We start from the raw sequence: 47143 nt of genomic DNA, 5'->3' as shown, positions 1-47143 counted from the left end.
ACCGTCACTATCCAAGCCGGCAAGCACACCCTGACCGCTGCTGAACCGCCACCACCCGACCTCGCCGAAATCCTCGCAAACATCCACAGCCTACGTGCGCACTAGCCTGATAAAAGTCGGGTCGGCCGCGGTTTCGGTTTAAAGTCTGTCGGCCGAACCGAAGGCTGCTCAGCATCTGCGAGTACTGCATAGGAGTACACCAAATTTGCGATTGGCGATTCGTAGAGCTTAAGCTTCTCATCCTTAGACCACTGATCCATAAATGCGCGGATTAGCCTCGGATAGATCGGGGCATCGCCAAAATTTTTACGCTCGTAGAATGCAGTGGCGAGCATCTGGAGAATGTTGACGGTCTCCGAGTAGAGGTGAGTCCGTGCACTGTCGGCCGGATCGGGAGTTTTGCCCTTGAAGACTTTCCATGAGCGTTGACGGATCAAATTATGGAGACTAACTAACAGGAGTAACAAGCTCGATAACCACTGCTGGCCATCAATGACGGTGAGAACCTTGGATGGCACCTCCGGCTTGACGATGGGAAGTACCGTCACGTGATTTACGTCGTGGATCGTGATTACCGTCCCAAGGAACGTGAAACTGTCGGGTGCCTCAGCAAGGTTTTTCAACCCGTGGAGCGTGTCGTCAAGAAGCTTTTCGACCTTGTTTTTATCCCAACCGTACGGACGCTGGTACGGCGGCAGGTACAGTCCAAGTCCGTTGTCGGACAGCAACTCGCGAAGACTGCGGCTTTGAGCCTCGAAGATTTCCTTAGCTTGTATGGGCATGCACGTACAACTTTCTGATAGCTACCAGGTGGGGTGGGCGAGATATGTAAGAAGCGCTGAGGGAGCTTCCCTTCTGTTTAAGACACCGGCGGCTGCTGTGTCTAGGTTTTCCGGCAGATGAGGTTCACGACCTTGACCTGTAAGGGGGTACTGCTCGCTTCGACCGTCGAGGCGCTATCGGTTTGCAATCTCGATTTGACGATCCTGGACGCAACGAAAGGGTTGCGTGCCGCATGCGTCGTGTAGACATTGCTCGAGCGGGGCGACCTCCATCCGCGACGTGCAGGATCCGCGTGGCGAAGTTGCTACTGGTGTGCTCATGTCCGGTTGCTGTCGAGCGGACCCATTGAGCTAATCCGCAGATGGCCACCATCTCTCATCACGCAGCGGCCCAGCATCTTCGTTGTGTCAGGTGCAAACAACTTGTGGTCGGCATCGACGACTGCGCTTGCTGAAATTCCCCACTGACACTCATCGAAATTCTCCACCCGTGTGGCTCCGCCGAGAATACTACTCAGGAGGTCGCAATCCTAAGTTTTTTAATACAGTTGCGCGGCAGCCGAATCCGGTTTGGCGGCTTGGTCAGGCGATTGCGCGCGCCTCTCATGCCTCGATTTGCCACACCGTCAGACCCGAATAATCGCCAGGTTCGCCGCGCCGTCGAGTGCGGCGAAGTCGTCATCCTGGGTGATGACGGGCAGTCCCCGCGATGCCGCGATCGCCGCGATCCACAGATCATTGGCCCGCATCCGCCGTCCAGCCTCGGCTAGGTGGATCCGCAACCTTGCCCACATGCGGGCTGCGTCGTCGTCGACTGGCAACATTTCCATATCCGCTATCGATTCCAGCGTTGCGAGGCGTTGCGCCCGAACGTCGGACGTCGTCGCGGCTAATACGCCGGCGTGAAGTTCGGCAAGGGTGATGACGGTGGTGGCTACCTCGTCGGGGATTCGCGCCTCGTCCAGGTGCCGTCCGCTTTCGGACGCGACGAACACCGAGGTGTCGAGCACCCCGGCCGCCGGCCTTGCAGTCATCGGATCGGACCGAGGTCCTCAGTGGTGTCGCCTGCAAGGGTTGCGAGGTCTTGGCGTAGCCCGGGATCGGCTTGCGCGCGGCGCAAGCGCGACAGCAACTCCGCCTTGCTCAGCCACCGCCGTCGCTGCGGCCGCAGCGCGGTCAGCATCGCGACGGCTCGGCCGTTGACGGTGATGGTGACATCCTCACCTTCCCGCACGCGCTGCAGCACCCCCGCCGTATCGTTGCGCAGCTCGCGAGACGCTACTTCAGACATGCTACAAACGTAGCACAATTGTAGCCCTTCCGGGAGCGGCCAAGTTCGTCCTGCCCAAAGTCACTCTGAGAGGACGTGTTTGGTGACGGGCAATCGCTTCGACCGAGCGCCGTCTCCATGACGAGACCATCTCATCCGGCACCGACAACATCGCCTTGTCGCCCGCATCCGGCCGACCGACTAATGCCTCCCCGGCAATGCCGCCAACCAACCCTCCGACAGCAACTCCAACAACTGCCCATCCGGATCTCGGATCATCGCGGCGCCATCGGACACGCTCCCGTCGACCACCGCTCCCCCAAACTCGCGCACCCGGGCCAACACACCCGGCAGGTCGGACACCGAGAACGAGATGTGCGTCAGCCCGATCTGATCCATCACCCGCTCCGAGCCGGCATGAACCCGGCGCTTGGAGTAGTCGATCAGCTCGAGCACCAGGCCGTCGCGCACCAGATATGTCGCGTGCACGCCGAGCGGCTCGGGCAGCCCCACCAGCTGAGCGGTCCGATCGTCCGGCGGGTCGATCTCCCACCAAAACTGGAAACCCAGCAGACCCTCGTAGAACCGGCGGGAGCGCTCCCGATCCGCCACGCATAACCCAACGTGATTAAAAACCGTGCGATGGCTCGTCATGGCAACCTTCCCGCAGCAAGTCGGACCGAACCGGCCCTGCCCGACGCCGCCCGGCGTCGAGGCCCCTACTGCAACCAGCTGGAACGCGTAATAATGCAAAACATAAACCAATAGCCGCCCGCTTCCGCCGAATACGCAAATCACCTTCCGTTGGAGGGCTTTTCGATGGCCACACGTCCGAACGTCAGCCCCGACGCGATCGTCGACTTCGACCATCACTCCGACGCGTTCAACCTCAACGAACTGGCCGTCAACGCCGAACTGCGGCAACGATGTCCGGTCGCGTGGAACGAGAACTACGGCGGGTTCTGGTTCCTCAGCAGCTACGACGCCGTCAGCCAAACCGCCCGCAACGGCGACACTTTCGCCCACAAGTACGAGCCGAACGCCGCCGACGGCGTGGACTACCAGGGCGAGATGGGCGTCCCGCGCCCCGAATGCCAACCGGCCCTGGGCCTCGGCGAGGTCGACGGCCCCTACCACCAAGCGCTACGCCACGCGCTGGCCCCGTTCTTCTCCCCCGGCGCCGTGGAGAAACTCAAGCAGTTCATGGAGCAATCCGCCCACTGGTTCCTCGACCAACAAATAACCACCGGGCAGATGGACCTGGTGCTCGACTACGCCAGCCCCGTCCCGGCCATCCTCACCATGAAGCTGATGGGCCTGCCCTACGACAACTGGCACCTGTACGCCAACCTGTTTCACTCGGTCATGGCCGTCTCCCAGGACAGCGACGAGTACGCCGCCGCGATCGCCAAAGTGCCGGCGATGATGCACGAAGTCCTCGACTACGCCGCCACCCGACGCGCGAAACCGGAAGAAGACCTGACCAGCTTCCTCATTCGATTCGAGTTCGACGGCCACCGCCTCACCGACGAGCAGCTGCTCAACATCCTGTGGAACCTGATCGGCGGCGGCGTCGACACCACCACCTCGCAGACCGCGCTGACCCTGCTGCACCTGGGCACCCACCCCGGCCTCCGGCAGCAACTCATCGACCACCCCGAGCTCTACCGCACCGCCACCGACGAATTCCTGCGCTACTTCTCGGTCAACCAAACCCTCAGTCGCACAGTCACTCACGACGTTGTCCTGGCGGGCCAACGGCTGCGCAAGAACGACCGCGTCGTCATCAGCTGGCTGTCGGCCAACCACGACGAAAACGAATTCGACCGGCCCGACGAGATCATCCTCGACCGCGCACCCAACCGGCACGTCGCCTTCGGCCTGGGTCCGCACCGCTGCATCGGCTCCCACCTCGCGCGGCTGATGTCGGAGGTGACGGTCAGGGCGGTTCTTGACCGCATCCCGGACTACCAGGTCGACGTCGAAAACGTGCACCAATACCTGGGCAACCCCAGCATGACCGGCCTGGGCCAGCTGCCGGTCACCTTCGCACCCGGAAAGAGCCGCAAAACATTGCGTCCGTGGTGATCCCGTATCGCTACACGCAACGGCCCCATTGGCCGCTTCGACAGGAGTGCTATCACATCCGCTAGCAGATTTGGGAGTGATCTCATGGTAGGCAAACCGGCACCCATGTGACCGATGATGCCCATGAGACTCCCGTAACACCCCCAAGAGCCGGCGCAAACGACCCGTCCCAACACGCCCCCCAAAAAACCGTGCCGATTACGACGCCGTCGCGTACTGCAGCACCGGCTCGGACGAGTCGACGTGCCCGAAGCTGATGATCCGCAACCGATTCGGCCGCACCTCGTAGACGACGCCGTCGACGGGATTGGTGACGTCGAACCCGTCCTCCACCCGCTCGGCGTTGGACAGCTCGATGTGGGCGCCGTCGCGAATCCGCTCGCCGCGGTAGTAGTAACTGCCGCTGAGGTTTTGACACACCACGGCCAGCGACTTGGCCGTGCGCACCACCGCGGCGGGCGGGTTGCCCGGGTCGCAGCGCGCCGTCTCGCCGATGAACCCCAGCCCGTCGGCGCCGGTCACCGGACGCGACAGCGTCGGAGTCAGCGGTGGCGGCGGGGTCGTCGGGGGCGGGGGCGCCAACGCGCGCGTGGGCGGGGCCGGCGGCGGGGCCGAATTGTTGTGACGAGTCCCCACAACGGTTTTCACCGACAGCACCACCCCGGCGATCAACATCAGCACCGCCACCGCGGTCACCACCACGGGCAGCCGGCCCGCCGGCCCGCGCGGCGGTCGCTCGGCAGCAGGGGGCGGCCCCAAGGTGTCGTCCGGGTCGTCGAACTGCGCCGGCGGCGTCGGCAACGGACGGGGCCCGCCGAGCCCGGGCGCCGCCGACACCGGCTCGTAGGCCGCGAACACCGCCTCGCTGGCCGCCCGGGCCAGCTCGCCGGCGGACGCGAATCGCGCGCTTCGCTGCTTGGCCATCCCCCGGGTGATGATGTCGTCAAACGCCCGGCCGACACCGCGGCGCATGATGCTGGGCCGGGGCGCCGGCGACAGCAGGTGCGCGCTCCTCAGCTCCCCCGGGTCGGCACCCTCGAATGGTGGCTGACCCGTGAGGCATTCGTAGAGCACACACGCCAGTGAGTAGATGTCGGTCTGCGGCCCGAGGCTTCCGGTGGTGAACCGTTCGGGCGCCATGTAGGTGCGCGAAAGCTTCTCGTCGCCGGCGGCCTGGGCCAGCCCGAAGTCGGCGAGATAGGTGAAGTGGTCGTGGGTCAGCAGGATGTTCTCCGGTTTGACGTCCAGGTGCATCAGCCCGGCGGCGTGCGCGGCGTCCAGTGCGCGCGCCACCTGCCCGGTGATCGACGCCGCCCGCGACGGCTCCAGCCCGCCCTGCTCGCGCAGCAACTCCTTGAGGCTGCCCCCGTCGTCGACCAGCTGCATGTCGATGAACGGCACGCCGTCGATCTCGCCGAAGTCATGCAGCGGCAGCACGTGCGGCTCCTGCAGCCGCGTCACCGCCCGGCACTCGCGCCAAAGACGTTGCCGGAAACCAGCATCCAACTCGCCCCGCAACAGCTTGAGCGCGACCAACCGGTCCTTGACCGTGTCGTAGGCACGGTAGACCTCGCCCAACGTCCCGGCGCCGATCAGCGATCGCAGCTCGTACGGCCCGAACCGGGTGCCAAGCCGCGACCCGCGGGACGAGGAGCTCACCAGAACTGTCCTTTCTCACCACTCTCACGACGGTTCAGCCCGCGTGTTCCCGAATCGGGCGTCGAGCTAACGTGGCCAACCTCACGCGTGTCGCTACCGCGGCGCCCCCGCGCGCGCCACGCCATCCCACCCTAGCCGCAACGACATTCGACATGGGCCGGGCCAAGGCCGCCTGATCCGGTGCCGTTGGGCCCATTAGCGAGGCCCGACCACCATGGGCATCAAATAGTTGCGCACGTAACTGCGGGTGTCGTCGACGGTGGCGAGGTTGATGCTGGTGTGCGGCGTGACAATGAACGACAGCGTCAGCCGGGTGTGCAGTTCCGCGACCGTGCGCAGGTGCCGCTCCTGGGACGGGGTGGTCTCCGTGCCGTAGAGCTCCCTGCGCAGCAGCCCGACGGTGTACTCGATGGCGTAGTCAAGGATGACGCCTGCGTCAACGGTCAGGCTGGGCAGGATCGTCTCGGGCTCGGTGCGCAGCAACTTCTTCAGCAGCGCGTGTTCGCGCATGAAGGTCACCGAGAACACCGTGCTGTTGACCATGCGGTCCTCGAACGTCGCGCCCTGCGCCCAGGCCTGCGCGTCCCCCTCGAGGTAGCGGCGCGCCTCGGCCAGCACCACGGCGTCGACGAGCGCCGCCTTGGTCGGGAACCGCCGGTACAGGGTGGCGCGCCCGACGCCGCTGCGCCGGGCCACGTCCTCCATGGTGGTGCGGCGCATCCCGACGAGTTCGGCCTGTTCGAGGGTGGCGGCCAGAATTCGGGCGGTGATCTCGTCGGGGTTGTCGACCTGGGCGAGGACGACGGGGTCGGGTTCGGTGAGTCGTCGCACGAACTCCGCCGTTCGCGTCGAGGTCATGCATCCCTCCTTGCCCGCCGGCCGCGGCCGTCGTATCGTGACGGACGAGCCATCTGAGACATTTAGAGTTTCACTGTATCGCACGTCTCGTGACTGGCTCACGGTTTCGGAGGGATCGCCCATGCGTGTCCGGCTCAGCGCCCGGTGGATGGCCATGCACGGCCTGCCGCGGGCCTACTTCGCGGTCCAGGCCCGGCGCGGTGACCCGCTGGCGCGGCTGCTGCGCAGCGGAACGACGGGCGAGGACCGCTACGCGTTAATGGAACAGATCCGCGCCCGCGGGCCGCTGATGCGTGCGCCCTTCGTGTGGGCCAGCGTCGACCATGCGGTGTGCCGACAAGTGCTGCGCGACAAGCGCTTTGGCGTCACCTCGCCCACCGAGATGGAGCTGCCGCGTCCGGTGCGGGCGCTGATCGCCAGAACCGATCCGGGCGTCGCCAACCCGGTGGAGCCGCCCGCCATGGTGATCGTGGATCCGCCCGACCACACCCGCTACCGGCAACTGGTCGCGCAGAGCTTCACCCCGCGCGCCATCGAGGCACTGAACACCCGGGTCGCGCAGGTGACCATGGAGCTGATCGAGCGCATCGCGGCCACCCCGCAGCCCGATCTGATCGCGGACTTCGCGACCCGATTGCCGGTCGCCATCATCGCCGAAATCCTTGGCATGCCGCCCGATTCCTATCCGCGCATGCTGGCGTGGGGCCGCAGCGGCTCCCCGCTGCTGGACCTCGGCATTGACTGGAAGACCTACCGCGACGCCATCGACGGCCTGCGTGGCGTCGACGACTACCTGCTCGCGCACTTCCACCAGCTGCGCGCCGACCCGCACAGCGACAATCCGTTCGGCCGGATGGCCGCCGACGGGTCGCTGACCGACCGCGAACTCACCGCCAACGCCGCGCTCATCGTCGGCGCCGGTTTCGAGACCACGGTGAACCTGATCGGCAACGGGATCGTGCTGCTGCTGCAACACCCCGAGCAGCTGGCGCTGCTGCACGACAATCCCGACCTGTGGCCCTCGGCCGTCGAGGAGATCCTGCGCATCGCCAGCCCGGTCCAGATGACCGCGCGCACCCCCGCCTGCGACGTCGACATCGCCGGCGCCCACATCGGCGCCGGCGAGATGGTCGGGCTGTTCCTCGGCGGCGCCAACCGCGACCCCAAAGTGTTCAGCGACCCAACCACTTTCGACGTCACCCGGCCCAATGCGCGCGAGCACCTGGCGTTCGCCTCCGGCATCCACGCCTGCCTGGGCGCCGCCCTCGCCCGCATCGAGGGCGCCACCGCGCTGCGCGCGCTCTTCGAGAACTTCCCCGATCTGCGGCTCACCGCCGCCCCGCAACGGCGGTCGCTGATCAACTTGCACGGATACACCCGGCTGCCGGCCCAACTCGGCGGCCGCAGAACGACTTCCACCACGATTCCGGTCTGACGCCCGGCCTGACCAAGGTTGCCAATCAGGCCGGAATTGCCAACCTCACGGCAGCGACCGGCCCGGCAATTCGCCTGGCCCGCAAAGTGATCGCCGTCACCCACCGTGAGGCGGCGCACACAACGTCCGGTTGTGCCCTCACAACATGCGACCTCTACTGACGCCGCCGCAAGTAGTGCACTATGGGAATCGCGACCCGTGGGTCCAACGACGAACTTGCGGGTTCCTAAAGCCCCAACATCATCGCGATGCCGCGGCCGACAGCCCATCCCGGCCCCGTAGCAGGCCGATCTGAGCCGCCGTCAGGAACACCGCCCCGGTGCGTCGCACACCGGGGAATGTTCGCGAAGGAGAACACCACATGACCACCGCACGTCCCGTCAAGACCCGCAACGAGGGTCAGTGGGCGCTGGGAGATCGCGAACCGCTCAACGACACCGAGAAGATCAAGCTGGCCGACGGACCGCTGAACGTGCGCGAGCGCATCATCAACGTCTACGCCAAGCAGGGTTTCGACAGCATCGACAAGTCCGACCTGCGCGGCCGCTTCCGCTGGATGGGCCTGTACACCCAACGCGAGCAGGGCTACGACGGCAGTTGGACCGGTGACGACAACACCGACAAGATCGAAGCCAAGTACTTCATGATGCGGGTCCGCTCCGACGGCAAGGCGATGTCGGCGCACACCATGCGCACGCTCGGCCAGATCTCCACCGAATTCGCCCGCGACACCGCCGATATCAGCGACCGGGAAAACCTGCAGCTGCACTGGATTCGCATCGAGGACGTGCCCGAGATCTGGCGGCGGCTCGAGTCCGTCGGGCTGCAGACCACCGAGGCCTGCGGCGACTGCCCGCGCGGCATCCACGGCTCGCCGCTGGCCGGCGACTCGCTCGACGAGGTGCTCGATCCGTCGCCCGCGATCGAGGAGATCGTCCGTCGCTCCCTGAACAACCCCGAATACGCCAACCTGCCGCGCAAGTACAAGACCGCGGTCTCGGGCCTGCAGGACGTCTCGCACGAGACCCACGACGTCGCGTTCGTCGGCGTCGAGCACCCCGAGCACGGACCCGGCCTGGACCTGTGGGTGGGCGGCGGCCTGTCCACCAACCCGATGCTGGCCCAGCGGCTCGGCGTGTGGGTTCCGCTGGACGAGGTGCCCGACGTGTGGGAAGCCGTCACCCAGCTGTTCCGCGACTACGGCTACCGGCGGCTGCGCGCCAAGGCCCGGCTGAAGTTCCTGGTCAAGGACTGGGGCATAGAAAAGTTCCGTGAAATTCTCGAACAGGAATACCTCAACCGGCGGCTGATCGATGGACCAGCGCCCGCGCCGGTCAAGCACACCATCGACCACGTCGGGGTGCAGAAGATCAAGAACGGGCTCAACGCGGTCGGCGTCGCCCCGATCGCCGGGCGCGTCTCGGGCACCACGCTGTCCGCGGTGGCCGACCTGATGGAACAGGTCGGCTCCGATCGGGCGCGCTGGACGCCGTTTCAGAAGCTGGTCATCCTCGACGTGCCCGACGACAAGGTCGACGAACTCGTCGCCGGCCTGGACGCGCTGGGCCTGCCGTCGCGGCCGTCGTCGTGGCGCAAGAACACCATGGCCTGCACCGGGATCGAGTTCTGCAAGCTGTCGTTCGCCGAAACCCGGGTGCGCACCCAGACTTTGGTGCCCGAGCTGGAGCGGCGCCTGGCCGACGTCGACGCCCAGCTCGACGCGCCGATCAGCGTCCACCTCAACGGATGCCCGAACTCGTGCGCCCGAATCCAGGTGGCCGACATCGGGTTCAAGGGCCAGTGGATCGACAACGGCGACGGCACGTCGGTCGAGGGCTTCCAGGTTCACCTGGGCGGCGGCCTGGGCGAGCAGAGCGGCTTCGGCCGAAAACTGCGGCAGCACAAGGTCACCAGCGAAGAACTGGGCGACTACATCGACCGGGTGACGCGCAAGTACCTCGAGGGCCGCAACGACGGTGAGACGTTCGCGTCCTGGGCGCTGCGCGCCGACGAGGAAGAGCTGCGCTGAGGTCCGAGGTCGAAATGAGCGACGTGGCAACCGACTTCACCGAGGAACAGCTGCGCGAGCTGGCCGAGCGCGGCGCCTCGGAGCTGGAGGGCGCCAGCGCGATCGACATCCTGCGCTGGACCGACGAGCACTTCGGGCCCGTCGACGGGCCGCGTGGCTGGGCCACCTGCAAATACGTGGTGGCCTGCAACATGCAGGACGCGGTGACGGTGTCGCTGGCCTCCGACGTGCGCCCCGGTGTGCCGGTGTTGTTCCTGGACACCGGCTATCACTTCGCCGAGACCATCGGCACCCGCGACGCCGTCGAGGCGGTCTACGACATCCACCTGCTCAACGTCACGCCCGAGCACACCGTGGCCGAGCAGGACGAGCTGCTGGGCAAGGACCTGTTCGCCCGGGACCCCAACGAATGCTGCCGGCTGCGCAAGGTGGAGCCGCTGCGCAGGGCGCTGCGCGGCTACGCGGCGTGGGTGAGCGGGCTGCGCCGGGTGGAGGCGCCCACCCGCGCCGACGCCCCGCTGATCAGCTTCGACGAGTCGTTCAAGGTGGTGAAGGTCAACCCGATCGCCGCCTGGACCGACGAGCAGGTCGACGAATACATCGAGCGCAACCGGGTTTTGGTCAACCCGCTGGTGCAGGAGGGCTACCCGTCGATCGGCTGCGCCCCGTGCACCGCCAAGCCGGCACCGGGCGAGGATCCGCGCAGCGGGCGTTGGCGCGGACGAAACAAGGTCGAATGCGGGTTACACGCCTCATGAGCACGCTGGTACTCACGGCACACGGCAGCCGCGATCCGCGGTCGGCCGCCAATGCCGAGGCCGTCGCCGATCGGCTTCGGCGGATGCGGCCCGGCCTCGACGTGCGGCTGGCCTTCCTCGAGCTCAACGCCCCGAACTTCGTCGACGTGCTGGCCGGGTTGCCGGACAGCCGGCGCGCCGTGGTCGCCCCGCTGCTGCTGGCCAGCGCCTACCACGCGCGGCTCGACATCCCCGAACAGATCGCCCGCGCCGGTGCGCACGGCATCCGGCAGGCCGACGTGCTGGGCGAGGACGACCGGTTGGTGGCGGTGCTGCGCGGGCGTCTGGCCGAGATCGGGGTTTCCCCGCTCGACGACGATCTCGGGGTGATCGTGGTGGCGATCGGTTCGTCGAACATCGCCGCCAACGCACGCACCGCCAAGGTTGCGTCCCGGTTGGCCGCCGGAACCCGATGGGCTTGCGCCACAACGGCCTTTGCGACCCGGCCCGAGGCGTCGGTGGCCCGCGCCGCCGACCAGTTGCGCCGTCGCGGCGCGCGCCGGCTGGTGATCGCACCATGGTTTCTGGCGCCGGGATTCATCACCGACGGGGTGTCAACCTTCGCCCGGGACAACGGGATTCGCATAGCCGCCCCGCTGGGGGCGCACCGATTGGTGGCCGAGACGGTGCTGGATCGTTACGACGAGGCGCTGTCGGCCGACGCCGCGGCCTGAATCACTTCGATACCGCCGTGCGGGCGATGATGTGGCTGAGCAGGTCGCGGATCGACCCGGCGGGCGGGGTGCGCCCGCCGATCCAGATCGCGCGAAACTTGCGTCGCAGGTCCAACTTCGGGATCTCGACGGCGTGCAGCCGGCCGACCGCCAAGTCGTCGGCCACCGCCAGCCGGCTCATGGCGGCCGGCCCCGCGCCGGCCAGCACGGCGGCGCGCATGGCCGCCGCGGACGTCAACTCCAACACCGGCGCGGCCTGCTGCATGTCCTCCCCGAGCACCTTGCTCAACGCCACCGTCAACGAATCGCGGATTCCCGAATGCGGTTCGCGGGCGACCAGGGGGGTCTGGGCGACTTCGCGTGCGGTCACCACGCGGGAGCGGCGCGCCCACTTGTGGGTGGGCGGCACCACGATCACCAGCTCGTCCTCCCCCACCACACAGCTGCCCAAACCTTTTGGCGTGCCGGGGTTTTCGACGAATCCAAGATCGGCGCTGCCGTCGCGGACCGAGGCGATGGCGTGTTCGCTGTTGGTCGCGGTCAGGATCACCTGCGGCGCGGCCTCGCCGCGCCGGGTCGCCTCGGCCTGCAGCGACAGCAGCCAATGCGGCATCAGCTGTTCGGAGATCGTCTGACTGGCCGCCACCCGGATCCGCTCCCGGCCCTCCTTGCGCAGCGAGCCCAGGCCGGCGTCGATCTCGTGGGCGACCTCGAGCAGCCGGGCCGCCCAGTCGGCGACGATGAGGCCGGCGGGCGTCAATTGTGAACCGCGCGTGGTGCGCACCGCCAAGGTGACACCGATCTGGGCCTCCATGGTGGCCAGCCGCCGGGAGATCGCCTGCTGGGTCAGCCCGAGTTCGCGGGCGGCTCGGCCGAGGCTGCCGGTCTCGGCGATCGCCAAAAACGCCTCGAACGAGGCGAGTTCGGGCATCCTCGGGCTGAGCGGCATGGTCGCGGGCTCACAATCAAATCGTGTGACACAACTATAGCTTGTGACACCACAACGCTGGCACCTCTACTGCGGCCCGGCGCGGGCGGCCAGCATGGAAGGCACGCGGCCGGCGCCCCGCGCGGCCGCCGGCGCGCTACATTGGCCAGCCTGAACCGAGTTGCTGCGGCCCCGCACCCGGCTGACCCCGCTCGCCAGAAGGAAGGACAACACTCGTGGCCTACGTGATCGCCGAGCCCTGCGTCGACATCAAAGACAAGGCATGCATCGAGGAATGCCCGGTCGACTGCATCTACGAGGGTGCCCGGATGCTCTACATCCATCCCGACGAGTGCGTCGACTGCGGCGCCTGCGAGCCGGTGTGCCCGGTGGAGTCCATCTACTACGAGGACGACCTGCCGCCCGAGCACAGCCAATACCTGCAGATCAACGCCGATTTCTTCACCGAACTCGGCTCACCCGGCGGGGCCGCGAAGGTGGGGCTGACCGAAAACGACCCGGCCCCGGTGAAGAACCTGGAAAGCCGCGTCGACGCGTCGTAGCCTTTCGCTACTCAGCGCTGGCGATGTACCAATCGACGGCCTCCTCGATCGCGCCCATCGCCTCCTGCGCCGTCGCGCCCTGGCGGCGCACGTAGGGCAGTTCGAGGCAGGTGCCGACGTATTCGCCGAGGTATGGCGACCAGGCGACTCGGTAGGTGTAGTGGTTCACGCCGGGTTGATAGCACGGGCGCTGGCGGATTCGGGCGTCACACCCCTACGTAAAGTGAGCCAATGCGCAAAGCTCGAATCGTCCACCTCATCCGGCAGATCGGGTCGCTGACGGTCAGCGCGGTGACCGCGGCGTCCACCCTCAACGCCTACCGGCCGCTGGCGCGCAAGGGGTACCCGTCGCTGTACGCCTGGATGTTCGGGCTCGTCGTCACCGAGTTGCCGCTGCAGACGATGCTCAGCCAGCTCGGCGGGCTGGCCCTGACGGCACGTCGCCTGACCCGGCCGGTCCGCATCATCGCGTGGCTGGTCGCGGGCCTGTCGGCGCTCGGCCTGCTCAACCTGAGCCGGGCGGGCCACCGAGCCAATGTGCCGCTGACCGATGCGCTGGACAGCGAACTGGGCGCCGACCGGCTCACCGAGTCGGCGGACTTGTGGCGCCGGCCGACCGGCGCCGGCACCGCCAAAACACCGGGCCTGCTGCGGATGCTGCGCATCTACCGCGACTACGCCCACGACTCCAACATCAGCTACGGCGAATTCGGCAGCGCCAACCACCTGGACATCTGGCGCCGCCCCGACCTCGACCTCACCGGCAGAGCGCCGGTGCTCTTCCAGATCCCCGGCGGCGCCTGGACGACGGGAAACAAACGCGGACAAGCACATCCGTTGATGAGCCATCTCGCGGAACTGGGCTGGATCTGCGTGGCGATCAACTACCGGCACAGCCCGCGCAACACCTGGCCCGACCACATCGTCGACGTCAAGCGCGCCCTGGCCTGGGTCAAACGACACATCGCCGGCTACGGCGGCGATCCCGACTTCATCGCGATCACCGGCGGGTCGGCCGGCGGCCACCTCTCGTCGCTGGCCGCGCTCACCCCCAACGACCCGCGGTTCCAGCCCGGCTTCGAAGACGCCGATACCCGGGTGCAGGCGGCGGTGCCGTTCTACGGCATCTACGACTTCACCCGCTTCGACGACAGCCTGCACCCGATGATGCCCGGACTGCTGATCAAGTCGATCATCAAACAACGGCCCGCCACCCACCCGGGGACGTTCGCCGCCGCCTCACCGATCACCCACGTAAACCCGGACGCACCACCATTTTTCGTGCTGCACGGCCGCAACGACTCGTTGGCATACGTCGAGCAGGCCCGCGCGTTCGTCGAACGGCTGCGCCAAGTCAGCACCCAACCGGTGGTCTACGCCGAGTTGCCGTTCACCCAACACGCTTTCGACATCTTCGGCTCGGTGCGCGCCGCGCACACCGCGGTGGCCGTCGAGCAGTTCCTCGCCGAGGTCTACTCGGCCCGCGATCGGCTGCCCGATCAGCTCATCGCACGGTCACGCTGAGGGTGTAGGTGCACGCCGGTTTGGCGTTCTTGTCCACGAAGCTGCTGTAGGACGTGGTGATGGTGGTGCTCCCCGGTTTCAGCGCCGCAAACGTCCACACCTCGGTGCCCGGCGCCCCTAGCGCGTCCGAAGTCGGTGGGACGAATTCGTGACTGGTCTGCTTGACGATCGCCGAATCGCCGATCTTGGCGTCGGGCGTCCACCGGTAGGGGGTGGTGTAGTTCGAACCCAGCTGCACGACCAGGGTGTTGCCGACGGCCAGGGTGATGTTCTGGCTGATGTCGCTCTGCGTCAGCACGTCGTTCATGGGGACCTGGAGGGTCTTGGTCGACGGCGGGTTGCGGGACTCGAAGTGACAGCCCAGCACCGTCGACAAGATGAGCGCGGCGACTGTTGCCAGCAGCCTGACCTTCACCAGATCCCCCTTCGATTTCGCTCCGCAGCCTAATCGGCCGTGACCCAGACCGAAGATAGGCGAAGAAGCGCCGGCGCATGACGTCGTGCGGCCCGCGCGGCCACCGTCGGTCCCGTCCGGCAGGATGGGCTGGTGTTCGGCCTCGTCCTGATCGTCGCCCTGGTGTCCACCGTCATCGTGGGCACGGTCGTCGGCCGTCGCTACCGGGTGGGCCCGCCGGTGCTGCTCATCGTGCTCGGCGTGCTGCTGGGTCTGGTCCCGCAGTTCGGGCACGTGCGGATCGACGGCGAGATCGTGTTGCTGCTGTTCCTGCCCGCCATCCTGTACTGGGAAGGCCTGAACATCAGCTTCCGCGAGATCCGGGCCAACGCGCGCATCATCGTGTTCCTCAGCGTCGCGCTGGTCATCGCCACCGCGGTGGCGGTGTCGTGGACGGCGCGGGCGCTGGGCATGGATCCGCATGCGGCCGGAGTGCTGGGCGCGGTGCTCTCCCCCACCGACGCGGCCGCGGTGGCCGGGCTGGCCAAGAAGCTGCCCCGCCGCTCGCTGACGGTGTTGAAGGCCGAGAGTCTGATCAACGACGGCACCGCGCTGGTGTTGTTCGCGGTCAGCGTGCACGTCGCGATCGGCGCACCGGCGATCAGCCCACCGGAGGTCACGCTCCGGTTCATCGGCTCGTACCTGGGTGGGATCGCCGCGGGCCTGCTGGTCGGCGGCGCAGTGACGCTGGTGCGCAAGCGAATTGACGCGCCGCAGGAGGAGGGAGCGCTGAGTTTGGTGACGCCCTTCGCGGCGTTCCTGCTGGCGCAATCGGTCGAGTGCAGCGGGGTGGTCGCGGTGGTGGTGTCGGCCCTGGTGCTGGCCTACTCCGGGCCGGTGGTGATCCGGGCCCGCTCCCGGCTGCAGTCCTACGCCTTCTGGGACATCGCGACGTTCCTGCTCAACGGCTCGTTGTGGGTGTTCGTCGGTGTCCAGATCCCCGGTGCGCTGCGCGGCATCGCGGGCGTCGACGGCGGTGTGCGGCACGCCCTGTTCGTCGCGCTGGTGATCACCGGGGTGGTGATCGTGTCGCGCATCTTCTGGGGCGAATTCACCACCATGCTGATCCGGCTGATCGACCGCCGCGCGGTGCAACGCGAACGCCGGGTCGGCTGGCGGCAGCGCTTCGTCACCGCCTGGGCCGGATTCCGCGGGGCGGTGTCGCTGGCCGCGGCGGTGGCCGTGCCGATGACCACGCTGAGCGGCGCGCCGTTCCCGGACCGCAGCCTGCTGATCTTCATCGTCACCGTCGTCATCCTGGTGACCGTGCTGGTGCAGGGCAGCACGCTGCCCGCCGTGGTGCGCTGGGCGCGGCTGCCCGCGGACGTCGCGCACGCCGAGGAGCTGCAGCTGGCCCGCACCCGTGCCGCCCGCGCCGCCCTGGACGCCCTACCCGCGGTCGCCGACGAGGTCGGCGTCAGCGACGAGCTGCGCCGGCGGCTGCACAAGGAATACGAAGAGAAGGCCGCGCTGGTGCTGGCCACCGAGAACGGTTCGCCGGACAACCGGATCCTCAAGACCCGGGAGAAGGTCCGGCAGGTGCGGCTGGGGGTGCTCGAGCACAAGCGCCGCGAGGTCACCGCGCTGCGCAATCAGAACCGGATCGACGACACGGTGCTGCGGGAGCTGCAAAACGAGATGGATCTCGAGGAGGTGCAGCTGCTGGCCGCCGCGGCCGACGAGGACGACGACGACACGGAATAGGGCCCGTCGGTGGCCGACCGTACAGTCGGCCTCATGCTGCACACCGTCGCGGTCCGGGGCTACCGCTCGCTGCGCGAGGTGGTTCTGCCGCTGGGCCGGCTGTCGGTGATCACCGGCGCCAACGGCACCGGCAAGTCGTCGCTGTATCGAGCACTGCGGCTGCTGGCGGATTGCGGCCGCGGCGAGGTGATCGGATCGCTGGCCCGCGAGGGCGGGCTGCAATCGGTGCTGTGGGCCGGCCCCGAGCAGCCGGCCGGCGCGCGACGCTCCGGGAAGACCGAGGGCACCGTGCGCACCCGGCCCGTATCCCTCGAATTGGGCTTCGCTGCAGACGATTTCGGTTATCTGGTGGATCTGGGCCTGCCGCAGTCGGCCGGGAAGTCGGTGTTCGCCCGCGATCCGGAGATCAAACGCGAAGTGCTGTTCGCCGGCCCGGTGCTGCGGCCCAGCACGACGCTGGTGCGACGGTCCCGCGGTTTCGCCGAGGCCAGCGCCGACTCCGGCAGCGGTTTCGACGAGCTGTCCCGGTCGCTGCCGTCGTATCACAGTGTGCTCGCCGAATACGCCCACCCGCACGCGCTGCCCGAACTGGCGGCGGTGCGAGATCGGCTGCGCGGCTGGCGGTTCTACGACGGCTTCCGGGTCGACGCGGGGGCACCGGCGCGGCACCCGCAGGTGGGCACCCGCACCCCCGTGCTCGCCGACGACGGCAGCGACCTCGCCGCAGCGATCCAAACCATCCTCGAGTCGGGGTTCGACGACCTCGACCGGGCCGTCGCCGAGGCGTTCGACGGCGCCACCGTCTCGGTGGCCATCCACGACGGCCTGTTCGACCTTCAGCTGCGCCAGCGCGGCATGCTGCGCGCCCTGCGGTCGGCCGAATTATCCGACGGCACACTGCGTTTCCTGCTGTGGGCCGCCGCGCTGCTGAGCCCGCAACCGCCGTCGCTGATGGTGCTCAACGAGCCGGAAACCTCGCTGCACCCCGACCTGGTGGCCCCGCTGGCTTCGCTGATCCGCACCACCGCCGCCAGGACCCAGGTCGTCGTGGTCACCCACTCGCGCTCGCTGCTGGAGTTCTTGGATACCGTCCCGCTGGGCGAAGGCGGCGCCGACGGCGAAGCCGTCGAGATCGAGCTGTATAAGGACTGGGGCGAAACACGCATCGGCGGGCAGACTTTGATGACGACGCCCCGCTGGGATTGGGGCACCCGGTAGTCGAGTGTGACGCCAGACCGCCGAGCAGCACCCCGCCAGGCGAAGTTCACCCAGTGTTCAGACCCGCGTCGGTCCAGCATTGAGGAGTGCACACGCGCGCCGCGTGTCCTCACGGTATGCGTGTCGTACAGGTCGCCAATTTCTATGGCCCTCGCTCCGGCGGCCTTCGCACCGCGGTCGACCGACTGGGCGCCGAATACTGCGCCCACGGCCACGAGGTCTTCCTGATCGTTCCGGGGCAGCGCACCGAGCGTGCCCGGCTGTACACCGGCGTGGTGCGAATCACCTTGCCCGCCCGACTGATTCCCTTCACCGGCGGCTACCGCGCGGTGCTGCCGGGCCCGGTCAAGGCGCTGCTGGAAGCGTTGCGGCCCGACGCACTGGAGGTGTCCGACCGGCTCACCCTGCGATCGCTGGGCCGCTGGGGCCGCGACCACGGCGTCACGACGGTGATGATCTCTCACGAGCGGCTGGATCGCCTTGTGGGGCAGGTACTTCCGCGTCGGGCAGCGCAGAAGTTCGCCGATTTGGCCAACGCCCGCACCGCCGCCGACTACGACACCGTGGTGTGCACCACCGGCTTTGCGCGTGAGGAATTCGACCGCATCGGCGCCGGCAACACCGTCACCGTCCCGCTGGGGGTGGACCTGCAGACGTTTCATCCGCGGCACCACTCGCAGCTGGTGCGCCGCCGCTGGGCGGCGCCGACCCAGCTGCTGCTGGTCCATTGCGGCCGGCTGTCGGTGGAAAAGCGCGTCGACCGCAGCATCGACGCGCTCGGCGAGCTGTGCCACGCCGGTGTCGACGCGCGGCTGGTGGTGGTGGGCGAGGGCCCGCTGCGGGCCAGGCTGCAGCGGCAGGCCGCCCGGCTCGCGGTCGACTTCACCGGTTTCATCTCCGATCGCACCACCGTGGCCCAGCTGCTCGCCTCGGCCGATGTGACGCTGGCCCCGGGACCGCACGAGACGTTCGGGCTGGCCGCGCTGGAGTCGCTGGCGTGCGGCACGCCGGCCGTGGTCTCGCGCACGTCGGCGCTGACCGAGATCGTCACCCCGGACAGCGGCGCGTCGGCCGCCAACGACCCGGCCGCCATCGCGCGAGCGGTCGGCGCCATCGTCAGCCGGCCCGAGCGGCAGCGCCGCATTTCCGCGCGCCGCCGCGCCGAGGACTTCACCTGGCACCGGGCCGCCGCCGGCATGCTGGCGTCGTTGCGGGCACCGGTTTTCGACGATCCGGGCGGGGACTCCGAACAAACCGCCTGACCTGGCGCGGCGCGTCCGCGTCGCTCGCCGTGTGCGCCACCCGTTGCTCCTGTCGACGGCCCCCGTCACCCGGGCCTTTTCGCCGCGCCGCTCGGGCGGGCGCTGGTTTGCCCGACCGCCCTGGTTAGTCTCGCTACAGACGACAAGGAGGATCCGGTGGGGGCACGCGATCAGGTATTGATCACCGCGACCGAGTTGGCCGACGTCATCGAGGCCGGAGACCCGGTGAGCATCCTGGACGTGCGGTGGAGGCTCGACGAGCCCGACGGCCGCGCGGCCTACCTGCAGGGCCACCTTCCCGGCGCGGTGTACGTCTCGCTCGAGGACGAGCTCAGCGACCACACGGTGTCCGGGCGGGGCCGTCACCCGCTGCCGTCGGGACCCAGCCTGCAGGCGGCCGCCCGCCGATGGGGCATCCGGCAGGACACACCGGTGGTGGTCTACGACGACTGGAACCGCGCCGGCTCCGCGCGCGCCTGGTGGCTGCTGCGCGCGGCCGGGCTGGACAACGTCCGCATTCTGGACGGCGGGCTGGCCGCCTGGCGGGCGGCCGGCGGCCGACTCGTGTCCGGGCCCGTCGAACCGGCGCCCGGGAATGTGACTGTGCCGCATGATGATTTGCATTCCGGCAACCGTCCGACCGTGACGACCGAGCAGGTGACCGCGGGCGCCGCCACACTCATCGACGCGCGGGCGCCGGAACGCTACCGCGGCGAAATGGAACCACTCGATCCCGTCGCCGGGCACATTCCCGGCGCCGAGAATCTGCCCAGCGGCGACGTTTTGGCGGCCGACGGCACCTTCCTCGACGACGACGCGCTCGCCCGGGTGTTCGCCGAGCACCGAATCGAGCGGCACGGCGCGGTGGCCGCCTATTGCGGCTCGGGCGTCACCGCCACGGTGACGATCGCCGCGCTCGCGGCGGTGGGCCGAACGGCGGCGCTGTACCCGGGATCGTGGTCGGAGTGGTGCGCGGACCCGGCCCGCCCAGTGGAACGCGGCGGCGCGTAGGCGGCTGCACCACCTGTTAGCCTGTTCCCGACAGCGCCTAGGGTTCCGGCACCACACGGTGTGACTGGTCCGAGCGGCGCCACCGCCTTCCCCGACGGAAGGCGGTCATCTGAACGGACAAAAGCCTGGAGGACCCCCGCCGGTGCGCCGCGTGCCGGCGAGAAGGTCCTGCCATGGTGGCTCTCGCCGTCCTCTTTCTCATCGCCCTGGCCGCCGGAGCGCTCGGCGGGCTGGTGGGCACCGGCTCGTCCCTGGTGCTGCTGCCAGCGCTGGTCATGATGTACGGGCCGCGAATTGCGGTGCCCGTCATGGGGATTGCGGCGGTGATGGCGAACGTCGCGCGGGTTGCCGCGTGGTGGCGGCAGATTCGCTGGCGGCCGGTCCTTGCCTATGCGCTGCCGGGGACTCCTGCCGTCGTGCTCGGCGCGAACACCCTGCTGAGCATCCCGCAGGCGGTGGTCGACGGGCTGCTGGGGGTGTTTTTCCTCGCGATGATCCCGGTACGCAGGGTTGCGCTGGCCCGCCGGTGGCGGATTCGGCTGCGGCATTTGGCCGTCGCGGGCGTCGTCGTCGGCTTCCTCACCGGTCTGGTCCTATCGACGGGCCCACTGAGCGTGCCCGTCTTCACCGGATACGGGCTGTCCGGCGGCGCGTTCCTCGGGTCGGAGGCCGCCAGCGCCTTGCTGCTCTACATCGGCAAAATCGGCACCTTCGGCCAGCTGGGTGCGCTCAGCTTCGCCGTGGTGACCCGCGGGCTGGTGATCGGCATCGCCTTGATGATCGGGCCCTTCGTCGCGCGTCCGCTCGTGCGCCGAACCGATCAGCGGCATTATGCGCTCCTGATTGACGGCGTGCTCGTCGTCGCTGCCGCCGGCATGTTCATCGCGACCGCGACACACTGAGATAACAAACACCCTTGTGCGGGATAGGCTTTCGCGTCGTGAACACGGGCGCGTTCAACGCCCGTTCGCCCGACCGCCGCACGCCATGATCGGCTGGGCGTCCCGGCAGTAACGATCGGGCTTTATAGTCCTGATGACGTCTAGCGGAGGGCCGACAATGAGGAACCTGAACGATCGGCGCCGGGTCGTCGGCGCCGCGACCGCGCTCGGTGTGCTGGCGTTGGGGGCCGGGCTGCCCGGGTGTTCCGGCAAGGAGGGCCACCCGGCTGCCACCCCGAGTTCCACCGCCGCGTTGGCAAGCACGACCGTGATGATCGACGGGAACAAGCACACCATGATCGCCGGCGTCGACTGCACCAGCGCAGCAGCACAACCGAATGCGTCGCCGCCGGAATCGGGAGACCTCACCACCCGCATCAGCGTGCACGACGATTCGGCGTCGGTCTCCCTCGCGGTCTCCGACGAACAACCGCCCACCGTCGATGGCTTCGCGATTTCGCTCAAGCTGGACAACGGCCAATATCAATTGCCGTATCAGGGAACCAAATCGCCGACTCAGGTGCAGGCAACCAAGGACGGCAAGAGCTACACGGTCACCGGCACCGGCCAGGCGACCACACCCGGCCAAAGCGGGACGCGCGACGTGACGTTCGGGATCCACGTCACCTGCCCGTGAGAACGGTGGTTGTCCGCCGCGACGGCCTCTGAGATGCTGACTGCTTGGACATTTTCGCGCAGTGGCAAGGCGGCGGCACCGAACTTCGTTGGCGCTCGACCACCGCGGCCAACGACGGCAGGGAAGTCGGGGTGTTCAGCCGACGTTGCGGGACCCCGGGTGCGCCCGCATTGGTGTTGGTGCACGGCTTTCCGACGTCGAGCATCGACTACTTCGCCTTGGCCGGCGAGCTGAGCCGTGACTTCGACATCCACCTGATCGACTTCCCCGGCTACGGACTGTCCGACAAACCGCCCGAGCCGTACGTGTATTCGCTGTACGACGACGCCCGTCTGCTCGTCCACGCCATCACCGAGGTGTGGCGACTGTCCGACTACCGCATGCTGACCCACGACCGCGGCAGCAGTGTCGGCATGATCGCGTCGGGCATGCTGGCCGCGCTCGACCCGCCGGCCGCACCCGTCGACCTGATCCTGACCAACGCCAACATCTACCTTCCGCTGGCCAACCTCACCGCGTTTCAGAGCGCGCTGCTCGATCCCTCGACCGCGCGGGCCACCGCGGCCGCGACCACACCCGAGCTGCTGGCGGCCGGAATGGGCGCCAGCACGTTCATGCCGCGGCGGACGCTGGACGACCCGGAGATCGCCGCCCTGGCGAAATGCTTCGCCCACAACGACGGAATCCGGGTGCTGCCTGACACCATTCAATATCTCAACGAGCGCGCCGCCGACGAAACCCGTTGGCTGGAAGCGCTTTCCACCAGCGATGTGGACACCACCATGGTGTGGGGACTGCACGACAACGTCGCGCCGCTGCGCGTCCCCAACCACGTATGGCAGACGTATCTGAAGACGAAGCCGGGCCGCAACCGCTACTGGGTGATCCCCGGCGCCGACCACTATCTGCAGTGCGACGCCCCCGCGCAATTGGCCGAGATCGTGCGCCTGACCGCCCGCGGCGAGGACGTGCCGCTGCAAACCCTGGGAGATCGGCCCGACGGCGCGGTGTTGGTGGACGGCGGCGCCAGCTAGCCGCCGCGCGTCACGCTAGCGTGACAGTCGACCTCGCGCGTCACGCTGGCGTGACAGTCGACCTCGCGCGTCACGCTGGCGTGACGGTCGACCTCGAGCGTCACGCTGGCGTGACAGTCGAGGGCTAACCACCGGTGACGACCGGCAGCCGCGCCCACCCGCGCACGCTCGCGGTGCGCGCGCGCTCGGCGTTGGCGTAGTCGACTTCCCAGTCCCGCCAGCGTTTGAGCACCTCTTCGAAAGCCACCCGCGCCTCCATTCGGGCCAGCGCCGAACCGAGGCAGAAATGCAGGCCCTGGCCGAAGCTGAGGTGGCCTCCCCCTTGCCGGTGAATGTCGTAGCGGTCGGGATCGGTGAAGCGGCGCGGGTCGCGGTTCGCAGAACCGTTGAGCAGCAACATGAACGACCCTTCCGGGACGACGCGGCCGTAGTGCTCGGCGTCCCGCGCCACGTAACGCGCCTGCACCGGAGACGGCGGTTCGAAGCGCAGCGTCTCCTCGACCGCCCCGGGGATCAGCGACGGGTCGGCGGCGAGTTCGCGTCGTTGATCCGGGTGGTCGGAGAGCAGCTGTCCCATGAAACCGATCAGCCGCGCGGTGGTCTCGTTGCCGGCGCCGGCGATCATCGCGGTGTAGGCCAGCACCTCGGTGCGCGACAGCGGGCGCCGGGTGCCGTCGGGTTCGTCGATCTCGGCTCGGAGCAGCTCGGTCATCAGATCGTCGGAGGGATGATCGGCCCGCCACTCGATGTATTCGGCGAACAGCGCGATCGAGTTGGCGAACACGTTCGCGTCCACCGCGGCGGGATCACTGTCCCGGGACAACTCGATGTTGGCGACGCTGCGGTCCCGGATCTTCTCCTGGTCTTCCTCGGGGATGCCCAGCAGATAGCCGATGGTGCGCATCGGCATCATCGCCCCCAGATCCCTGATGAAATCGAAGCCGCCGGCGCCCACCAGCGGGTCCAGCTCACGGACACAGAATCCGCGCACCAGGTCCTCCACGGCCAGCATCCGCCGCGGGGTGAAGACGCGCGACAGCAGGCGGCGGTGCAGGTCGTGCAGCGGCGGGTCCTCGAACAGCAGAATGCCCGGCGGCACTTCGACATTGGAGAACAGGATGTCGGCGGTGGTGCCCCGCCCGGATTGGTAGGTCTGCCAGTTCGGCAATTCGCGTGCCACGTCTTCGTAGCGGCTCAGCGCGTAGAAGTTGTACTTCTCGTTGTAGTACAGCGGCGCTTCTTCGCGCATGCGCTGCCACACTGGGTACGGGTTGTCGTCGATGTCAGAATCGAAAGGGTCGTAGTACAACTCGATCGCGCTGGTGCCTGTCATAACCAATTCCTCTGGTGCGGTGGCGAATTGAACGGATCAGCCGTTTCTGTGCAGGAAGCCGTGCAGGATGGCCTGGATGAGCTCGTCGACGATGACTTCCCGGGACGGCGGCTCGGCGCCGAAGTAGGTGGACCGCAACGCCGCCATGCCCGCGATCATCGCCACCGTCGAATGCGCCGGCAGGTCGGGATGGTCGGACCGCAGGCCCCGCAGATGCATGCCCTCGGCGCTGATCCGGCCCAGCGTCGTGATTGCCCGCCTGACCTCGGCGATGCCGGCGTCGGCCTTCTCCTCCTCGCTCAACGCCTCGGACGCCATCAGCGTCAACAGCAGACCCTGGTGCTCGACGAACACGTCGTAGAGCTGCCCGACGAACCGCCGGGCCAGCTCCTCCTCGTCGGTCTGCTCGGGGACCACAGCCTGCCAGGTGCGGCCGAATTCGTCGACGAAATCGGTGAACGGCAGCACCAGCGCCTCGCGGAACAGCGCCGCCTTGGAACCGAAGTGGCGGAACAGCAGATGCTCGGTTACCCCTGCGGCCTGGGCGATTTCGCGTGTCGTGGTGCTTCGGTAGTCCTGCCGGGCAAAGCGGGCCCGGGCCGTGTCGAGCAGCAGCTGGCGCGGCGCGCCGCGGGGCCGGCGGATCGAGGCCGGCGCCGCTGCCGCGCCGCGCCTGGTGGATGGCCGCTGGGCCACGTGGTTGTCCTCTCGTCGATGGTTGACTTTAGGATAGTGTGCACTATCTAATGAGTCGAGCTCGGATCGGAAGGGGTGCGGCCGTGGGTGCTGTCATCATGCTCGGCACATTGTTCGGATTGATCGTGTTGATCTTCGGGCTGGTGCTGCGCTTCGACCCGCAAGCCCGCCGGAGCCGCCAGGCTGACCGATGAGCTCGCAGATGACGCCGGTGATGCAGGCGGCCAGTGATTTCGCGCTGATCGGCGGCATTGGGTTCACCGCGTTCGGCATCTACCTGAGCGTTCGCCGGCGCCGCCTGCATCCGCTTCTGCTGCTGTGCATTTCGGCGATGTCGTTCTCCTGGATCGAGGCGCCCTACGACTGGGCGATGTACGCACAGTTCCCGCCGGCGATCCCCCGGATGCCGTCGTGGTGGCCGCTGAACATGACCTGGGGCGGGCTGCCGTTGTTCGTTCCGATCGGCTACATCTCCTACTTCGTGCTGCCGGCGGTGACGGGCACCGCCCTCGGGCGCTGGCTGAGCGCGCGCTTCGGCTGGCGCAGGCCCCAGACGCTGTTGGTCGTGGGCCTTGTCGTCGGCTTCTGCTGGGCGCTGTTCTTCAATGGATTCCTGGGCGCCAAGCTCGGGGTCTTCTATTACGGCCGGGTGATTCCGGGGCTGGCGATCCGCGAGGGCACCGTGCACCAGTACCCGCTCTACGACTCGGTGGCGATGGCCATCCAGATGATGCTCTTCACCTACCTGTTGGGTCGCACTGACGCGCAGGGACGCAACGTCATCGAGATGTGGGCCGAGCACCGGTCGAAGAGCCGGGTCGGTGCGTCGGTCCTGTCCGTGGTCGCCGTGGTCGTCATCGGAAATGCGCTCTACGGCGCGGTTTTCGCGCCGCACCTGGTGACGAAGCTGGGCGGTTGGGTGACCGCGGGTCCGACGGGCGAGCTGTTCCCGGGAGTGCCGAACCAGCCCCGCTAGCCCGCGAGCGTCGAGTTGTTGCGCCGAAATCGCTTATTTTCCACCATAACTCGACGCTCGGCGGTAAGGGGGCGTGACGCTCGGCGGTATAGCTAATGGCCGAGCGCCTCGGGCAGTACGACCTCGCCCACGCGCTTGAGGTACGGCCAGGCGATGTCCGGCGGCAGTCCCCCGCACAGCGGCGACAGGTTGAGCACCTGCCCGGCCTTCACCCGCGAAATCGCCTCGGGCACCGAGATGATCACGTGCGAGGTCCCCGTCTCACGCAGCTCGTCGATGGTGTTGACGTGGCTGAAGCCCGCCGTCGTCTCGTCCCCGGGATTCCATGCGGCGTAGGTCCGCACGTCGTGCAGCAGGTGCTCGCCGATCTCCTTCCACGCCTGATCCACGTCCTCGGCGACGAACACCACCGAGGGCGTGTTGCGGTCGGGGAACATCGTCGGGCCGGGCGGGTGGCCGTGCTCGCGGCAGGCCTCTTCGTAGGCCTCCTGGATGCCCGGCGCGTTCGCGTTGCCCAGCATGCCCAGGCCGTACCGGCCGGCCCGACGGGCGGCGGCGATCGTGCCCCCACCCCACATCAGCCCCGGCCCGCCGGGAGTCAGCGGGCGGGGCGTCACGGTGATCCGCCGCCCGTCTTCGACGACGGTTTCACCGGCCAGCAGTCGGCGCAGCAGCGCGAGTTTCTCGTCGCAGAGGCGTCCGCGTTTCTTGATCGGCACACCGAAATGCTCGAACTCCTCGGGCCGGTAGCCCAGCGCCAGGATGTAGGAGGCCCGCCCGTTGCTGATGATGTCGAGCACGGCCATGTCCTCGGCCAGCCGCACGGGTTCGTAGAACGGCAGGATCAGGATCAGGCTCAGCGCCAGCCGCTGCGTCCGCGCGGCCACCGCGGAGGCCAGCAGGAACGGCGACGGCAGGTAGCCGTCCTCGGAGCCGTGGTGTTCACACAGCACGGCGGCCAGGCCGCCGTGCTCCTCGGCCCAGGCCGCCATTTCGGGCGCCGCGGCGTACAGATCGGCTGGGGGCGCGGCCCATTCGGGATCACGCATGTCGAAGCGCAGTGTGTACACGGCGAACTCCTAGCTGGCCTAATGTCTGCGACGTACGTTACACGTTCAGTCGAAGGCGTAAAGCGGCAGCGTGGTCGGGATCTCCAGCGAGCACGGCAGCCCGGGTACGGCCGCGACCACGTTCGCCCACTCAACTGCCTTAATCTGCCCGAGTGACGTTTAACCCGTTCGAGGAACTCACGCTGGACCAACTGCGGCTTCGCACCAGCATGAAATGGCGCGCCCATCCCGCCGACGTGCTGCCGCTGTGGGTCGCCGAGATGGACGTCAAACTGGCGCCGACGGTGGCGCAGGCGCTGCGAACGGCGATCGACCACGGCGACACCGGCTACCCCTGCGGCACCGCGTTCGCCGAGGCGGTGAGCGAATTCGCGGCGCGGCGTTGGCAGTGGCACGACCTCGACGTGAGCCGCACCGCGCTGGTTCCCGACGTCATGCTCGGCGCCGTCGAGGTGCTGCGCCTGGTCACCGACCCGGGCGACGCCGTCGTCGTCAACCCGCCGGTGTACGCGCCGTTCTACGCATTCGTGTCGCACGACGGCCGCCGGGTCGTCGAGGCACCACTGGACGACGGCGGCCGAATTGACTTGGGCGCGTTGGAAGAAGCGTTCGCACACGCCCGCGCCGGGAACACGGCGAAGGTCGCCTACCTGTTGTGCAATCCGCACAACCCGACCGGGTCGGTGCACACCGCCGCGGAGCTGCGCGGAGTTGCCGAGCTCGCCCGCCGGTTCGGCGTGCGCGTGGTATCGGACGAGATCCACGCGCCGGTGATCTTGCCGGGATCGCGATTCACCCCCTTCCTGACCGTGGCCGGGGCGGAGAACGCCTTCGCGCTGACCTCGGCGTCCAAGGCCTGGAACCTGTCCGGACTGAAGGCGGCCCTGGCCATCGCCGGACCGGAGGCGGCGGCCGACCTGAACCGGATGCCGGAGGAGGTCAGTCACGGGCCCAGCCATCTCGGCGTCATCGCCCACACCGAGGCATTCCGCAGCGGTGACGGATGGCTGGACGCCACGCTGCAGGGCCTGGACCAGAACCGCGCGTTGCTGGGCGAGCTGGTGGCCGAACATCTTCCGGGCGTGAAATATCAATGGCCGCAAGGCACTTACCTCGCGTGGCTGGACTGCCGAGAGCTGGGCTTCGCCGAGGACGCCGCACAGGGTCTGGCCGTGGTCGCCGACCTGTCCGGGCCCGCGCGCTGGTTCCTCGAGCACGCCCGGGTGGCGCTGAGCTCCGGCCACGTGTTCGGAACCGGCGGGGCGGGACACCTGCGACTGAACTTTGCCACCTCGCGCGCGATCCTCACCGAGGCGCTGTCGCGCATGGGCCGCGCGCTGGCCGCCCGGTCCGGCTAGCTGTCCCGCCCGCGCTACGCGGGAATCTCCTCCCCGCCCCGGCCCAAGTTGCGGAACCCTTCCGCGGGCTCCTTCATGCCCAGGGTGAACGGCAGCGAGTTGAACTCGAACCTCATGGTCGCGCCGAGCCGACGCAGCAAACTGCGCTGCGGCTCGGTGACCGGAACCCGCACTTCCGCCAAGTCGATGTAGTACGTCGGCGTTTCGCCGATCCCTTCGAACACGTGCACCAGCGGCATGCACAGCGCGCGCATCGGCTCGTCGAGGCAGTCCACGACCGGATCGGTCATCAGCACGTATTCCGCAACCGGCACCAGGTTTTTCAGCATTCGATGCACCAGAATGACGTCGAATCCGGCCAGTTCGACGTGCCGCTTCACCCGCTGATCGGCCACCTCGCCGACGTGAACCACGAATTTGAGCGACAGCTGCTCCAGCTGGGCGCAGCTCGCGCACTGGCAGGCGATGTCGTTCTTCATCCGCTCGCGCCGCTGCAGGAACGACGTGCGCATCCGCGACAGCCGCTCGCAGACCACCACTTTGGCGCTGCTGTCCGGCGCCCAGAAGAACGCGGCATCGCCCTCGAGCTTGGCCAGCTTCAGGCCCTTGCCCGCGTTGATCACCGACTCCAGCAGTCCCGCGACGGTCAGCTGGGCATGCGCGAGATGCGTCCGGTTCCACTGCATGTAATGCGTGTAACCACCGATGTCGGCGATGAGCAGCACCGCGCGCCGAATTGCCATGAAGAGGCCAGTTTAGTGGCCGCAACGGTGTAGCTCAACGAATCTGCTACTAGACGAATGCCCGTCGGCGAGAGAGGCTAGCAGAGGTGCCGGTTCACGCCGAGGAGCTGAATATGCATGTGCTGCGAACCCCGGACTCCCGATTCGAAAACCTGGAGGACTACCCGTTCGTGGCGCATTATCTCGACGTCACCGCGCGCGACACCCGGCCGCTTCGCATGCACTACCTGGACGAGGGGCCGATCGACGGGCCACCGATCGTGCTGCTGCACGGCGAGCCCACCTGGAGCTACCTGTACCGCACCATGATCACGCCGCTGACCGACGCCGGAAACCGGGTGCTGGCACCCGACTTGATCGGCTTCGGCCGGTCGGACAAGCCCAGCCGGATCGAGGACTACTCCTACCAGCGGCACGTGGACTGGGTGGTCTCCTGGTTCGAACACCTCAACCTCAGCGACGTCACGCTGTTCGTGCAGGACTGGGGATCATTGATCGGGCTGCGCATCGCCGCCGAGCAGCCCGACCGGGTGGGACGGCTGGTGGTGGCCAACGGCTTTCTTCCCACCGCGCAGCGACGCACCCCGCCCGCCTTCTACGCGTGGCGAGCCTTCGCGCGCTACTCCCCCGTGCTGCCCGCCGGCCGCATCGTCAGCGTCGGGACCGTCCGCCGGGTTTCGTCCAAGGTGCGTGCCGGCTACGACGCGCCCTTCCCCGACAAGACGTATCAGGCCGGGGCGCGGGCATTTCCGCAACTGGTGCCCACCTCGCCGGCCGATCCCGCGATTCCGGCCAACCGCAAGGCGTGGGAAGCCCTCGGCCGCTGGGAAAAACCGTTCCTGGCCATCTTCGGCGCCCGCGACCCCATCCTCGGCCACGCGGACAGTCCGCTGATCAAGCACATTCCGGGCGCCGCGGGCCAACCGCACGCCCGCATCAACGCCAGTCACTTCATCCAGGAGGACCGCGGACCTGAACTGGCCGAACGCATCCTGTCCTGGCAGCAGGCGCTGCTCTGAGCGCAGAGTCGCGGCCTTTGCCCAGGCCCGCGTCCTAGCGCGAAAGACCAAGCGCGCCAGCGACTCTCGAGGACCGTCAGCGGGTGACCGCGAGGACGGCGTCGGCCAGCTCGGGACGGCAGACCACCAGATCGGGCAGCTTCGGGTCGGGTTGGTTGTAGGCCAGCGCCGACCCGTCGATGCGCGACGTGTGCAAACCGGCGGCCCGCGCCACCGCGACCGGCGCGGCCGAGTCCCATTCGAACTGGCCGCCGGCGTGCACGTACACGTCGGAGAGCCCCTGGACGACCGAGGCCACCTTGGCGCCGGCCGAACCCATTTCCACCAGAACACCGTCCAACGCGTCCCGCACGTTCAACGCGATGGCGGGCGGGCGGGTGCGCGACACCACGATGCGCGGCTTGCCCGGCGCGACGGGGGGTGACGCGACCTCGGGGGTCGCGAACGTGACGCCCTGCGCCGGCAGTGCCACCGCGCCGGCCACCAGCTCGCCGGCCTCCCAGAGCGCGACGTGCACCGCCCAGTCGTCGCGGCCGAGCTCGGAGAACTCCCGCGTGCCGTCCAGCGGGTCGACGATCCAGACCCGCTCGGAGCGCAATCGCACCGGGTCGTCGGCGCCCTCCTCGGACAGCACCGCATCGCCGGGCCGTTCGGCAGCCAGCGCCTCGATCAGAAAATCGTGGGATCGCTTGTCCCCCGCCGCTTTCCGCTCGCTTGCCGGAGCGTCGGCGAACTCGTCCCGAACCCCCAGCAGCAGCCGACCGGCCTCGGTGGCCAACCGCGCGGCCAGCTCATGGTCATTCATGCGAAATCCTCAATATGTTGGTAGCGATGACCAACTTTACCCTCTGATTCCCCGTCGGCGCGGACCGCCCCAGACCCGATTTTCGCCCCGTAATCTGGTGACGTGAGCGGCAACGTTCCTTTGTCCAGGCGGTCGCGGCACATCTCGCGGGGGCGACTCATCGTGATCGGCATCGTGGCCGCGGTGCTGATCGGTGTGCTCACCGCCGTGGGGATGCAGCTGACTCGGGGCGATCACGGCGCGACGGCGCCCGCCGCCGGACCGCCGCCGACGCCGGAGAGCTACGCGATCCCGGGCTGTTACAACCCGTCGGTCCTGCCGGTCGAGCGTCCCAAGAAACTCAACGTGCTGGGTTGCGCCAGTGTGGCCGTTGCGCTGCAGGACATGTCGTGGAGTTCCTGGGGGCCGCAGGGCGCCGACGGCACCGGGAGGGCGGTGTTCAAACTCTGCGATCCCAACTGCGCGACCGGATCTCAGCTGACCGAGCCGGTGGTGGTGCACGCGTGGAACCCGCAGCCGCCGCGCCGGGAGGCCATCTGCCAGGCGGGCCTGAAGATCTTCGCGGACATGATCCTGGCCTTCCCCAAGGACGTGCCGCCGCCGGACGTGCAGAAGATGAACACCCAGTACCACGGGATGCCCGCGGTGCACTTCGCGAACTACTCGAGCGGCGATACCCGCGGCACCCAGTTCATCGGCTACACGTTCTGCAACTGAGGCCCGGCTAGACCTCGATGACGACCGCGCCGCCCTGGCCGCCACCGGCGCACATCGCCGCCACGCCGATACCGCCACCGCGGCGGGCCAATTCGTAGGTCAACGTGGTCACCATGCGTGCGCCGGAGGCCGCGATGGGGTGGCCGAGGCTGCAGCCGCTGCCGGAGAAGTTCACCTTCTCCTCATCGAGACCGTATTCCCGGCACGCCGCGATGGGCACGGACGCGAACGCCTCGTTGATCTCCCACAGCGCCACGTCGTCGGGCGACAACCCGGCCCGCTGCAGGACCTTGCCGATCACCTTGACCGCGCCCAGGCCACAGTCGCGCGGCGGCACGCCCGCGGCGGCCCACGCCCGCACCGTGCCCATCACATTGAGCTTTTCGGCTTCGGCGTACTCCCGGTCGACCAGCGCGACCGCCGCGGCGGCGTCGTTGGTGCCGCTGCTGTTGCCCGCGGTGATCGAGAAGCCCTCGATTTCGGGGTGCAACACCTTCAGGCCGGCGAGCTTCTCGACCGTGGTGTCGCGGCGCGGATGCTCGTCGACGGCGAACTCGGTGACCGAACCGTCCGCCTGGGTGATCTTGAGTGGCAGGATCTCGTCGACGAACTTGCCGGCGTCGATGGCCGCGATGGCGCGCTGGTGCGAGCGGGCCGCCCAGGCGTCCATTTCCTCGCGGGTGATGCCGACCGTCTTGGCGGTGTTCCAGCCGACGGTGATGGACATGTCCCGGGTGGGCGCGTCCGGCGCCTCGACGTGGGTCGGCGGCATCCAGCGTTCCTCGAACTTGAGCTCGGGGCCCGGGATGCGCCAGTTGACCAGCGGCGTCATCGACAACGACTGCACGCCGCCGGCGATCAGCACCCGCTCCATGCCGGATCCGATCTGGGCCGCGGCGTTGCCGATCGCGGTGAGGCTGCCCGCGCAGTGCCGGTTCACCGACTGGCCGGGAATGTCCTCCAGGCCGGTGGCTGCCGCCGCGTAACGCGCGAGATCGCCACCGCCGTAATGGGATTCGGCGAAGATGATGTCGTCTATCGCGGCGGGGTCGACACCGGAGCGACGTATCACCTCGGGAAGCACCGCGGTGATCAGCGTCTCGGGCGGGGTGTTGACGAGCGTCCCCTTGAAGGAACGGCCGATCGCCGTTCGAACGGCTCCGACGATTACGGGTGTACCCATGTTCTCAACCTCGAACGGTCTGGCAGCGGTCAGTCGCGGCGAATCGTATCAAATACTGTATAGACAATAGTATTGGCCTAAGTTCGGTGTGGGCCGGTCTGTGACCGCGCTAACAATTAAACGGTTAGTACACGCGGTCGCGACACCCATGCCGATCGCGGCTTACCGGTGGCCGCAGCGCCCGGGGCGCGGGACACAATGGGTCCATGACAACCAGATCAGCCGCTGCCCGTGACGCCACCGAGCTGGCGGCCTACCGCGTCGCGGCCATGCTGCTCGGGGTGGGCACCCTGCACTTCCTGGCGCCCAAACCGTTCGACTCCATCATTCCCGCCGAACTGCCCGGCAGCCCAAGGCTCTACACCTACGGCTCGGGGGTGGCCGAGCTGACGGTCGGGGCGCTGCTGGTGCCGCGACGCACCCGACGGGCCGCCGCGCTGGCCGCCGCGATCCTGTTCGTCGGCGTCTTTCCGGGCAACCTGAACATGGTCCGGTTGTGGTGGGACAAGCCGTGGCCGATGCGGATCGCCGCGCTGGCCCGGCTGCCGCTGCAGATTCCGATGATCACCACGGCGCTCAGGATTCGGCGCAACAGCTGAGGCTCGGCGCGAAGACTCGGGTTGCGGGTGTCGATACACACGGAAGAGAGCTAGTGGGCAGAACGGACATCGCGACGGTGCTCGCGGTCGCGGCCGCCCTCATGGTGGGTGCGGGCGACGTCGCCCAACAGCAATCGGCTCAGCAGGTCACGGATCAACCGGTCGGCACCGTCGCGCTGTTTCGCCGACTGCTGCGGGACCGGCGCTGGTGGACCGGAAGCCTGGTGGCCGCCGGCGGATTCGGCTTTCAGGCCGCAGCGCTGGGTTTCGGCTCGGTGGTATTGGTGCAGGCGCTGTTGGTGACGTCGTTGCTGTTCGCCCTGCTGATCAGCGCGCGGGTGAACCGCCGCAGAATCACTGGGCGGCAAGCGGTTTGGGCGCTACTGCTGGCCGCCGCCGTCGCGGTGGTGGTCACGGTGGGCGACCCGCAGGAGGGAACCCCGCGGGGATCGCTGCAGACGTGGACGATCGTGGCACTGGTCATGGGGCCGGCGCTGATTGGGTGCGTGCTCGGCGCACGCCTGTATCCCGGCCCGGTCGCCGCGTTGTTGCTCGGCCTGATGTCCGGTTCGCTGTGGGGCCTGTTTGCGGTGCTGACCAAGGGCGTGGTCGACCAACTCGACCGCGGCATCCCGGCATTGCTGCGCACACCCGAGCTGTATGTGTGGGTGCTGCTGGCCATCGCGGCCACCGCCTGGGAGCAGTCGGCGTTCCGGGCCGGCCCGCTGACGGCGTCGCTTCCGGCGGTGACCGTCGCCGAGCCGGTCATCGGGTCGGTGCTCGGCGTCACCGTGCTCGGTGAAACGTTGCGGACCAACGGCATCGGCCTGGTGGCACTGGGCATCTCGGTGGCGGTGATGGCGGCCACGACGGTGGCGCTGGCCCGCAGCCAGGCCGCCTCCGCCCCAACAGCTGACGAAATTCCGCCGTTCTCAACGGAAAAGACGTGATCAGGTGCGCGGCGAGCCGACCCGGTGCGCGGTGCCGTCGGGGTCCACGTAGGCGAATTCGCGCAAACCGTACGGTGTGTCGTGCGGAGCCAACAGGCGCCCGCCGAGATTGTCCAACGCCGCCCACTCCGCATACAGGGCGTCGGCGTCACTGACGTAGAAGTAGACGCTGGCGGCCGTGCGCGACGGGTCGTGCTCGTCCCATTCGGTCAGGTGGATCGACACCGATCCGCGGTCGGCGAAACCGTACCGCTCGGGGCCCTGGTATGCCCGCGCGTCGAATCCGAGCCGGCGATACCGGTCCAGGGCGACATCGAGGTCTCGGACCGGGACGATCGGCGACACCGAGGTGAACTGCACAACAGACACCCGGCGAACATAGCCCGTGGTTCAGCATCGTCCAACCGGGCGCAGCTGTCGCGAATTCGCAGTTGGCACCGCCCTGCTGTCGTAAGCTCCGAAAAATGGGGAGCCGACTCGCGCGGGAAGGGCACTGAACTGTGCGCCGATTAGCCGCAACACTCGCCGCCACCGGAATGCTCGTCGCCGGCTGCGGCGCCGGCAATCACGGCGCCGCCCCCTCGTCGACGGCCACCGGCAGCACGGCCTCACCCAAGACGCCGCTGGCTCGGGGCGCGCTGCCCGACCTGATGCTCAGCCCCAACGACATCGACACCGCGCTGGGCGTGACCGGGACGACGAGCGATCCCCCGTTCACCGCGCTCGGAGAAGATCCCGTCCGGCGCACCGATTACACCTTCCCCGCCGAATGCAAATACACCACGCACGCCGGCCTGGCATCCGAATACGCCGGCAGCGGCAGCACCGCGGTCTACGGCTACCACGACCTGGCGCCCACCCCCGCGGGCGCCAATCAACTGGAAAGCCCTGAGGTGTACCAATTTGTCGTGTTGTTTCCCTCCCCCGAGCAGGCGAGCGCCTTCCTGTCCGCCTCGTCTGCGCGTTGGCCCGCGTGCGCCAATCGCCAGGACACGGTTCCCACCGACGGCACCAACCCGGAACTGCGTTGGAAGGTGGGGCCGGTAACCAACGCCAACGGGATGCTGAGCACCCAGGTGACCGTGACCGTCAACGGCAACGGCGTGAACGTGACGATGCCCTGTCAGCGTGCGCTGACCGCCCGCAACAACGTCGTCATCGACGTCGACGCGTGCCGCAAGGACGTCGGCGACCTCGGCATCGACATTGCCAAACAGATCGCCGGAAAGGTCGACAAACAGTAGCGGCGACCCCAATAGCCTTCTGCCGTTTACCTATTGGTGGTAGCCATCCACCGCGACCGCGGCGTACGCTCTGGCGGCCCGGCCACATTGACGCGGTAGCCGCCAGCACGGCCTGGATTCGGGGTAGGTTGTCGGCGGGTTCGGTCGTACCGCCTTGAGGAGGGATACGTGGGCACATCGGAGGACAAGGCCCCCGGGCAGCCGGTCATCCATCTCTCGCAACTGCTGCGGGCGCCGGTGCTGGCGCGCTCGGGCGAAACGGTGGGCCGGGTCGAGGACGTGATCGTGCGGCTGCGCGGAGCCGACGAGTACCCGCTGGTGACCGGGATCGTGGCCGGCGTCGGCGGGCGGCGGGTGTTCGTCGGCGACAAATCGATTCACGAATACTCCGCGGACCGAGTCCTGTTGACCAAGAACAAGATTGACCTTCGCGGCTTCGAACGCCGGGAAGGCGAGGTGTTGTTGCGCACCGACGTGTTGGGCCACCGGCTGATCGACGTGGCCACCGTCGAGCTGGTGCGCGCCTACGACATCGAACTCGAGCAGACCGCCGCCGGCTGGATGGTCGCCCGGCTGGACACCCGCCGTCCGCCCCGGTTGTTCGGGCTGATCAAGCACTCCGGGGGCCACGCGTCGCGCGACTGGAAGGCGTTCGAGCCGCTGATCGGCCACGCCCGCTCCGATGCGGTGCGCCGGCTGTCGGACCGGTTCGGCGAGCTCAAGGCCGCCGAGATCGCGGACCTGCTGGAAGAAGCCGACAAGGCCGAGGGCGGCGAGATCCTGGACCGGGTGCACAGCGACCCCGAACTGGAAGCCGACGTCTTCGAAGAGCTGGACCCGGAGAAGGCCAGCCGGCTGCTCGACGAGATGCCCGATGACGAGGTCGCCGCGTTGCTGGGGCGGATGCGCGCCGACGACGCCGCCGACGCGATCGTCGATCTGCGCCAGTCGCGGCGCCGCCGCGTGCTCGACCTGATGCCCGCCCCGCAACGCACCAAGGTCATCACGTTGATGGGTTTCAACCCCGAAAGCGCCGGCGGGCTGATGAACGTCGACTCGGTCTCCTGCGCGGCCAGCGCCACGGCGGCCGAGGCGCTGGCGTTGATCGCCTCCTCGCACAGCATTCAGCCCGAGGCGCTGATCAAGGTGCACGTGCTCGACGAGGACCGCCGGCTCGACGGCGTCGTTTCGGTGATCACCCTGCTACAGGTCGATCCCTCCGAAACCCTTGAGCGGCTGATGGATTCCGATCCGGTGCGGGTCAACGCCGACGCCGACCTGACCGACATCGCGTTGCTGATGGCCGATTTCAACCTCTACTCGATCCCCGTCGTCGACGAGCAGGACCACCTGCTCGGCGTGGTGACCGTCGACGACGTGCTGGAGGCCACCATCCCCGAAGACTGGCGCCGCCGAGAGCCCGCGCCCCGCCCGATCCGCGAAATCACCACCGCTGAGGACCGCCCGCTGCCCGGAGGTAACGCACCGTGAGCTCAGCCGGCGAGAACACCCGCCGCGCCGAGCCGGTGGAACCCCGGGGCACGGCGGTGCTCGACAGCGCGCATTTGGGCGACATCGAGGGCGCATTCGGCCGCATCCGGGTCGGCGAGACCGAACACGCCCGAACCTGGAAGACGCGGCTGCTGACCCTGCTCGCCATCGTCGGCCCGGGCATCATCGTGATGGTCGGCGACAACGACGCGGGCGGGGTGGCCACCTACGCCCAAGCCGGCCAGAACTACGGCTACTCGCTGCTGTGGGTGTTGCTGCTGCTGGTACCCGTGCTCATCGTCAACCAGGAGATGGTGGTGCGCCTCGGCGCGGTCACCGGGGTGGGGCACGCGCGGCTGATCAACGAGCGCTTCGGCCGGGGCTGGGGCTGGTTCTCGGTCGGCGACCTGTTCTTGCTCAATTTCTTGACCATCGTCACCGAGTTCATCGGCATCAGCCTGGCCGCCGAGTACATCGGCGTCTCGAAATACGTTGTGGTGCCGGTGTCGGCGGTGGCGCTGGTGGCGATCATGGCAAGCGGCAGCTTCCGCCGGTGGGAGCGGGCCATGTTCATTTTCATCGCGATCACCCTGCTGCAGATCCCGATGCTGCTGATGTCGCACCCGCAGTGGGGACGCGCCGCGAAGGCCTTTGTGGTGCCCAGCATTTCGGGTGGGGTCAGCTCGGACGCGGTGCTGCTGATCATCGCCATCGTGGGCACCACGGTGGCGCCGTGGCAGTTGTTCTTTCAGCAGTCCAATGTGGTCGACAAGCGCATCACGCCCCGGTTCATGGGTTACGAGCGCGCGGACACCGTGCTGGGCGCGTTCGTCGTGGTGATCGGCGCCGCGGCGCTGGTGATGACCGGTGACTGGGCGGCCCGCTCCACCGACACCGTGGGTGGCTTCACCGACGCCGGCGCGACCGCGCACCTGCTGGGTCAACACCGTCAGGTGCTCGGCTCGATCTTCGCCATCGTGCTGATGGATGCCTCGATCATCGGCGCCGCCGCGGTCACCCTGGCCACCAGCTACGCCTTCGGTGACGTGTTCGGGCTGAAGCATTCGCTGCATCGCGGCTTCGCCGACGCCAAACAGTTCTATCTGTCCTACACCGCGATGGTGGTGGTGGCCGCGGCCATCGTGCTGATCCCGGGCGCTCCGCTGGGGTTGATCACCACCGCGGTGCAGGCCCTCGCCGGTCTGCTGCTGCCCAGCGCCAGCGTCTTTCTGCTGTTGCTGTGCAATGACCGAGAAGTGTTGGGGCCGTGGGTCAATCGCGCCTGGCTGAACTGGGTCGCCGGATTGATCGTCGGCACTTTGCTGCTGCTGTCCGGGATCTTGATGGCCACCACCTTGTTCCCCGACCTCAACGTCGTCGCCGTCGCCGGCTATCTGACGCTGGCGTTGATCATCCTGGCGGCCGGTGCGGCCCCGGTGCTGCGCTGGCTTGCCCGTCGTCAGCCCGCGCGACCCGGCCCGCGGCTTCCGGCGCGCGGCGTCGACCGCAGCACCTGGCGGATGCCGCCGCTGGCGCTGCTCGAGCCGGTCACCTGGTCGCCCGGAACCCGGCTGGCGATGATCGCCCTGCGCGGCTACCTGGTCGTCGGCGCGTTGCTGCTGGTGGTCAAGGCGATTCAGCTCAGCCGCTGACCGCGTGCTGTATCCGGCGGGCCACCTCGCCGTACCGCTCGAAGCGCTCCGGGTCGGCCGCCGAGTTGTACATGACCAGACGTGTTGCGGTGCCGGAGTATTTCTCGATCAGCGCGTCGGCCAACCCGTCCCACGTCGACTCGGTGGCGAAGACGGCGATGTGGTCGTCGCTGACCTGGGCGGCCATCCCGGCGTAGTCGCCGGCCTTCTGCTTCTCGCGGATGCGGGCGGTGGTGCCCTCGAACCCGGCTTCGTCCCAGATGAACGCGTAGTTCGGCGTGCTGCCGTAGAAGGCCATGCTGGCGCGCACGGCTTCGCGCTGTTGGTCGCGCTCCTCGTCGCTGTCCCCGACGATCGTCATCACGGGGACGATGATCGCGATGTCCGACGGTGAGCGTCCCGCCTTGGCCGCGCCCTCGGCGACCGTCGGCAGGACGTGACGGGCGAGGTAGCCCGGTTCGCCGATCGGATGGACGTGCACGCCGTCGGCCACTTCGCCCGCCATCCGCAGCATCCACGGATTCACCGCCGCGATATCGACTTTGGGGTCGGGCGCGTCGATGGGTCCCGGGCTCCACTGCGGGGTGATGAAGTCGAGGTCGTAGAAGTCGCCGTGGTGCTGGAGCGTGCCGGACCGAAACGCCGCGAAGCACGCCTTGACGGCGAGCAGGTAGTCGCGCAGCCGGGGGCCGGGCCGCTCGAAGGCGGCACCGTAGCGCCGGACCACGTGGGTGCGCACCTGGGTGCCCAACCCCAGCCGGAAGCGGCCTTTGGTGGCTTCCTGCAGTTCCCACGCCACCGCGGCGGTGACGAAGGGGCTGCGCGGGAATGCCACCGCGACGCCGGTGGACAGCTCGAGCCCGGGCGCGGCCTGCGACGCCACGGCGGCGTTCAGGTAGGCGGTGCGGCCCGTCTCGGTGAACAACAGCCCGGAGAACCCGGCGGATTGGGTTCGCCGGGCCAGGTCGCCGATCTGGCCGAGCGGCTGCGGAACGGTCATCGCGTCGACGTGCATGGTGGGAGCGTACGCGGCGCGTCACTGCCGTCTCGCGACGGCGGCGGTGGGTCACCCAATCAGGTTGGCGCCCATCATGTTCGGTCTCCGGGAGCCGGATTCAGCGCCGTTCGGGCCGTCGACTCACCGGGGCGGTGAAGCCCTCGGTGTCATCGAAGAACGCCCACTGCCCGTCGTCGTTGACCTCCATGCGCCAACCCAGCTCGGTGTTGCCGCCGACCGAGTGGACGAACCAGGCGTGTGCGGCCTCGGCGTTGGCGAAATTCTGCGTCGCGACCACCCGCCCGTGCGGGTCGATCACGCGGAACTCGGCCATGGGACTTAAGTATCCCTGCCCGGCGCTTTTCAATCCCCGAATTCGCCGATTTGCCGCGGCGGCCCGGGGCTACAGGGTGCGGGCCAACCGGTCGGCCAGTATCTCGGCGAACCGGGCCGGGTCGTCGAGGGCGCCTCCCTCGGCCAGAAGCGCTGTGCCGTAAAGCAATTCCGCGGTCTCGGCGACGGACGGATCGTCGGCGCGGTCCTGGTGGGCTTGGCGCAGGCCGGTGACCAGTGGGTGCTTGGGATTGAGTTCCAGTATTCGCTTGCCCACCGGAATGTCCTGCCCGGAGGCGCGGTAGAGCCGGGCCAGCGCCGGTGTGATGCCGAAGGCGTCGGTGATCAGGCAGGCCGGCGAGTCGGTCAGCCGGTTGGACAGCCGGACCTCCTTGACGTGGTCGGACAGGGTGTCCTTAAGCCAGGCGAGCAGATCGGCGAATTCCTTCTGCTGCTCTTCCCGCTCGGCCTGGCTCTCCTCGCCCTCGGCGCTCAGGTCCACCTCGCCCTTGGCGATTGACTGCAGCGGCTTGCCGTCGAACTCGGTGACGGTTCCCACCCAGACCTCGTCGACCGGGTCGGTGAGCAGCAGCACCTCGTAGCCCTTGGCCTTGAACGCCTCCAGATGCGGCGACTTGAGGATCTGCTGGCGCGTTTCGCCGGTGGCGTAGAAGATCTGCGTCTGCCCTTCCTTCATCCGCTCGACGTACTGGGCCAGCGTGGTGGCCTCCTCCTCGCTGTGCGTCGAGGCGAAGGAGCAGAGCTGCAGCAGCGTCTCCTGGTTGTCGAAGTCCGACAGCAGACCCTCCTTGACCACCCGGCCGAACTGGGTCCAGAAGGTCCGGTAGTCGTCTGGCCGCTCGGATTGCAGGTCCTTGATGGTGGACAGGACCTTCTTGGTCAGCCGCCGCCGGATGGCCTTGATCTGCCGGTCCTGTTGCAGGATCTCGCGGGACACGTTGAGCGACATGTCCTGTGCGTCAACGACACCCTTGACGAAGCGCAGGTATTCGGGCATCAGCTGGTCGCAGTCACCCATGATGAACACCCGCTTGACGTAGAGCTGGATGCCGGTGTGCGCGTCCCGGTTGAACAGGTCGAACGGGGCGTGGGACGGGATGAACAGCAGCGCCTGGTACTCGAAGGTGCCCTCGGCCTTCATCGCGATGACCTCGAGCGGGTCGTCCCAGGCGTGCGCGATGTGCTTGTAGAACTCCTTGTACTCCTCCTCGGAGACCTCGTCCTTGGGCCGGGCCCACAGGGCCTTCATCGAGTTGAGGGTCTCGACCTCCCGGGTGACGGTCTCCTCGCCGCCCTCTTCGGTGGCGGGCGTGCGCCGCTCCACCTCCATCCGGATGGGCCAGGCGATGAAGTCGGAGTACTTCTTGACCAGGCTCTTGATCTTGAACTCCGAGGTGTAGTCGTGCAGCTCGTCCTCGGTGTCCTCGGGCTTCAGATGCAGGGTGACCGAGGTTCCCTGCGGGGCGTTCTCGACCGATTCGATGGTGTAGGTGCCCTCGCCGCTCGACTCCCACTTGGTGGCCTCGCTCTCGCCGGCCTTGCGGGTGAGCAGTTCGACCTTGTCGGCCACCATGAAGCTGGAGTAGAAGCCGATGCCGAACTGGCCGATGAGTTCCTCTGAGGCGGCTTCGTTCTGGGCGTTCTTGGCTTCGCGGAGTTGTTGGCGCAGTTCGGCGGTGCCCGACTTGGCCAGGGTGCCGATCAGGTCGACCACCTCGGCGCGGGTCATGCCGATGCCGTTGTCGCGGATGGTCAGGGTGCGCGCATCCTTGTCCACCTCGATCTGGATGTGCAGGTCGGAGGTGTCGACGTCGAGGTCCTTGTTGCGGAAGGCTTCCAGCCGCAGCTTGTCCAGTGCGTCGGAAGCGTTCGAGATCAACTCCCGCAGGAACGAGTCCTTGTTGGAGTAGACGGAGTGGACCATCAGATCCAGCAGTTGCCGAGCCTCGGCTTGAAACTCCAACTGCTCGACGCGCGCGTTCATGGCATTCCCCTTCGACAACTTGACGTTTCAAATTTACCGAGTAATCGATGGTCGCCGCCCGGGGGCTGGCCCTACGCTGAACCCATGTCTGTTGCTCGACGGGAACGCGCCGCCCTGGTGGAAACTCTGCGTGGCGTCGGCCCGGATGCGCCCACCCTGTGCGAGGGCTGGACGACGCGGGACCTGGCGGCGCACCTGGTGATCCGGGAGTATCGGCCCGACGCGACGCCGGGCATCATGATCCCGTTCTTGGCCTCGCACACCGCCAAGGTGCAGAGCCAGGTCGCTGCGCAGAACGACTGGGACGAGTTGCTGGACAAGGTCGCCGCCGGCCCGCCGGTCTACTCCCCGTTCAAGTTGCTGGACCCGGTCGCCAATGTGGGCGAGATGTTCATCCACCACGAGGATGTGCGACGCGCCCAGCCGGATTGGACGCCGCGTGCGCTGGAGCCGGCGCTGGCCCGCACGCTGCGACGCACCCTGCCGCTGATGGCCCGGCTCACCCTGGCCAAAGTGCCCGCCCGGGTGGCGTTGCGCACCCCGGAGGGCAAGACCGTGCTCACCGCCGGGCGGGGCCCGGCGGTCACGGTGACCGGGGCGCCCGAGGAGCTGCTGCTGTTCGCCGTGGGGCGAGCCGCCCGGGTCGACCTCGAGGGTGACGCGGCGGCGGTGCAGGCGGTCCGCGACGCCCCCAAGGGCCTCTAGCCGTCCGCGCACGTCCGCGCATGTCCGCGCTCGGTCCGCGCTCGTAACGCCACGGCGGAAATCCGGGCGAAATCTCGCCGTGGCGTTACATCCGCGCGAATAAGCGTGCCGGGCCCAGGCGTCCAGCATCACCCGAAGGCGTCGCGCAGGTCCTTCTTGATCACCTTGCCGAACTGGTTGCGCGGGAGGGTGTCGACGACGACGAGGCGCTCGGGGTGTTTGTAGCGGCTCAGCCCGCGTGATCGGCAGTGTTGCACAAGGGATTCCAGCGTGACGCCCTCGGCCGTCGCGGGTACCACGACGGCGCAGACCCGTTCGCCGGTGCGCGGGTCGGGGATCCCGATGACGGCGACGTCGGCGACGGCGGGATGCGCCGCGAGTGCGTTCTCGATCTCGAGGGCCGAGATGTTCTCCGCATTGCGGATAATCGCGTCTTTGGTGCGGCCCGTGACGCGGACGTTGCCGTCGGCGTCGATCAGGCCGAGATCGCCGGTGCGCAGCCAGCCCTGGTCGTCGAAGGCGTCGGCGTCCAGCGTCGGGTCGGCGTAGCCGAGGAAGCACTGGGGTCCCTTGAGCCGCAGCTCGCCTTCCTGCCCGGCGGGCAGTTCATTCTCTGCGCCGTCGACCACGCGGACTTCGACGCCGGGCACCGGCGGCCCCACGGTATGGTCGAGCACCTCGGGTGCCGCGGTCAGCGACGGGGATGTCGCGCAGGGGAACTCGGTCATTCCCCAGGCGTTGGCGATGCCGGCCACCCCGAAGGTGTCGCGGACCCGTCGACTCAACTCGGCGGTGATGGGTGCGCCTCCGGCCAGGCATCCCCGCAGCGACGGGAATAGTGGCCGATTCCCTTGGGCCCGTTGGGCTTCGAGGTAGGCGACGAAGAAGGGCGTCGCGGTGCCCAGGAACGTCGGATTATGTGCGGCGATGGCCAGCGGAGTGGCCGCCGGGTCGAACGCCTCGAACAGCGCTAACCGCATGCCGGTCAGCAGTGCGGTGGCCAGCATCGCGGCCCCGCCGATGTGTGCGACCGGAAAGGCGATCGGATCGACGTCGCTGCTGGTGGCCCCCACCATGCCGACCACCCCCGCCGAGCCGGCGATGACCGAGCTGTCGGTATGGCGAATCCCCTTGGGAGCGGCGGTGGTCCCCGACGAGTAGTAGATCCAGCGCGCCTCGTCGGCGGATTGCGGCGGCGCCGGCAGGGAATAAGGATCGGCGCCGGGCAGGCGCAGCGCACCGGTGGCCGGCGGTGCCGCCAGGTCGACGGTGATGACCTCGAAGCCCCGTTCGGCCGACAGTGCCCGAGCCAGCCCACCGTGATCGAAGCCGCGCCAAAGCCCAGGCGCCACAAAGTATTCGGTGTTCAGCTGGCCGGTGATGAAGCGCACTTCGCTTTCCCGCAGGACCGGGATGATCGGGTTCTGCACCGCGCCGAGTCGGGCCAGCGCGGCCATCAGCACCATGGTCTCCAGCGTGGTGGGCAACTGCCAGGACACGACGGCGCCCGGGCGGACTCCCCGCTCGGCCAGCGCGGCCGCGGCGACGCATGCGGCGTCGTAGAGCTGACGTGCGGTCATGCTGCGGCCGTGCTCGTCGGCGAGAAGTGGCCGGGGTGAGCCGCGTCGTGCGGCCTCGGCAATCAGCGACCAGAACGTCACCGGAACTCACCGCGCCGACGGGTCGGCGGACGGCGGATGAAATCCCGAGTGCGCGATGGCAACCGACAGTCCGGTGCCGATCGGGCCCGCGGTGTCGACCAGGACGGCCGAGCCGCTGGCAACGCCGTCGTGGCTGTGGTGGGTGAGCGAGGCGAGCCCGATGTGGTCGCCCTCGGGCAACCGGGTCAGCGTGAGCGTGTAGTCGGCGTTGATGAACTGCAGTGCCTTGCTGCCCCAGTTGGCGATCGACGCGGTGATGTCACCGGCCATCGCCGCGCGGGTGAATGCGCTGAGCGGCTCGTCGTCGATCAGCGGGCGCGTCTCGTGTATCCAGGTGTATTTCGGGCCGTCGGTCTGCGGCCAGTCCGGATCGGGGTTCTGCACCTGCGAGCCCCAGCCGTAGGTGCGCATGAAAAGCGTCGAGTAGGTCTGGTCCGGCGGGAGCGGCGGCATCTGCACCGGGGGTGACCAGACCCGCCCGTCGGGCTGCGGGCCGCGGCGCAGAAACAGCGCGCTCGCCTGCGCCACGACGGCGTCGTTTTGGCTGATGACGCCCTCGACCAGCCGTAACCGCCGCCGGTCGTGGCGCACCTGGGTGTGCACCCGGAGTGGTTCCAGCGCCGTCGGCCGGGGCAGGTCGACGGTCAACCGGGCCGGTTGCAGGCCGGCGTCGGCGGCGGCTTGCTCGACGGCCCACGCCAAGAGCCCGCCGACGACATGGCCGCTGAGCGATGGCCCCCATCCGCCGCGCGCGATTTCGGTTGGTACCAAATCGTTTTCGTCGCGCACAAAATACGGCAGCCCGTCAGCCCAGCGAGGTTGATCGGGAACGACATTGGGTTCGGCCACTGCATGACCCTTCACGCGACGGGTTGTGCGGCCTCTGCTGAGGACCGCAACCGTGGATCTTACAGTTGCGCTTCCAGTCGGCGGATGCGCCGGTGTGGTCAGTCGATCGCGGCGCCGACCACGTGGCCGATCGTGTAGGTGACCGCCAGTGCGAGGCTGCCTCCGATGGCGTTACGCGCCACGGCGCGAAGCTGCGGCGCGCCACCGAGGCGGGCCGATACCGCGCCGGTGATCACCAGCGCGATGAGCACCGCCACGACGGTGACCGGAATCCGCCACGTCGGCGGCGGCAGCAGAATCGCGATCAACGGGAGCAACGCGCCGATGGCGAACGAGAGCGCCGAGGACGACGCGGCATGCCACGGATTCGTCAGCTCCTCGGGATTGATGCCCAGCTCGACCTCGGCATGGGCCAGCAGCGGATTCTGATCGGTGAGTTCCTCGGCCACGGTACGGGCCGTCGCCGCGGTCAGACCCTTGGCTTCGTAGAGCGCGGCGAGCTCGTCGAGTTCGGCGGCCGGATCGTCACGCAGCTCCTGATGCTCCTGGATCAGCAGCGCCTTCTCGGTATCGCGCTGGGTGCTGACCGAGACGTATTCGCCCAGCGCCATCGACACCGCCCCGGCCACCAGTCCGGCGCTGCCGGCAGTCAGGATGGGAGCGCGCAGCGCCGTGGCCGCGGCGACGCCCACGACAATGCCTGCGGTGGAGACGATTCCATCGTTGGCGCCCAGAACGCCGGCGCGCAGCCAATTCAACTTCGACGACACCGAACCGATGTGGGGTTCGGCCGGGTGTGGCGTACTCGACACGGCGGCAACGATATAGACGAAAACCGTGCGCGACTAGCCAACATAGCCTTGCCAAACCAGCGCTCGCGGGTGCCGGTTGACCGGGATCAAAGCTTTGCATGGGCGGGACACAGCTGGTCCATAGGGAAGCTATCTAGTCTCTGGGTGGTGTCGGGGGGTGTTCGAGGAATTCCCCTTTCGCAAAGATCCCGAGTGGACCGAGTGGATAGGTGAAGCATCGTGAGGTTGAAGCAATTTGTCGGAGGGGTGAGCATCGCCGGAGCGCTCGGCGCCGCCGCGTTGGGAATGGGCGCCGGGTTCGCCGGCGCCGCTCCCGGGGCACCGCCGCCTCCTGGCGGGCATGGCGCCCCTCCCGCAGGCGGTCCCGGCCATGGCGGATCCCAGCCCGGAGATTTCCACCATCCGACCGGCCCCAATGACCCGGGTGGACCGGGCGGTCCCGGCGGACCGGGTGGGCCCGGTGGGCCGCCTGGCGGTCCTGGCGGCCCCGGTCATCCCGGTGGCCCTGGTGGACCTGGCGGTCCCGGCGGCCCGGGTGGGCCGGATCACCCCGGCGGCCCCGGTGGGCCGGGCGGGCCCGATCACCCCGGCGGCCCGGGTGGTCCCTGGCATGGGGACCCCCAACGTGGCTACTTCCACGGCGCCCCGTGGGGCGACGGACCCGCCCCCTGGGGACCGGGTGAACCACCGCGTCCGGCGTGGGATCGACCGCTCCCTCCGCCCGGCGGGCACTGGGACTACGGCCCGATCAACTACTGGGGCTACCAGGAGACTCCCGTCTGGGATCCCGGGTTCAACCAGTGGGGCTTCTGGTTCTTCGGAGTGTGGATCCCGCTGTGAGCCATAGCTGAAACGACACCCGCCTCGCCGATCAGGCGTCGTCAGTTATGCCGTTGCCGGCGAACGCATTTCGTCCCGGCATCACTAGTCGGGTTTGGTGCCGACGGTCAGCAGGTCAGAAACCAGGCGCGTCCAGGCCGGTCGCAGGATCCGATGCTGATCGCCGATCACGAACCCCGCGTCCTCGAACAGCTTGCGCATCTCGGGAGCCGACGCGTTGTGCTGCGGCTTCCACCT

The 47143-nt window shown here is 68.2% G+C and carries 47 protein-coding genes and 1 pseudogene (1 of these 48 only partly in view); 25 read left to right on the top strand and 23 right to left on the bottom strand.

Going from position 1 to position 47143, the window contains the following annotated elements:
- Positions 1-101: 101 nt before the first annotated feature.
- The 4 genes from H7I87_RS11650 to H7I87_RS11635 form a co-directional block, all read right to left on the bottom strand.
- Positions 102-782, bottom strand: a complete 681-nt coding sequence (locus H7I87_RS11650; protein ID WP_196759537.1) for a DUF262 domain-containing protein — start codon at positions 780-782, stop codon at positions 102-104.
- Between the two features lie 626 nt (positions 783-1408).
- Positions 1409-1816, bottom strand: coding sequence for a type II toxin-antitoxin system VapC family toxin (locus H7I87_RS11645; protein WP_033726814.1), 408 nt, complete (start codon positions 1814-1816; stop codon positions 1409-1411).
- Positions 1813-2073 (bottom strand): type II toxin-antitoxin system Phd/YefM family antitoxin, encoded by a 261-nt coding sequence (locus H7I87_RS11640; protein WP_033726813.1) that lies wholly within the window; start codon positions 2071-2073, stop codon positions 1813-1815. The genes H7I87_RS11645 and H7I87_RS11640 overlap by 4 nt, the downstream gene beginning before the upstream one ends.
- 180 nt (positions 2074-2253) lie before the next feature.
- Complete coding sequence (locus tag H7I87_RS11635) at positions 2254-2706, bottom strand: VOC family protein (protein WP_033726812.1); 453 nt, start codon at positions 2704-2706, stop codon at positions 2254-2256.
- 165 nt (positions 2707-2871) lie between these two features.
- Between H7I87_RS11635 and H7I87_RS11630 the strand changes: the two genes are divergently transcribed.
- On the top strand, positions 2872-4140 hold the full coding sequence (locus H7I87_RS11630) for a cytochrome P450 (protein ID WP_033726811.1): 1269 nt from the start codon (positions 2872-2874) through the stop codon (positions 4138-4140).
- 198 nt (positions 4141-4338) lie between these two features.
- Here H7I87_RS11630 and H7I87_RS11625 read toward each other — a convergent pair whose 3' ends face one another.
- A complete protein-coding gene (locus H7I87_RS11625) occupies positions 4339-5799 on the bottom strand; it encodes a serine/threonine-protein kinase (protein WP_033726809.1) in 1461 nt (486 codons plus the stop codon).
- A gap of 195 nt (positions 5800-5994) precedes the next feature.
- Complete coding sequence (locus H7I87_RS11620) at positions 5995-6657, bottom strand: TetR/AcrR family transcriptional regulator (RefSeq protein ID WP_023865707.1); 663 nt, start codon at positions 6655-6657, stop codon at positions 5995-5997.
- A 121-nt stretch (positions 6658-6778) separates the two neighbouring features.
- Here H7I87_RS11620 and H7I87_RS11615 point away from each other — a divergent pair, with 121 nt between their 5' ends.
- From H7I87_RS11615 to H7I87_RS11600, 4 genes are all read left to right on the top strand, one after another.
- Positions 6779-8092, top strand: a complete 1314-nt coding sequence (locus H7I87_RS11615; RefSeq protein WP_033726806.1) for a cytochrome P450 — start codon at positions 6779-6781, stop codon at positions 8090-8092.
- Positions 8093-8453: 361 nt separating this feature from the next.
- Entirely contained in the window at positions 8454-10121 is a 1668-nt protein-coding gene (locus tag H7I87_RS11610) for a nitrite/sulfite reductase (RefSeq protein ID WP_009976394.1), read from the top strand.
- Positions 10122-10135: 14 nt separating this feature from the next.
- Positions 10136-10879 carry a phosphoadenylyl-sulfate reductase gene (locus H7I87_RS11605; protein WP_003872406.1) on the top strand — a complete coding sequence of 248 codons (744 nt, stop codon included), beginning with the start codon at positions 10136-10138 and terminating at the stop codon, positions 10877-10879.
- Complete coding sequence (locus H7I87_RS11600) at positions 10876-11592, top strand: sirohydrochlorin chelatase (protein WP_033726805.1); 717 nt, start codon at positions 10876-10878, stop codon at positions 11590-11592. Before H7I87_RS11605 ends, H7I87_RS11600 begins: the two co-directional genes overlap by 4 nt.
- A 1-nt stretch (position 11593) precedes the next feature.
- On the opposite strand, the gene H7I87_RS11595 is transcribed toward H7I87_RS11600, so the two are convergent.
- A complete protein-coding gene (locus H7I87_RS11595) occupies positions 11594-12541 on the bottom strand; it encodes a LysR family transcriptional regulator (protein WP_033726804.1) in 948 nt (315 codons plus the stop codon).
- 215 nt (positions 12542-12756) lie between these two features.
- Between H7I87_RS11595 and fdxA the strand changes: the two genes are divergently transcribed.
- Positions 12757-13083: a ferredoxin gene (fdxA, locus tag H7I87_RS11590; RefSeq protein ID WP_009976389.1), complete on the top strand. Its 327-nt coding sequence runs from the start codon at positions 12757-12759 to the stop codon at positions 13081-13083.
- A 10-nt stretch (positions 13084-13093) separates the two neighbouring features.
- Here the strand turns inward: fdxA and H7I87_RS11585 are convergent.
- Positions 13094-13252: pseudogene (locus tag H7I87_RS11585) on the bottom strand (type II toxin-antitoxin system HicB family antitoxin); the annotation flags it as partial.
- A 62-nt stretch (positions 13253-13314) separates the two neighbouring features.
- Here H7I87_RS11585 and H7I87_RS11580 point away from each other — a divergent pair.
- Positions 13315-14607 (top strand): alpha/beta hydrolase, encoded by a 1293-nt coding sequence (locus H7I87_RS11580; RefSeq protein ID WP_033726802.1) that lies wholly within the window; start codon positions 13315-13317, stop codon positions 14605-14607.
- Here H7I87_RS11580 and H7I87_RS11575 read toward each other — a convergent pair.
- Positions 14588-15022: a protease inhibitor I42 family protein gene (locus H7I87_RS11575; RefSeq protein WP_003872412.1), complete on the bottom strand. Its 435-nt coding sequence runs from the start codon at positions 15020-15022 to the stop codon at positions 14588-14590. The two genes, H7I87_RS11580 and H7I87_RS11575, sit on opposite strands and share 20 nt — an antisense overlap.
- Before the next feature lie 132 nt (positions 15023-15154).
- Between H7I87_RS11575 and H7I87_RS11570 the strand changes: the two genes are divergently transcribed.
- From H7I87_RS11570 to H7I87_RS11540, 7 genes are all read left to right on the top strand, one after another.
- The gene (locus H7I87_RS11570) at positions 15155-16765 is read left to right on the top strand and encodes a Na+/H+ antiporter (protein ID WP_033726801.1); all 1611 of its coding nucleotides are present in this window, start codon (positions 15155-15157) and stop codon (positions 16763-16765) included.
- 33 nt (positions 16766-16798) lie between these two features.
- Positions 16799-17983, top strand: coding sequence for an AAA family ATPase (locus H7I87_RS11565; protein ID WP_033722560.1), 1185 nt, complete (start codon positions 16799-16801; stop codon positions 17981-17983).
- 116 nt (positions 17984-18099) lie between these two features.
- Positions 18100-19245, top strand: a complete 1146-nt coding sequence (locus H7I87_RS11560; RefSeq protein ID WP_083071358.1) for a glycosyltransferase — start codon at positions 18100-18102, stop codon at positions 19243-19245.
- A 156-nt stretch (positions 19246-19401) separates the two neighbouring features.
- On the top strand, positions 19402-20256 hold the full coding sequence (locus tag H7I87_RS11555) for a sulfurtransferase (protein ID WP_011724621.1): 855 nt from the start codon (positions 19402-19404) through the stop codon (positions 20254-20256).
- 173 nt (positions 20257-20429) lie between these two features.
- On the top strand, positions 20430-21158 hold the full coding sequence (locus H7I87_RS11550) for a sulfite exporter TauE/SafE family protein (protein ID WP_011724620.1): 729 nt from the start codon (positions 20430-20432) through the stop codon (positions 21156-21158).
- Between the two features lie 157 nt (positions 21159-21315).
- A complete protein-coding gene (locus tag H7I87_RS11545) occupies positions 21316-21834 on the top strand; it encodes a lipoprotein LpqH (RefSeq protein WP_011724619.1) in 519 nt (172 codons plus the stop codon).
- Positions 21835-21878: 44 nt separating this feature from the next.
- Positions 21879-22868 carry an alpha/beta fold hydrolase gene (locus H7I87_RS11540; protein ID WP_011724618.1) on the top strand — a complete coding sequence of 330 codons (990 nt, stop codon included), beginning with the start codon at positions 21879-21881 and terminating at the stop codon, positions 22866-22868.
- 124 nt (positions 22869-22992) lie between these two features.
- Here the strand turns inward: H7I87_RS11540 and H7I87_RS11535 are convergent, their stop codons facing one another.
- The gene (locus H7I87_RS11535; protein WP_009976371.1) at positions 22993-24201 is read right to left on the bottom strand and encodes a cytochrome P450; all 1209 of its coding nucleotides are present in this window, start codon (positions 24199-24201) and stop codon (positions 22993-22995) included.
- A gap of 36 nt (positions 24202-24237) precedes the next feature.
- Positions 24238-24897, bottom strand: coding sequence for a TetR/AcrR family transcriptional regulator (locus tag H7I87_RS11530; RefSeq protein ID WP_009976369.1), 660 nt, complete (start codon positions 24895-24897; stop codon positions 24238-24240).
- 190 nt (positions 24898-25087) lie between these two features.
- Between H7I87_RS11530 and H7I87_RS11525 the strand changes: the two genes are divergently transcribed.
- On the top strand, positions 25088-25873 hold the full coding sequence (locus H7I87_RS11525) for a spirocyclase AveC family protein (protein ID WP_009976367.1): 786 nt from the start codon (positions 25088-25090) through the stop codon (positions 25871-25873).
- Positions 25874-25965: 92 nt separating this feature from the next.
- Here the strand turns inward: H7I87_RS11525 and H7I87_RS11520 are convergent, their stop codons facing one another.
- On the bottom strand, positions 25966-26943 hold the full coding sequence (locus tag H7I87_RS11520) for an LLM class flavin-dependent oxidoreductase (RefSeq protein ID WP_003872424.1): 978 nt from the start codon (positions 26941-26943) through the stop codon (positions 25966-25968).
- A 209-nt stretch (positions 26944-27152) separates the two neighbouring features.
- Between H7I87_RS11520 and H7I87_RS11515 the strand changes: the two genes are divergently transcribed.
- On the top strand, positions 27153-28301 hold the full coding sequence (locus H7I87_RS11515; RefSeq protein ID WP_263423776.1) for a MalY/PatB family protein: 1149 nt from the start codon (positions 27153-27155) through the stop codon (positions 28299-28301).
- 14 nt (positions 28302-28315) lie between these two features.
- Here the strand turns inward: H7I87_RS11515 and H7I87_RS11510 are convergent, their stop codons facing one another.
- Positions 28316-29044 carry a DUF2652 domain-containing protein gene (locus H7I87_RS11510; protein WP_003872426.1) on the bottom strand — a complete coding sequence of 243 codons (729 nt, stop codon included), beginning with the start codon at positions 29042-29044 and terminating at the stop codon, positions 28316-28318.
- A 113-nt stretch (positions 29045-29157) separates the two neighbouring features.
- Here H7I87_RS11510 and H7I87_RS11505 point away from each other — a divergent pair, with 113 nt between their 5' ends.
- Positions 29158-30063 carry a haloalkane dehalogenase gene (locus H7I87_RS11505; protein WP_003872427.1) on the top strand — a complete coding sequence of 302 codons (906 nt, stop codon included), beginning with the start codon at positions 29158-29160 and terminating at the stop codon, positions 30061-30063.
- 76 nt (positions 30064-30139) lie between these two features.
- On the opposite strand, the gene H7I87_RS11500 is transcribed toward H7I87_RS11505, so the two are convergent.
- Positions 30140-30868 (bottom strand): 3'(2'),5'-bisphosphate nucleotidase CysQ, encoded by a 729-nt coding sequence (locus tag H7I87_RS11500; protein WP_011724612.1) that lies wholly within the window; start codon positions 30866-30868, stop codon positions 30140-30142.
- A gap of 162 nt (positions 30869-31030) precedes the next feature.
- Here H7I87_RS11500 and H7I87_RS11495 point away from each other — a divergent pair, with 162 nt between their 5' ends.
- Positions 31031-31585, top strand: coding sequence for a hypothetical protein (locus tag H7I87_RS11495; protein ID WP_011724611.1), 555 nt, complete (start codon positions 31031-31033; stop codon positions 31583-31585).
- Between the two features lie 7 nt (positions 31586-31592).
- On the opposite strand, the gene H7I87_RS11490 is transcribed toward H7I87_RS11495, so the two are convergent.
- Positions 31593-32768 carry a thiolase family protein gene (locus H7I87_RS11490; protein ID WP_009976361.1) on the bottom strand — a complete coding sequence of 392 codons (1176 nt, stop codon included), beginning with the start codon at positions 32766-32768 and terminating at the stop codon, positions 31593-31595.
- A 206-nt stretch (positions 32769-32974) separates the two neighbouring features.
- On the opposite strand from H7I87_RS11490, the gene H7I87_RS11485 reads away from it, so the two are divergent.
- Positions 32975-33367, top strand: a complete 393-nt coding sequence (locus H7I87_RS11485; protein WP_009976360.1) for a DoxX family protein — start codon at positions 32975-32977, stop codon at positions 33365-33367.
- Positions 33368-33420: 53 nt separating this feature from the next.
- Positions 33421-34317: a DMT family transporter gene (locus H7I87_RS11480; RefSeq protein ID WP_033726800.1), complete on the top strand. Its 897-nt coding sequence runs from the start codon at positions 33421-33423 to the stop codon at positions 34315-34317.
- Here the strand turns inward: H7I87_RS11480 and H7I87_RS11475 are convergent, their stop codons facing one another.
- The gene (locus H7I87_RS11475; RefSeq protein WP_080691834.1) at positions 34318-34677 is read right to left on the bottom strand and encodes a bleomycin resistance protein; all 360 of its coding nucleotides are present in this window, start codon (positions 34675-34677) and stop codon (positions 34318-34320) included.
- Between the two features lie 140 nt (positions 34678-34817).
- Between H7I87_RS11475 and H7I87_RS11470 the strand changes: the two genes are divergently transcribed.
- The 3 genes from H7I87_RS11470 to H7I87_RS11460 all read left to right on the top strand — a co-directional run bounded on the left by H7I87_RS11470 (position 34818) and on the right by H7I87_RS11460 (position 38704).
- Positions 34818-35561, top strand: a complete 744-nt coding sequence (locus H7I87_RS11470; RefSeq protein WP_033719675.1) for a sensor domain-containing protein — start codon at positions 34818-34820, stop codon at positions 35559-35561.
- A 168-nt stretch (positions 35562-35729) separates the two neighbouring features.
- Complete coding sequence (locus H7I87_RS11465) at positions 35730-37052, top strand: magnesium transporter MgtE N-terminal domain-containing protein (RefSeq protein ID WP_009976356.1); 1323 nt, start codon at positions 35730-35732, stop codon at positions 37050-37052.
- Entirely contained in the window at positions 37049-38704 is a 1656-nt protein-coding gene (locus H7I87_RS11460; protein ID WP_033726798.1) for an NRAMP family divalent metal transporter, read from the top strand. The genes H7I87_RS11465 and H7I87_RS11460 overlap by 4 nt, the downstream gene beginning before the upstream one ends.
- On the opposite strand, the gene H7I87_RS11455 is transcribed toward H7I87_RS11460, so the two are convergent.
- The 3 genes from H7I87_RS11455 to htpG form a co-directional block, all read right to left on the bottom strand.
- Positions 38694-39719: a TIGR03617 family F420-dependent LLM class oxidoreductase gene (locus tag H7I87_RS11455; protein WP_033726797.1), complete on the bottom strand. Its 1026-nt coding sequence runs from the start codon at positions 39717-39719 to the stop codon at positions 38694-38696. The genes H7I87_RS11460 and H7I87_RS11455 overlap by 11 nt on opposite strands.
- A gap of 100 nt (positions 39720-39819) precedes the next feature.
- Entirely contained in the window at positions 39820-40035 is a 216-nt protein-coding gene (locus H7I87_RS11450) for a hypothetical protein (protein ID WP_023861428.1), read from the bottom strand.
- Positions 40036-40104: 69 nt separating this feature from the next.
- Complete coding sequence (htpG, locus tag H7I87_RS11445) at positions 40105-42039, bottom strand: molecular chaperone HtpG (RefSeq protein ID WP_033726796.1); 1935 nt, start codon at positions 42037-42039, stop codon at positions 40105-40107.
- A gap of 84 nt (positions 42040-42123) precedes the next feature.
- Here htpG and H7I87_RS11440 point away from each other — a divergent pair, with 84 nt between their 5' ends.
- On the top strand, positions 42124-42744 hold the full coding sequence (locus H7I87_RS11440) for a TIGR03085 family metal-binding protein (RefSeq protein WP_023865681.1): 621 nt from the start codon (positions 42124-42126) through the stop codon (positions 42742-42744).
- Positions 42745-42872: 128 nt separating this feature from the next.
- Here H7I87_RS11440 and H7I87_RS11435 read toward each other — a convergent pair whose 3' ends face one another.
- The 3 genes from H7I87_RS11435 to H7I87_RS11425 form a co-directional block, all read right to left on the bottom strand.
- Positions 42873-44405 (bottom strand): class I adenylate-forming enzyme family protein, encoded by a 1533-nt coding sequence (locus tag H7I87_RS11435; RefSeq protein WP_023871011.1) that lies wholly within the window; start codon positions 44403-44405, stop codon positions 42873-42875.
- A gap of 6 nt (positions 44406-44411) precedes the next feature.
- Positions 44412-45254: an acyl-CoA thioesterase domain-containing protein gene (locus H7I87_RS11430; protein ID WP_033726795.1), complete on the bottom strand. Its 843-nt coding sequence runs from the start codon at positions 45252-45254 to the stop codon at positions 44412-44414.
- 98 nt (positions 45255-45352) lie between these two features.
- Complete coding sequence (locus H7I87_RS11425) at positions 45353-46066, bottom strand: VIT1/CCC1 transporter family protein (RefSeq protein ID WP_010949468.1); 714 nt, start codon at positions 46064-46066, stop codon at positions 45353-45355.
- Between the two features lie 219 nt (positions 46067-46285).
- Between H7I87_RS11425 and H7I87_RS11420 the strand changes: the two genes are divergently transcribed.
- A complete protein-coding gene (locus H7I87_RS11420) occupies positions 46286-46906 on the top strand; it encodes a chitin-binding protein (RefSeq protein ID WP_080708758.1) in 621 nt (206 codons plus the stop codon).
- 84 nt (positions 46907-46990) lie between these two features.
- Here the strand turns inward: H7I87_RS11420 and H7I87_RS11415 are convergent, their stop codons facing one another.
- Positions 46991-47143: the 3' end of a class I SAM-dependent methyltransferase gene (locus H7I87_RS11415; RefSeq protein ID WP_033726793.1), read on the bottom strand. 486 nt of this gene lie beyond the right edge of the window; only the last 153 of its 639 coding nucleotides appear in the window; the start codon falls outside the window, past its right edge; its stop codon occupies positions 46991-46993.

Origin of the sequence: Mycobacterium timonense (genome assembly GCF_025821985.1) — a bacterium.
Lineage (GTDB): Bacteria > Actinomycetota > Actinomycetes > Mycobacteriales > Mycobacteriaceae > Mycobacterium > Mycobacterium avium.
The sequence above is the reverse complement of the archived record's forward strand: the minus strand, read 5'-3'. Positions and strand labels throughout refer to the sequence as shown.

Excerpts from the sequence above, each read along its gene's own strand:
- H7I87_RS11560 (WP_083071358.1), top strand. The coding sequence starts at position 18,100 with ATGCGTGTCGTACAGGTCGCCAATTTCTATGGCCCTCGCTCCGGCGGC.
- H7I87_RS11615 (WP_033726806.1), top strand. The coding sequence starts at position 6,779 with ATGCGTGTCCGGCTCAGCGCCCGGTGGATGGCCATGCACGGCCTGCCG.
- H7I87_RS11450 (WP_023861428.1), bottom strand. The coding sequence starts at position 40,035 with ATGGCCGAGTTCCGCGTGATCGACCCGCACGGGCGGGTGGTCGCGACG.
- H7I87_RS11565 (WP_033722560.1), top strand. The coding sequence starts at position 16,799 with ATGCTGCACACCGTCGCGGTCCGGGGCTACCGCTCGCTGCGCGAGGTG.
- H7I87_RS11580 (WP_033726802.1), top strand. The coding sequence starts at position 13,315 with ATGCGCAAAGCTCGAATCGTCCACCTCATCCGGCAGATCGGGTCGCTG.
- H7I87_RS11485 (WP_009976360.1), top strand. The coding sequence starts at position 32,975 with ATGACAACCAGATCAGCCGCTGCCCGTGACGCCACCGAGCTGGCGGCC.
- H7I87_RS11635 (WP_033726812.1), bottom strand. The coding sequence starts at position 2,706 with ATGACGAGCCATCGCACGGTTTTTAATCACGTTGGGTTATGCGTGGCG.
- H7I87_RS11630 (WP_033726811.1), top strand. The coding sequence starts at position 2,872 with ATGGCCACACGTCCGAACGTCAGCCCCGACGCGATCGTCGACTTCGAC.
- H7I87_RS11500 (WP_011724612.1), bottom strand. The coding sequence starts at position 30,868 with ATGAATGACCATGAGCTGGCCGCGCGGTTGGCCACCGAGGCCGGTCGG.
- H7I87_RS11595 (WP_033726804.1), bottom strand. The coding sequence starts at position 12,541 with ATGCCGCTCAGCCCGAGGATGCCCGAACTCGCCTCGTTCGAGGCGTTT.
- H7I87_RS11510 (WP_003872426.1), bottom strand. The coding sequence starts at position 29,044 with ATGGCAATTCGGCGCGCGGTGCTGCTCATCGCCGACATCGGTGGTTAC.
- H7I87_RS11640 (WP_033726813.1), bottom strand. The coding sequence starts at position 2,073 with ATGTCTGAAGTAGCGTCTCGCGAGCTGCGCAACGATACGGCGGGGGTG.
- H7I87_RS11645 (WP_033726814.1), bottom strand. The coding sequence starts at position 1,816 with ATGACTGCAAGGCCGGCGGCCGGGGTGCTCGACACCTCGGTGTTCGTC.
- H7I87_RS11515 (WP_263423776.1), top strand. The coding sequence starts at position 27,153 with ATGAAATGGCGCGCCCATCCCGCCGACGTGCTGCCGCTGTGGGTCGCC.
- H7I87_RS11535 (WP_009976371.1), bottom strand. The coding sequence starts at position 24,201 with ATGACAGGCACCAGCGCGATCGAGTTGTACTACGACCCTTTCGATTCT.
- H7I87_RS11505 (WP_003872427.1), top strand. The coding sequence starts at position 29,158 with ATGCATGTGCTGCGAACCCCGGACTCCCGATTCGAAAACCTGGAGGAC.
- htpG (WP_033726796.1), bottom strand. The coding sequence starts at position 42,039 with ATGAACGCGCGCGTCGAGCAGTTGGAGTTTCAAGCCGAGGCTCGGCAA.
- H7I87_RS11620 (WP_023865707.1), bottom strand. The coding sequence starts at position 6,657 with ATGACCTCGACGCGAACGGCGGAGTTCGTGCGACGACTCACCGAACCC.
- H7I87_RS11545 (WP_011724619.1), top strand. The coding sequence starts at position 21,316 with ATGAGGAACCTGAACGATCGGCGCCGGGTCGTCGGCGCCGCGACCGCG.
- H7I87_RS11550 (WP_011724620.1), top strand. The coding sequence starts at position 20,430 with ATGGTGGCTCTCGCCGTCCTCTTTCTCATCGCCCTGGCCGCCGGAGCG.
- H7I87_RS11600 (WP_033726805.1), top strand. The coding sequence starts at position 10,876 with ATGAGCACGCTGGTACTCACGGCACACGGCAGCCGCGATCCGCGGTCG.
- H7I87_RS11610 (WP_009976394.1), top strand. The coding sequence starts at position 8,454 with ATGACCACCGCACGTCCCGTCAAGACCCGCAACGAGGGTCAGTGGGCG.
- H7I87_RS11440 (WP_023865681.1), top strand. The coding sequence starts at position 42,124 with ATGTCTGTTGCTCGACGGGAACGCGCCGCCCTGGTGGAAACTCTGCGT.
- H7I87_RS11455 (WP_033726797.1), bottom strand. The coding sequence starts at position 39,719 with ATGCACGTCGACGCGATGACCGTTCCGCAGCCGCTCGGCCAGATCGGC.
- H7I87_RS11605 (WP_003872406.1), top strand. The coding sequence starts at position 10,136 with ATGAGCGACGTGGCAACCGACTTCACCGAGGAACAGCTGCGCGAGCTG.
- H7I87_RS11525 (WP_009976367.1), top strand. The coding sequence starts at position 25,088 with ATGAGCTCGCAGATGACGCCGGTGATGCAGGCGGCCAGTGATTTCGCG.
- H7I87_RS11650 (WP_196759537.1), bottom strand. The coding sequence starts at position 782 with ATGCCCATACAAGCTAAGGAAATCTTCGAGGCTCAAAGCCGCAGTCTT.
- H7I87_RS11490 (WP_009976361.1), bottom strand. The coding sequence starts at position 32,768 with ATGGGTACACCCGTAATCGTCGGAGCCGTTCGAACGGCGATCGGCCGT.